This window comes from Limnohabitans sp. 103DPR2 (assembly GCF_001412575.1).
In the GTDB taxonomy this organism is placed as follows: domain Bacteria; phylum Pseudomonadota; class Gammaproteobacteria; order Burkholderiales; family Burkholderiaceae_C; genus Limnohabitans_A.
In genome coordinates this window covers 623615-681285 of record NZ_CP011834.1, presented here as the reverse complement: position 1 = coordinate 681285, position 57671 = coordinate 623615, and the positions used below count along the sequence as shown (strand labels likewise).

At 55.4% G+C, this 57671-nt stretch carries 53 protein-coding genes and 2 pseudogenes (2 of these 55 running past the window's edge); 24 read left to right on the top strand and 31 right to left on the bottom strand.

Annotated features, from left to right (window positions below):
- The 5 genes in view from gspD to L103DPR2_RS03255 are tightly spaced (at most 25 nt apart) and all read left to right on the top strand, a layout consistent with a single transcriptional unit that may run on beyond the window.
- Positions 1–1741 carry the 3' portion of a type II secretion system secretin GspD gene (gene gspD, locus L103DPR2_RS03275; RefSeq protein ID WP_082466851.1) on the top strand. Its footprint begins 380 nt before the window's first position, so the window shows 1741 of its 2121 coding nt (coding positions 381–2121); its start codon lies beyond the left edge, outside the window; its stop codon occupies positions 1739–1741.
- 8 nt (positions 1742–1749) lie between these two features.
- Complete coding sequence (locus tag L103DPR2_RS03270) at positions 1750–3168, top strand: GspE/PulE family protein (RefSeq protein WP_055359734.1); 1419 nt, start codon at positions 1750–1752, stop codon at positions 3166–3168.
- A 7-nt stretch (positions 3169–3175) separates the two neighbouring features.
- The gene (locus L103DPR2_RS03265) at positions 3176–4018 is read left to right on the top strand and encodes a MipA/OmpV family protein (protein ID WP_055359733.1); all 843 of its coding nucleotides are present in this window, start codon (positions 3176–3178) and stop codon (positions 4016–4018) included.
- A gap of 23 nt (positions 4019–4041) precedes the next feature.
- Positions 4042–5268, top strand: coding sequence for a type II secretion system inner membrane protein GspF (gspF, locus tag L103DPR2_RS03260; RefSeq protein ID WP_055359732.1), 1227 nt, complete (start codon positions 4042–4044; stop codon positions 5266–5268).
- Between the two features lie 25 nt (positions 5269–5293).
- Positions 5294–6202, top strand: a complete 909-nt coding sequence (locus tag L103DPR2_RS03255) for a 5'-nucleotidase (protein WP_055359731.1) — start codon at positions 5294–5296, stop codon at positions 6200–6202.
- A 5-nt stretch (positions 6203–6207) separates the two neighbouring features.
- On the opposite strand, the gene L103DPR2_RS03250 is transcribed toward L103DPR2_RS03255, so the two are convergent.
- The 6 genes and pseudogenes from L103DPR2_RS03250 to L103DPR2_RS03225 all read right to left on the bottom strand — a co-directional run bounded on the left by L103DPR2_RS03250 (position 6208) and on the right by L103DPR2_RS03225 (position 12282).
- Positions 6208–7203 (bottom strand): DMT family transporter, encoded by a 996-nt coding sequence (locus L103DPR2_RS03250; protein WP_231717669.1) that lies wholly within the window; start codon positions 7201–7203, stop codon positions 6208–6210.
- 118 nt (positions 7204–7321) lie between these two features.
- Positions 7322–8191 carry a protease HtpX gene (gene htpX, locus L103DPR2_RS03245; RefSeq protein ID WP_055359729.1) on the bottom strand — a complete coding sequence of 290 codons (870 nt, stop codon included), beginning with the start codon at positions 8189–8191 and terminating at the stop codon, positions 7322–7324.
- A 109-nt stretch (positions 8192–8300) separates the two neighbouring features.
- Positions 8301–9086 (bottom strand): DUF3025 domain-containing protein, encoded by a 786-nt coding sequence (locus L103DPR2_RS03240; protein WP_055359728.1) that lies wholly within the window; start codon positions 9084–9086, stop codon positions 8301–8303.
- A complete protein-coding gene (pyrC, locus tag L103DPR2_RS03235) occupies positions 9071–10102 on the bottom strand; it encodes a dihydroorotase (RefSeq protein WP_055359727.1) in 1032 nt (343 codons plus the stop codon). Before pyrC ends, L103DPR2_RS03240 begins: the two co-directional genes overlap by 16 nt.
- Before the next feature lie 31 nt (positions 10103–10133).
- Positions 10134–10427, bottom strand: a pseudogene (locus L103DPR2_RS03230) (LysR family transcriptional regulator); the annotation flags it as partial.
- Between the two features lie 7 nt (positions 10428–10434).
- Positions 10435–12282 (bottom strand): ABCB family ABC transporter ATP-binding protein/permease, encoded by a 1848-nt coding sequence (locus L103DPR2_RS03225; protein WP_055359725.1) that lies wholly within the window; start codon positions 12280–12282, stop codon positions 10435–10437.
- A 71-nt stretch (positions 12283–12353) separates the two neighbouring features.
- Between L103DPR2_RS03225 and L103DPR2_RS03220 the strand changes: the two genes are divergently transcribed.
- Positions 12354–12755, top strand: a complete 402-nt coding sequence (locus L103DPR2_RS03220) for an acyl-CoA thioesterase (protein ID WP_055359724.1) — start codon at positions 12354–12356, stop codon at positions 12753–12755.
- Positions 12756–12807: 52 nt separating this feature from the next.
- Here L103DPR2_RS03220 and L103DPR2_RS03215 read toward each other — a convergent pair whose 3' ends face one another.
- The 9 genes from L103DPR2_RS03215 to L103DPR2_RS03175 all read right to left on the bottom strand — a co-directional run bounded on the left by L103DPR2_RS03215 (position 12808) and on the right by L103DPR2_RS03175 (position 20895).
- Positions 12808–13299 (bottom strand): thioesterase family protein, encoded by a 492-nt coding sequence (locus tag L103DPR2_RS03215; RefSeq protein ID WP_055359723.1) that lies wholly within the window; start codon positions 13297–13299, stop codon positions 12808–12810.
- A gap of 26 nt (positions 13300–13325) precedes the next feature.
- A complete protein-coding gene (locus tag L103DPR2_RS03210; RefSeq protein ID WP_055359722.1) occupies positions 13326–14090 on the bottom strand; it encodes an enoyl-CoA hydratase in 765 nt (254 codons plus the stop codon).
- Between the two features lie 32 nt (positions 14091–14122).
- Positions 14123–14590 (bottom strand): DUF2147 domain-containing protein, encoded by a 468-nt coding sequence (locus tag L103DPR2_RS03205; RefSeq protein WP_156339847.1) that lies wholly within the window; start codon positions 14588–14590, stop codon positions 14123–14125.
- A 38-nt stretch (positions 14591–14628) separates the two neighbouring features.
- Positions 14629–16440: an acyl-CoA dehydrogenase C-terminal domain-containing protein gene (locus L103DPR2_RS03200; RefSeq protein WP_055359721.1), complete on the bottom strand. Its 1812-nt coding sequence runs from the start codon at positions 16438–16440 to the stop codon at positions 14629–14631.
- A 37-nt stretch (positions 16441–16477) separates the two neighbouring features.
- Positions 16478–17062: a TetR/AcrR family transcriptional regulator gene (locus L103DPR2_RS03195; RefSeq protein WP_231717711.1), complete on the bottom strand. Its 585-nt coding sequence runs from the start codon at positions 17060–17062 to the stop codon at positions 16478–16480.
- Positions 17063–17305: 243 nt separating this feature from the next.
- Positions 17306–18175: a fumarylacetoacetate hydrolase family protein gene (locus L103DPR2_RS03190; protein WP_055359719.1), complete on the bottom strand. Its 870-nt coding sequence runs from the start codon at positions 18173–18175 to the stop codon at positions 17306–17308.
- Between the two features lie 82 nt (positions 18176–18257).
- The gene (locus L103DPR2_RS03185; protein WP_055359718.1) at positions 18258–19007 is read right to left on the bottom strand and encodes an SDR family NAD(P)-dependent oxidoreductase; all 750 of its coding nucleotides are present in this window, start codon (positions 19005–19007) and stop codon (positions 18258–18260) included.
- Positions 19008–19051: 44 nt separating this feature from the next.
- Complete coding sequence (locus L103DPR2_RS03180; protein ID WP_055359717.1) at positions 19052–19786, bottom strand: SDR family oxidoreductase; 735 nt, start codon at positions 19784–19786, stop codon at positions 19052–19054.
- Complete coding sequence (locus tag L103DPR2_RS03175; protein ID WP_055359716.1) at positions 19783–20895, bottom strand: mandelate racemase/muconate lactonizing enzyme family protein; 1113 nt, start codon at positions 20893–20895, stop codon at positions 19783–19785. Before L103DPR2_RS03175 ends, L103DPR2_RS03180 begins: the two co-directional genes overlap by 4 nt.
- 125 nt (positions 20896–21020) lie before the next feature.
- Between L103DPR2_RS03175 and L103DPR2_RS03170 the strand changes: the two genes are divergently transcribed.
- From L103DPR2_RS03170 to manD, 8 genes are all read left to right on the top strand, one after another.
- Complete coding sequence (locus L103DPR2_RS03170; protein ID WP_231717668.1) at positions 21021–21737, top strand: FadR/GntR family transcriptional regulator; 717 nt, start codon at positions 21021–21023, stop codon at positions 21735–21737.
- A 45-nt stretch (positions 21738–21782) separates the two neighbouring features.
- The gene (locus L103DPR2_RS03165) at positions 21783–22781 is read left to right on the top strand and encodes a sialic acid TRAP transporter substrate-binding protein SiaP (RefSeq protein ID WP_055359715.1); all 999 of its coding nucleotides are present in this window, start codon (positions 21783–21785) and stop codon (positions 22779–22781) included.
- A gap of 102 nt (positions 22782–22883) precedes the next feature.
- Positions 22884–23459 carry a TRAP transporter small permease gene (locus L103DPR2_RS03160; protein ID WP_055359714.1) on the top strand — a complete coding sequence of 192 codons (576 nt, stop codon included), beginning with the start codon at positions 22884–22886 and terminating at the stop codon, positions 23457–23459.
- Between the two features lie 31 nt (positions 23460–23490).
- The gene (locus L103DPR2_RS03155; RefSeq protein WP_055359713.1) at positions 23491–24885 is read left to right on the top strand and encodes a TRAP transporter large permease; all 1395 of its coding nucleotides are present in this window, start codon (positions 23491–23493) and stop codon (positions 24883–24885) included.
- A gap of 9 nt (positions 24886–24894) precedes the next feature.
- Positions 24895–26421 carry a UxaA family hydrolase gene (locus tag L103DPR2_RS03150; protein WP_055359712.1) on the top strand — a complete coding sequence of 509 codons (1527 nt, stop codon included), beginning with the start codon at positions 24895–24897 and terminating at the stop codon, positions 26419–26421.
- 55 nt (positions 26422–26476) lie between these two features.
- Positions 26477–27532, top strand: coding sequence for a malate/lactate/ureidoglycolate dehydrogenase (locus tag L103DPR2_RS03145; RefSeq protein ID WP_055359711.1), 1056 nt, complete (start codon positions 26477–26479; stop codon positions 27530–27532).
- A 35-nt stretch (positions 27533–27567) separates the two neighbouring features.
- The gene (locus L103DPR2_RS03140) at positions 27568–28980 is read left to right on the top strand and encodes a mannitol dehydrogenase family protein (RefSeq protein ID WP_055359710.1); all 1413 of its coding nucleotides are present in this window, start codon (positions 27568–27570) and stop codon (positions 28978–28980) included.
- Positions 28981–29006: 26 nt separating this feature from the next.
- Positions 29007–30218 carry a D-mannonate dehydratase ManD gene (manD, locus tag L103DPR2_RS03135; protein WP_055359709.1) on the top strand — a complete coding sequence of 404 codons (1212 nt, stop codon included), beginning with the start codon at positions 29007–29009 and terminating at the stop codon, positions 30216–30218.
- A 62-nt stretch (positions 30219–30280) separates the two neighbouring features.
- Here the strand turns inward: manD and slmA are convergent, their stop codons facing one another.
- From slmA to rfbB, 4 genes are all read right to left on the bottom strand, one after another.
- Positions 30281–30916 (bottom strand): nucleoid occlusion factor SlmA, encoded by a 636-nt coding sequence (slmA, locus tag L103DPR2_RS03130; RefSeq protein WP_055359708.1) that lies wholly within the window; start codon positions 30914–30916, stop codon positions 30281–30283.
- A gap of 10 nt (positions 30917–30926) precedes the next feature.
- Complete coding sequence (argB, locus tag L103DPR2_RS03125) at positions 30927–31826, bottom strand: acetylglutamate kinase (RefSeq protein ID WP_055359707.1); 900 nt, start codon at positions 31824–31826, stop codon at positions 30927–30929.
- Between the two features lie 114 nt (positions 31827–31940).
- Entirely contained in the window at positions 31941–32822 is an 882-nt protein-coding gene (gene rfbD, locus L103DPR2_RS03120; protein WP_055359706.1) for a dTDP-4-dehydrorhamnose reductase, read from the bottom strand.
- 7 nt (positions 32823–32829) lie between these two features.
- A complete protein-coding gene (gene rfbB, locus L103DPR2_RS03115; RefSeq protein ID WP_055359705.1) occupies positions 32830–33891 on the bottom strand; it encodes a dTDP-glucose 4,6-dehydratase in 1062 nt (353 codons plus the stop codon).
- Positions 33892–33991: 100 nt separating this feature from the next.
- On the opposite strand from rfbB, the gene L103DPR2_RS03110 reads away from it, so the two are divergent.
- On the top strand, positions 33992–34468 hold the full coding sequence (locus tag L103DPR2_RS03110; protein ID WP_082466694.1) for a phasin family protein: 477 nt from the start codon (positions 33992–33994) through the stop codon (positions 34466–34468).
- A 36-nt stretch (positions 34469–34504) separates the two neighbouring features.
- Positions 34505–35164 (top strand): TetR/AcrR family transcriptional regulator, encoded by a 660-nt coding sequence (locus L103DPR2_RS03105; protein ID WP_055359704.1) that lies wholly within the window; start codon positions 34505–34507, stop codon positions 35162–35164.
- Here the strand turns inward: L103DPR2_RS03105 and L103DPR2_RS03100 are convergent.
- The 6 genes and pseudogenes from L103DPR2_RS03100 to L103DPR2_RS03080 all read right to left on the bottom strand — a co-directional run bounded on the left by L103DPR2_RS03100 (position 35157) and on the right by L103DPR2_RS03080 (position 40251).
- A complete protein-coding gene (locus L103DPR2_RS03100; protein WP_055359703.1) occupies positions 35157–35921 on the bottom strand; it encodes a type III pantothenate kinase in 765 nt (254 codons plus the stop codon). The two genes, L103DPR2_RS03105 and L103DPR2_RS03100, sit on opposite strands and share 8 nt — an antisense overlap.
- A gap of 70 nt (positions 35922–35991) precedes the next feature.
- On the bottom strand, positions 35992–37491 hold the full coding sequence (locus tag L103DPR2_RS03095; RefSeq protein ID WP_055359702.1) for a M81 family metallopeptidase: 1500 nt from the start codon (positions 37489–37491) through the stop codon (positions 35992–35994).
- Positions 37492–37501: 10 nt separating this feature from the next.
- Entirely contained in the window at positions 37502–38839 is a 1338-nt protein-coding gene (locus tag L103DPR2_RS03090; protein WP_055359701.1) for an acetylornithine deacetylase/succinyl-diaminopimelate desuccinylase family protein, read from the bottom strand.
- Positions 38839–39261: a rhodanese-like domain-containing protein gene (locus L103DPR2_RS14455; protein ID WP_231717710.1), complete on the bottom strand. Its 423-nt coding sequence runs from the start codon at positions 39259–39261 to the stop codon at positions 38839–38841. The genes L103DPR2_RS03090 and L103DPR2_RS14455 overlap by 1 nt, the downstream gene beginning before the upstream one ends.
- A gap of 201 nt (positions 39262–39462) precedes the next feature.
- Positions 39463–39990, bottom strand: a pseudogene (locus L103DPR2_RS14450) (MBL fold metallo-hydrolase); the annotation flags it as partial.
- 15 nt (positions 39991–40005) lie between these two features.
- The gene (locus tag L103DPR2_RS03080) at positions 40006–40251 is read right to left on the bottom strand and encodes a metal-sensitive transcriptional regulator (protein ID WP_055359699.1); all 246 of its coding nucleotides are present in this window, start codon (positions 40249–40251) and stop codon (positions 40006–40008) included.
- Positions 40252–40327: 76 nt separating this feature from the next.
- On the opposite strand from L103DPR2_RS03080, the gene L103DPR2_RS03075 reads away from it, so the two are divergent.
- From L103DPR2_RS03075 to gshB, 4 genes are all read left to right on the top strand, one after another.
- Positions 40328–40747, top strand: a complete 420-nt coding sequence (locus tag L103DPR2_RS03075; protein ID WP_055359698.1) for a YeeE/YedE family protein — start codon at positions 40328–40330, stop codon at positions 40745–40747.
- Positions 40744–41232, top strand: coding sequence for a DUF6691 family protein (locus L103DPR2_RS03070; RefSeq protein ID WP_055359697.1), 489 nt, complete (start codon positions 40744–40746; stop codon positions 41230–41232). Before L103DPR2_RS03075 ends, L103DPR2_RS03070 begins: the two co-directional genes overlap by 4 nt.
- 73 nt (positions 41233–41305) lie before the next feature.
- Positions 41306–44599, top strand: coding sequence for a fused isobutyryl-CoA mutase/GTPase IcmF (gene icmF / locus L103DPR2_RS03065; protein WP_055359696.1), 3294 nt, complete (start codon positions 41306–41308; stop codon positions 44597–44599).
- A gap of 88 nt (positions 44600–44687) precedes the next feature.
- Entirely contained in the window at positions 44688–45641 is a 954-nt protein-coding gene (gene gshB, locus L103DPR2_RS03060; RefSeq protein ID WP_055359695.1) for a glutathione synthase, read from the top strand.
- Here gshB and L103DPR2_RS03055 read toward each other — a convergent pair.
- Genes L103DPR2_RS03055 through L103DPR2_RS03035 form a run of 5 tightly spaced genes read right to left on the bottom strand, consistent with a single transcriptional unit; the run spans position 45638 to position 51101 of the window.
- Complete coding sequence (locus L103DPR2_RS03055; RefSeq protein WP_055359694.1) at positions 45638–46399, bottom strand: class II glutamine amidotransferase; 762 nt, start codon at positions 46397–46399, stop codon at positions 45638–45640. The two genes, gshB and L103DPR2_RS03055, sit on opposite strands and share 4 nt — an antisense overlap.
- A 2-nt stretch (positions 46400–46401) precedes the next feature.
- Complete coding sequence (locus L103DPR2_RS03050; protein WP_055359693.1) at positions 46402–47430, bottom strand: D-cysteine desulfhydrase; 1029 nt, start codon at positions 47428–47430, stop codon at positions 46402–46404.
- A gap of 27 nt (positions 47431–47457) precedes the next feature.
- Positions 47458–49008 carry a M81 family metallopeptidase gene (locus L103DPR2_RS03045; RefSeq protein WP_055359692.1) on the bottom strand — a complete coding sequence of 517 codons (1551 nt, stop codon included), beginning with the start codon at positions 49006–49008 and terminating at the stop codon, positions 47458–47460.
- A 5-nt stretch (positions 49009–49013) separates the two neighbouring features.
- Entirely contained in the window at positions 49014–50099 is a 1086-nt protein-coding gene (locus L103DPR2_RS03040; protein WP_082466693.1) for a M14 family metallopeptidase, read from the bottom strand.
- Between the two features lie 3 nt (positions 50100–50102).
- Complete coding sequence (locus tag L103DPR2_RS03035; protein WP_197274899.1) at positions 50103–51101, bottom strand: Bug family tripartite tricarboxylate transporter substrate binding protein; 999 nt, start codon at positions 51099–51101, stop codon at positions 50103–50105.
- A 140-nt stretch (positions 51102–51241) separates the two neighbouring features.
- Here L103DPR2_RS03035 and L103DPR2_RS03030 point away from each other — a divergent pair, with 140 nt between their 5' ends.
- Positions 51242–52243: a helix-turn-helix domain-containing protein gene (locus L103DPR2_RS03030; RefSeq protein WP_055359689.1), complete on the top strand. Its 1002-nt coding sequence runs from the start codon at positions 51242–51244 to the stop codon at positions 52241–52243.
- Here L103DPR2_RS03030 and L103DPR2_RS03025 read toward each other — a convergent pair.
- Positions 52240–54474 carry a malate synthase G gene (locus tag L103DPR2_RS03025; protein ID WP_055359688.1) on the bottom strand — a complete coding sequence of 745 codons (2235 nt, stop codon included), beginning with the start codon at positions 54472–54474 and terminating at the stop codon, positions 52240–52242. The two genes, L103DPR2_RS03030 and L103DPR2_RS03025, sit on opposite strands and share 4 nt — an antisense overlap.
- A gap of 230 nt (positions 54475–54704) precedes the next feature.
- On the opposite strand from L103DPR2_RS03025, the gene L103DPR2_RS14445 reads away from it, so the two are divergent.
- From L103DPR2_RS14445 to L103DPR2_RS03010, 3 genes are all read left to right on the top strand, one after another.
- Entirely contained in the window at positions 54705–55631 is a 927-nt protein-coding gene (locus L103DPR2_RS14445) for a hydroxymethylglutaryl-CoA lyase (RefSeq protein ID WP_055359687.1), read from the top strand.
- Between the two features lie 9 nt (positions 55632–55640).
- Entirely contained in the window at positions 55641–56828 is a 1188-nt protein-coding gene (locus L103DPR2_RS14440; RefSeq protein ID WP_055359686.1) for a CaiB/BaiF CoA transferase family protein, read from the top strand.
- Between the two features lie 94 nt (positions 56829–56922).
- Positions 56923–57671, top strand: the 5' portion of a protein-coding gene (locus L103DPR2_RS03010) for a Bug family tripartite tricarboxylate transporter substrate binding protein (RefSeq protein WP_231717709.1). 208 nt of this gene lie beyond the right edge of the window; only the first 749 of its 957 coding nucleotides appear in the window; its start codon is at positions 56923–56925; its stop codon lies off the right edge, out of view.

Sequence of the window (57671 nt, the reverse complement as noted above, 5' to 3'; positions counted from 1 at the left end):
ACCCGAAGCCGATGCCAAACTCCAAAGCGGTGGCGTCTCGGCCGGTGCAGTGCCCGCCTCCAACGGCCAAATCATCACGCAAATTTTTCAGCTGAACCATGAGAGTGCCAACAACCTGGTGCCCATCTTGCGGCCCCTCATCAGCCCCAACAACACCGTCAACGTGAACCCTGGCACCAATGCGTTGGTGATCACCGATTACGCCGACAATTTGCAGCGCTTGGGCCGCATCATCACAGCCCTTGATGTGGCCAACGCCACCGGCGTCGAAGTGGTTCAATTGAAGCATGCGCTGGCCAGTGATGTGGTGCCTATGCTGCAACGCTTGTTAGACACTGGTGCTGCCAGTGGCGGTGCACCTGCTGCGGGTCAAACAGACGCGTCCTTCAAAACCACCGTGATGGCAGAAGCGCGCAGCAACTCCCTCATCGTGCGTGCCGCCAACACTGCGCGCATGGCCTTGGCGCGGTCACTCATTGCTCAACTCGACCGGCCTTCTGATTCCGGCCCCAACGCAGCCAGCGGCAACATCCACGTGGTGTATTTGAAGAACGCAGACGCCACCAAGCTGGCCGCCACCTTGCGCGCCGCCATGTCTGCACAAGGCGGCTCAGGCAATGCCAACGCAGGCGCAGCCGCGATGCCGGCAACCCCCACCGCTAACAATGCCAACAATGCAGGCGGTGCCAATGCCAGTTTCAACAACGGCTCGCAACCCGCGACAGGTGGCCAAATTCAAGCCGACCCGTCCACCAATGCGCTCATCATCACAGCGCCCGAACCGCAATACCGCCAACTGCGCGCCGTCATTGACAAGCTGGATGCACGTCGCGCTCAAGTGTTTGTGGAAAGCCTGATCGCCGAAGTGAGTGCTGAGAAAGCCGCCGAATTTGGCGTGCAATGGCAAGGCCCTGTGGGCGGCAAGGGCGACAACAACATTGGTTTGTTGGGCACCAACTTCAAAGTAGGCGGCGCCAACATCATCTCCTTGGCAGCCCAAGGCGCCAGCGGCAATGTGGCTCCGTCCTCTGGCTTGAACATTGGCGTAGCGCACAACAACAATGGCACCTATGTGCTGGGGTTCTTAGCGCGCTTCTTGCAAACCACGGGTGATGGCAATGTGCTTTCAACGCCAAATCTGCTTACCTTGGACAACGAAGAAGCCAAAATTGTGATTGGTCAGAACGTGCCCTTTGTCACAGGCCAATACACCAACAACAACACCAACGCAGGCTCGGTCAATCCGTTCCAAACCATTGAGCGCAAAGATGTGGGTTTGACCTTGCGCGTTAGACCGCAAATCAGCGAAAACGGCACCGTCAAATTGCAAATCTACCAAGAGGTGAGTCGCCTCGACCCTGCCTCGATCAACTCAGCCACTGGCTTGATCACCAATAAGCGCTCCATTGAATCCAGCGTGTTGGTTGAAGATGGTGCCATTGTGGTTCTGGGTGGTTTGTTGCAAGACGACTATGGCAACAGCCAAGAGCGCGTGCCCGGCTTGGGTGATGTGCCTTTGTTTGGCAACCTGTTCCGCGCCGAATCACGCAGCCGCAAAAAGACCAACCTGATGGTGTTCTTAAGACCCGTGGTGGTGCGTGATGGTGCAGCCACCGAAGGCTTGTCCTTGAACCGCTATGAGCAAATGAGAGGCACGCAAATCGAGGCTCAGCCAGGCACCAGCACCGGTCTTCCCGCCATGGGCGCACCGGTCTTGCCCGAAGCAACGCGCAAACCCTAAGCATCCAGATGGCGAACAAATACCCTCTGCCCTACGCATTTGCGCGCAGCCACCAACTGCTGTTGGAGGATGACGGGACGCGCCTCAGTTTGTGGCTTTGCCCAGACAGTGCGGCCAACGCCATCTCTGAGGTGATGCGCAAATGGGGCAACGACAACGCAAGTTTAGAAATTGCGCGTGAAGACACCTCGGCATTGAAGCAACGCATCAGCCAGGCTTACACCACGCAATATGGCCCAGGTGAATCTAGCGCTGCGGCTGTGGTGAGCGAAGTGGAATCTGAAGCCGACTTGTCGCGCATGATGCAAGAGCTGCCCGCTGTTGAAGACTTGCTAGAGACCAGCGACGACGCGCCCATCATTCGCATGCTGAACGCACTCTTAACGCAAGCTGCACGCGACGGCGCCAGCGACATTCACATCGAGCCTTACGAGCGTCACTCCAGTGTTCGCTTTCGGGTCGATGGCAACTTGCGTGAAGTGGTGCAACCCAATCGCGCCTTGCACGCCGCCCTGATTTCTCGTTTGAAAATCATGGCCGAACTCGACATTGCAGAAAAACGTTTGCCGCAAGATGGCCGCATCAGTTTGCGCTTAGGCTCACGCGCAGTCGATGTCCGAGTCTCTACGCTCCCCAGCGCGCATGGCGAACGCGCCGTGCTGCGTTTGCTCGACAAATCGGAAACACGTCTGAGTTTGGCTTCTGTGGGCATGCAAGGCCGCACCTTAGAACGTTTCCAGCAGTTGGTGACACAGCCGCATGGCTTGATTTTGGTCACGGGTCCCACCGGCTCAGGCAAAACCACCACGCTTTACGCAGCCCTGCAAAGCCTCGATGCGGCAGGCAGCAACATCATGACGGTGGAAGACCCCATTGAGTACGAGTTGGCTGGCGTCGGTCAAACACAAGTGAATGCCAAAATTGATTTGACCTTTGCCAAGGCCTTGCGCGCCATTCTTCGCCAAGACCCCGACGTCATCATGATTGGTGAGATTCGCGATTTTGAAACTGCGCAAATCGCCATTCAAGCCTCCATGACAGGCCATTTGGTATTGGCCACCTTGCACACCAACGATGCAGCCAGTGCCGTCACCCGCCTCACCGACATGGGCATTGAACCCTTCTTGCTCAGCTCGTCTTTGCTGGGCGTGTTGGCACAGCGTTTGGTGCGCAAGGTGTGCACCCACTGCCAAGGCTCAGGCTGCACGCACTGCGGTCAAACCGGCTATGCCGGCCGCACCGGTATTTTTGAATTGCTGGTGACCGACGATGCACTGCGTGCGCAAATTCACGCCAAGCAATCCGAAGCCAGCCTCCGCGATGCGGCCGTGGCAGGCGGCATGGTGTTGATGCGCGAAGACGGCGAACGCTTGGTTCAATTGGGCATCACCAAGCCCGAAGAGTTGCTGCGCGTTACGCGCGATTAAGTTTCAAATGCGCGCATGGATATCACCCCTGCTCACATCAAGTCGGTCGTCTGGCTTGTCAGTGTTTGGGGTGGCCATCGTTCTGGCATGCATGGGCTTCGCGCCTTCTTTCAGCGCGGCGCAAACTGCCGATGCGACGACCGTGGCTGAAGAACCTCAGAGCAAGCTTCACTACACCTTGGGCATTCGCATGCGTGCCGATGACCTCAACCAAGACACGCGCAGTGCCAAGCTCAGACCCGTTCTCGGCTTGCGTTATGGTCGATGGCGAGTGGGCATTGGCGACGGCCAAGAATGGTTGCGTTTCAACAGCTTTCGCAAAGAACCCAGCCTCAGTTACCAGTGGATCGAAAACAGCGACATCAGCTTGGGCCTGTCGATGCGCATCCACAACCTGAACACCGGTGAAACCTTTGACATCTTTGAGCCTGGCCGCAAAACACTTCGCAGTCGCGTGTTGGCCAACATGCGCATCACTGATCGCTGGTCAGCGGGCGTTGAGTGGACCCAAGACGTGCTCAACCGCGGTGACAGCAGCACCTTGGCTTTGGGTGTTTCATATGCTTGGCCGCTATCACAGCACAGCGAACTCAGCCTGAACTCTGGCATCACATGGGCACCTGCCGAACACTGGCGAACCGCAGCTCACATGAACCGAATCGGTGCGGGTGAACTCACCACGGGCATCGGCTCCGTAGGTTCTGGCCTCAGTTACAAACACAGCCTGTCCAAACGTTGGGCTTGGTACAGCACTTTGGGCATCAACAAAGCCGTTGGCCAGGTGGCCAAGTTGTCGGGCCCCGACAGTTTGGTCAATGGTCAAATTGGCTTGCTGTACTTTGACCGATAAACGCGCCCATCGCACACGACACCATGCCCGCCTATTCCTACGAAGCTCTGCAAAACGATGGCGCCTTGCGCAAGGGTGTGATCGAAGCCGACAGTGCCAAAGCTGCGCGCAGTCAATTGCGCACACAAGCTTTGGTGCCTTTGTCGGTCCAAGCTTTGGGCGCTTCACAAGCAAATGCACAAAGTATTTGGCAATACAACATTGGTTCTCGTCAGTGCTTCTCGCCCAATGCCTTGGCCGTGTGGACACGGCAGTTGGCCAGCTTGATCAGCAGTGGTCTGCCTTTAGAGCGTGCGCTTGCCGCCTTAAGTGACGAAGCCGAATCAGAAAAACAAGCGCATTTGGTGGCGCAACTGCGCGCCGAAGTGAATGCCGGTTTGGGTCTGGCCAAAGCCATGTCGCAACACCCGCAAGAATTTTCTGCACTTTACACCGCGGTCATCAGCGCGGGTGAGCAAGGCGGCAATTTAGGTCAAGTGCTGACCCAACTGGCCGATGACTTGCAAGACCAGCAAACCCTCAAGGCCAAGTTGCTCAGTGCTTCGCTGTACCCCGCCATCGTGAGCGCCATTGCCTTGCTCATCGTGATTTTTTTGCTGAGCACCGTCGTGCCGCAGGTGGCTCAAGTGTTCAATGGCAGCCAACGCAAATTGCCAGGCCTGACGGTGGCCATGCTGGCCCTCAGCGACTTTGTTCGTCATCATGGTTGGACCTTGCTGCTGTTGCTGGGCCTGTCATGGCTGGGCATTCACCAAGCCTTGAAGCGTCCGCGTTGGCGCATTCAATTTGACGCTGCATTTTTGCAATTGCCCATCGTGGGCCGCTTGGCCACCGGCTACAACACGGCACGTTTTGCCAGCACCTTGGCCATGCTCACGTCAGCAGGCGTGCCCATTTTGAAAGCCATGCAGTCTGCCGCAGACACCTTGTCCAACCAAGCCATGCGCGCCGATGTGCTGGATGCACTGGTGTTGGTGCGCGAAGGCGCGCCGCTGGCCATGGCCATGGGCCAGAAGAAACGTTTCCCCAGCTTGCTGGCGATGTTTGCGCGCTTGGGCGAGCAAACGGGTCAACTGCCAGTCATGTTGCAGCGCGCAGCGCAGCAACTCTCTGCTGATGTCCAACGCCGCGCCCTGGCCTTGGCCACCATCTTAGAGCCCTTGCTGATTGTGGCCATGGGTGCCGTGGTCATGCTCATTGTGTTGGCCGTGCTCATGCCTATCATGGAACTCAACCAATGGGTCCGTTGAACTTGCATCTCCCAAGGAGCGCCCTATGGCAGTCAGCTTAGACGGTCAATTGGTGGTGGCGATTTCGTCGCGCGCCTTGTTTGACTTTGAAGAAGAAAACCAAGTCTTTGAACAAGGCGATGACCGCGCCTATATGAAGCTTCAATTGGAGCGTTTGGAAGAACCTGCCAAACCCGGTGTGGCCTTTTCTTTGGTGAAAAAATTACTGGCATTCAATGACGCCCAAACGCAGCGCGTCGAAGTGGTCATTTTGTCGCGCAACGACCCTGTGTCGGGCATGCGGGTGTTTCGATCGGCGCAGCACTATGGCCTGCCCATTCAGCGCGGCAGTTTTACGCGGGGTCAATCACCTTGGCGGTATTTGAAACCGCTCAATGCCAATTTGTTTTTGTCGACCCATTTGTCCGACGTGCGTGCCGCGCTCGATGCAGGCGTGCCCGCTGCACAGGTGTATCCCCATTCGGCACATGCTTCTGAAGAACATCCGCACGAAGTTCGCATTGCCTTTGATGGTGATGCCGTTTTGTTCTCTGATGAAGCCGAACGCGTGTTCCAAGCAGAAGGCTTGTCGGCCTTTCAAGCCCACGAGCGTGACAAAGCGGCACAGCCTCTGTTGGCGGGTCCCTTCAAACCCTTGCTTGCCGCGCTTCACCGACTGCAACAAGAAGGCACACCCGCCATGCGCATTCGCACGGCCTTGGTCACTGCGCGCAGTGCCCCAGCGCATGAACGTGCCATTCGCACCCTCATGCAGTGGAACATTGAAGTGGACGAAGCGATGTTCTTGGGCGGCTTGCCCAAAGGCGAATTTTTGAAAGAGTTTGAGCCCGACTTTTTCTTTGACGACCAAACGGGTCACATTGAATCGGCGGCCCAACATGTGCCCGCAGGCCATGTGGCCAGTGGCATCAGCAATCCGCCTCTGGCTGATTAGGCTGATTAAGGGTCTGTCGACAAAGGCGCTGCGGGCTCTTCACGCCTGCGACCTTCTCTGCGCGCAATCCACACGGTCGATACCAAGATCACCGCTGCACCCAACCAAGTCCATTGGCTGGGCACATCGCCAAACACCAACCAGCCCATCAGGGAGGCCCAGACCAAGTCGAGGAAGCGCAAAGATTGGGTGGCTGAAATATCGGCAATGCTGAAAGCACGTGTGAGGCTGTAATGCCCCAAAGTGCCCAGCACACCCGCCACCATGAAACCGCTCCATTGCCACAAAGTAGGTGTCTGCCAATTCATCAAAGCCAGTGGCAAACTGAACAAGGTCACCGTGATGGATTGCCACATCACAATCACGCCCGGTTTTTCGGTGCGCGTGAGGTGTTTGGTGATGAGGAATGACGCCGCAAAAATGGGCGAAGAAGCCAGCATCACCAAGTTGTACCAACCGCCAGTGCCCGTTAACTTGGGAAGCACCACCACCATCACACCGGCAAAGCCAATGCCCGCCGCAATCCAGCGGTCTTTGCGCATGGGCTCACCCAAGAACCAGGCCGCGCCCAGCATGATGAAGATCGGACCCGTGAAGCCGATGGCCGTCATGTCGGCCAATGGAATTTGGGGCAAAGCAATGAACCACAACATCAAACCGACGGTGTGCACACCGCCGCGCCAAAACTGACCCTTGATGTCGTTGGGCACATAGGCTGCCAAACCCTGATGCCACAGCAAGGGCAGCATGACCAAGAGGCCGCAAAAATACCGCAGAAATTGCGCTTCGAACGGGTCCATTTGCATAGAAAAAGACCGTGCAATGGTGTTCAGCAAAGAAAAGGTCAAACCGCCCAAGGCCATCCAGGCCATACCGCGCACCGGTGCAGGCAAGCGTTCAAAACGCCGTGTGTTTTGCAATCGTGTGAGGGTCAGCAAACGCTGAAGGGAGGTCGGAAAAAATCTGGACACCATGGGACTATATCGGAGCACGATACACATGTGAGTCTCATGGGTTACCAGCCAAACGGCCACAAGACCACAAGACCATAAGACCATAAGGCCAGGGTGCCAAAGAAAACGGGCCCCAAGGGCCCGTTCAGATGGGAGCTGTTCAAGATCAGCTGTTTTGCAAAGCAGCAATGCGCTCTTCAATGGGAGGGTGTGTTGAGAACAACTGACCAATGCCACCCGCAATGCCCATGGCTGCAACGCTCTTAGGCAACTCGGCTGTGTGCAAGCCGCCCAAACGCGCCAAGGCGTTCATCATGGGCTGCTTGCGGCCCATCAACTGAGCGGCACCTGCGTCGGCACGGAACTCGCGCTGACGGCTGAACCAAGCCACCACAATGGCAGCAGCGAAGCCGAGCACAATGTCCAACACAATGGTGGTCACCCAGTAGCCAATGCCAGGGCCCGTGTTTTCTTCGTCGTTTTTGCGCAAGAAGCTGTCAACGGCATAACCCACCACACGCGACAAGAAGACCACAAAAGTGTTCATCACGCCTTGAATCAGGGTCATGGTGACCATGTCGCCATTGGCAATGTGCGCCACCTCGTGGGCCAACACCGCCTCGATTTCTTCGTGCGTCATGTTTTGCAACAAGCCTGTTGATACAGCCACCAAAGCGGAGTTTTTAAACGCACCTGTGGCAAAGGCATTGGGGTCACCTTCAAAGATACCGACTTCAGGCATGCCAATGCCCGACTTGTCAGCCAACTTTTGCACGGTGTCGACCAGCCATTTTTCGTCGGCGTTGCTGGGCTGTGCAATCACTTGCACGCCAGAGCTCCATTTGGCCACAGGCTTGCTGATCAGCAAGGAGATGATGGCACCGCCAAAACCCATGATGAGGGCATAGCCCAGCAGCGCGCCCAAGTTCAAACCATTGGCCGTGAGGAATCGGTTCACGCCCAACAAACTGGCCACCACACCCAACACCAGCACCACCGCCAAGTTGGTCAACACAAACAAAAGAATACGTTTCATGAGGAATAAAGTTCCACCGCCCAGCGAAGGCCAAGCGCACGCTTCGCATATTAGGGGTCACACAAACAAAATCAAGTGAGGTCGCCTAATTCCTCAAAATGGAACGGAATTAGGCCGTTCTAGGCAAGCGAAAAACCTGAGCGTCTTGGTAAAAATCTGGCGCCATGTTCTCGGGCCACCAGCCGGGCAGGCCCAATACAGGCGTGGGCAAAAAAGGCTTGAGGGCCAATTTGTCCGCTTGTAAATCTTGGGACAACCAAGCATCCCAGTCCAACACGGCCAAGCCGTTGGGCACACGCCACATGTGCACGGTAATGGCCTTGTAGGGGGCGACCAACTTTTCCAATGCCGCATGTCCAAATATTTGCATCTGCGCGCTACCCCACAAGCCCCTGTGCGTCACAAAGGCCGCTTGCCAATCGCGCCGCTCTAAGGCGTCCCAAATGACATCCTCAACTTGGAGCAAACAGGCGTTCTCATCAAACACCGTGACAGCATCACGGACAGGGCCGCGTACGGCACCGACCCCCTGGCTTTGGATGGCGGCTGCTTGAAGTTGATTGAGTTGTTGCTTGGCCAACGGAAAATGCAACCAACACAAAGCGTTGAAAAAATCGTGCAGGCCCTCACGCGTGGGCACGGCATGCTGTTCAAAAATGAATTGCTCGTAGGCCATGCCCTCAGGCAAGTTGTCTTGCGAGACAAACTGCACGTGGCAAACAGCCTTGGCAGGCGATGCCTGCTGCGCCAACGCTCGCAGCGTGGCAAGTGCGCCATTGCAGGCCTCGGCCACTGACTGGCCTTGTGCAACCTGCTGCGCCATGCGCTCTCCGGTGGCACGCCAAGGCGTAAGCCAAGGCGCGGTCCAATCAATGAGGCTTAGGCCACTCGCCATGGCAAGGCTTCACCCGAGCGCAAAGGTTTCAATTCGGCTTCACCAAATTGGAAGCTCTCGGGTGGGGTCCAGGCTTCACGCTTTAAGGTGATGGTGCCGGTGTTGCGCGGCAAGCCGTAGAAATCGGCACCATTGAAACTGGCGAAGGCTTCGAGTTGCGCCAGTTTGCCCACACTGTCAAAGGCCTCGGCGTACATCTCGAGGGCGGCGTGCGCGGTGTAGCAACCTGCGCAACCTGATGCGTGTTCTTTCAAGTGCGCAGGATGCGGCGCACTGTCGGTGCCCAAGAAGAAGCGTGTGTTGCCCGATGTTGCAGCGTTGAGCAAAGCCACACGGTGTGTTTCGCGTTTGAGCACAGGCAAGCAGTAATAGTGAGGGCGAATGCCACCGGTGAAAATGGCGTTGCGGTTGTACAGCAGGTGATGTGCAGTGAGCGTGGCACCCACAAAGCGATCGGCGGCCATGACATAGTCGGCGGCGTCTTTGGTTGTGATGTGTTCGAACACAATTTTGAGTTCGGGGAAATCGCGTCGCAGAGGAATGAGTTGGGTGTCGATGAAGGCCGCTTCACGGTCAAACAAATCGATGTCGCTGCTGGTCACTTCGCCGTGCACCAACAACAGCATGCCCACCTTTTGCATGGCTTCGAGTGTGGGGTAAATCTTTTTCAAATCGGTCACACCCGCATCGCTGTTGGTCGTAGCGCCTGCTGGATACAGTTTGCATGCAACCACACCGGCCGCTTTGGCTTTGACAATTTCTGCGGGTGGCAAATTGTCCGTCAGGTACAAGGTCATGAGGGGCTCGAAGGCCACGCCCTGAGGCACCGCCGCCATGATGCGGGATTTATAAGCCAAGGCTAACTCGGCGGTGGTCACCGGTGGCTTCAAGTTGGGCATGATGATGGCGCGGCCAAATTGTGCAGCGGTATGCGGCACCACAGTTTGAAGTGCAGCGCCATCGCGCACGTGCAAGTGCCAGTCATCGGGGCGGGTGAGCGTCAGTGAGGATGTCATGGTGAATTGCCAATCAAGATTTTTGCAATGAAGGTTCGAGCAAGGCCATCAGGTCTTGCTCTGCCAAGCCTTGAGACCGCAACATGTCGCGGGTGTTGTGCAAGGACTGTAAGAGTTCCAAAGCTTGGGCGTATAAAGTTTCGCCAGCGGGCGTGAGTCGAGTGGGGTAAGAACTGCGATCGATCAAGGCCACACCGGCCCACGCTTCCAAGGACTGAATGCGCCTAGAAAACGCTGGCTGCGTCACGTGGCGAAGCTGCGCGGATCGGCTGAAACTGCGGGTTTCAGCCAAGCTCACAAAGTCTTCAAGCCACTTGGTTTCCATGCCAACATTATCCTGCATCCGCCTCAGAGTTCTGTTGCAAGGACCACATTTGCGCGTAGCGCCCGCCCAGTTGCAGCAATTGCGCATGATTGCCGCGCTCGATGATGTGACCAGCCTCCATCACCAAAATCTCGTGTGCATCCACCACCGTTGACAATCGGTGCGCAATGACCAGCGTGGTTTTGTTTTGCGCGGCACTGGCCAGCTCGGCCTGGATGGCGCGTTCGTTGGCCGAATCGAGGGCCGAGGTGGCCTCGTCAAACACCAAGATGGGTGGGTTCTTGAGAAGCGTGCGGGCAATGGCCACGCGTTGCTTTTCGCCGCCCGACAATTTGAGGCCGCGCTCACCCACCGAGGTGGCATAGCCTTTGGGGGTGGACACAATGAAGTCATGGATGCGCGCCGCCTTGGCCGCTGTTTCTATTTCTTCTTGGGTCGCACCAGTTCGGCCGTAGCCAATGTTGTAGGCCACCGTATCGTTGAACAGCACGGTGTCTTGCGGCACGATGCCCAAAGACTTGCGCACGCTGTGCTGAGTCACTTGGCGAATGTCTTGGCCATTGATGCTGATGCGACCTTGTTGAACGTCGTAGAAACGGAACATCAAACGCGCCAAGGTGGATTTGCCAGAACCCGAGGGGCCGACCACGGCCACCGTTTTGCCAGAAGGAATTTCAAAGCTGATGTTGTGCAAAATGGGCCGGTCAGCCTCGTAGGCAAACGAGACGTTCTCAAATTTCAAATGCGCACCCGCTTGGCAATTCAAATCGGGGGCATGCGGCACATCGGCCACTTCGCGTTCGCGGTCCATCAGGACAAACATCTTGTCGAGATCGGTCAGGCTTTGCTTGATTTCACGGTACAGCACGCCCAAGAAGTTGAGCGGTATGTAGAGTTGAATCATGAAGGCATTGATCATGACCAAATCGCCCAAGGTCATGCGGCCATCGACAACACCCTGGGTCGCGCGCCACAACATGGCCACCAAAGCAGCTGCAATGATCAGCTGTTGCCCCGTATTCAAAAGCGACAAGGAGGTTTGAGATTTCAGGCGCGCTTTTCTCAGGCGCTCTAAGCTTTCGTCATAGCGATTGGCCTCGTAAGCCTCATTGCCAAAGTACTTCACGGTTTCGTAGTTCAGCAAGGAATCGATCGCCTTGGTATGCGCGGCAGAATCAAACTCATTGGCTTGTTTTCGAAAGTGGGTGCGCCATTCGGTGACTTGCACCGTGAAGAAAATGTAAAAGCCCAAGGCCGCCAGCGTGATCCAAGCAAACCACGCATCAAACTTCACAGCCAATATCGACAAGACCAAGGCCACCTCAATGAGGGTGGGCACGATGCTGTAAAGCGAATAAGAGATGAGCGACTCAATGCCGCGCACGCCGCGCTCAATGTCGCGCGTCATACCTCCCGTCTGACGGGCCAAATGAAAGCGCAAGCTCAAGGCGTGCAAATGTTGAAAAGTTTCCAGTGCAATGCTACGTGCTGCGCCTTGTGTGGCCTTGGCAAACACCAACTCTCGCAGTTCTGTGAACGCCGAGGTCATGAGCCGTAGCGCGCCATAGCCCACCAGCAAAGCCACAGGCACCACCAAGACTTGCGCCGGATCACTTGGCTTGAAGCTCATGGCATCCACCAAATTTTTCAGCAAGATGGGCACACTGACGTTGGCCAGCTTGGCGCCCACCATGAACATCAGCGCAGCGGCCACTCGCCATTTGTAAGCCAACAAATAGGGCAACAAACGCTTCAATGTACGGCCATCCGAGTCTTTTTGGGGCGGCTGCGCGACGGCGGTTCCGGGTGTGGCAGGTGCTGTGGGGGCGGAAGAACTTTCACCGTGATGGCGCATGGGTCACAATCTGAATCAAAATCAAGCCCTCATTGTGCCCCCGTCTTGACGTCATCACCGAAGGTCCCTCTATGAACCCTCCTGAAAAAGTAGCCTTGCCCACCGACCAAGAGCTGGTGCTCAAGGTCATCCCCATGCCCGCCGACTGCAATGCCAATGGCGATATTTTTGGTGGTTGGGTCATGGCTCAGGTCGACTTGGCTGGTGCCGTGCTCCCCGCCAGACTGGTACGCGGCCGCATGGCCACTGTGGCTGTGAATGAATTCATCTTCAAGCAACCGGTCAAAGTGGGCGATCTGCTTTCGTTTTTTTCACGCATCACGCGCGTTGGTCGAACGTCCATCACGGTGCAAGTGGAAGTGTTTGCAGAGCGCTTTTCCAACCAGGGGGAGTTCATCAAGGTGACAGAAGCGCGCCTAACCTATGTGGCCATCGATGCAGATGGCAAACCGACGCCTGTGCCAGAACGCTAAAGCTTGAGGAATGACTTCTGTGCTCAGGGCGCGATGCCCCAGCGACCTGAGTTCAAGAGGTGAGATAGGCCGCGGTGCCCGTTGACAGCAACTTACCGTCGGCCGCACGAAACTCCATGCGCGCATTGCCCACCCGGGCACCCACGCGAACGGCTTCAGCATGAATGACAAATTCGTCCCCAATGCCAGGGCGTAAAAAGTCGATGCGCAAATCTATGGTGCTGTGACGGGCAAACCGCTCAAGCCGTTTGGCAGGCGCTTCGTCCATGTGTTTGGCACCGAGGGCTGCCAAAACAGCCAAGCTGCCCATGGCGTCCAACACCGCACTGATCACGCCACCGTGAATTCGATGGTACGCAAAGTGCCCTACCAATTCGGGTTTCATGGTGAGGTGCGCCACGATGCCAGTGGCTTCAATGCTTGAAACCTTCAACCCCATCCATTGGTTGAAAAGAATTTTGTCTTCGTAGATCTCGCGCAAACCTTCGATGAACTCAGGCTCAAAAGTAACCTGCGGTGGGATGTCTGCGCGAGAGGAAGTCATGGGGCATTCTAAGTTGAGAGATCAACTTAGATTTTAGAGAAGTCGGGCTTGCGTTTTTCCATGAAGGCGCCAAATGCCTCACGCGCTGCAGGCTCGGTGAGCATGCGGCGGAAACTTTGCCCCTCTTCACCCATGCGCTCAATCAGCACCTTGGATTGACCGCTCTTCATCAAACGCTTGGTCTCAACCAAAGCAGACAAAGGTTTGGCCGCCAACTTTTTGGCTTGCGCTTGTGCGTAGCCATTGACTTCTGTGGGTGGCACCACGCGATTGACCAAGCCAATCTCCAGCGCGGCTTCTGCAAAAAAAGCTTCGCCCAACAACAAGGCTTCAGCAGCTCGGTGATAGCCAAACATTTGCGGGGCCAACACACTGGAGGCAAACTCAGGGCACAAACCCAAATTCACAAAGGGCATGGAGAACGCAGCATTGTCACCCGCGTAGACCAAGTCGCAATGGAAAAGCAAGGTGGTGCCAATGCCCACAGCAGGACCTGCTACGGCGGCAATGGCGGGCTTCTCAAAGGTGGTCAACGCGCGCATGAAATGGAACACGGGCGAGTCCACCGTGGAAGGTGGCTTGTTCAAAAAATCACCAATGTCGTTGCCGGCACTGAAGATCGATTCGTGGCCTTGAATCACCAAGACACGGATGGCGGGATCGGCTTGCGCCTGGTCGACGGCTTGCGCCATGGCGGCGTACATATCGCCTGTGATGGAATTCTTTTTGTCGAGGCGGTTGAAGGTGAGGGTCATCACCCCGGCGTCGATGTGGGTCAAGATGTCTGACATGGTCTGGTGTCTTTCTATCGATTCAATGGGTTTCAGTTGGTGCCGGGTACACGAACCCAAGTTTGCGTACGACCGAAGGGACCGATCGAACCACGCACTTCCAGTTTCGCGCCATTCTCAATGGGGGTGAGACGAAGGCCATAAGTTTTGCCGTTTTCAGGATCGAGAATTTCGCCGTCTTCCCAGACATTTTTACCGCTGGCTTTTTTGGCGCCTCGAATAATCTCAAGCCCCAACACCGCTTGGTTCTTGCGGTCGTCGCTGCACTTGTCGCACTTGGCATTCTGATCTGCGTCTTTGCGTAGCAATTTTTCAACGCGCCCCTTGATCACACCTTGCTGCTCCACGATCACCACCATGCTTTTGAGCTCACCGGTTTTGTCGTCAATGGTGTGCCACTGACCCACAGGCGAGTTGGCCATGGCGCTGGTCGCCAAAGCGGCAACGCCCAACATGATGAATGATTTCAACAGTTGGGACAAATGGAATGAGGATTGCATGGATGTTTCCTTCGGAGGGGTTGGTCAGTGTTCAATGTTCAAGCCAAAGCCAAATCGGTGTCCATCAAGACATCTGCACCCGAGCGTGCAGTGTTCATCAGCGTCAGCGTTTCGGGCAACAGACGCGCAAAGTAGAAACGCGCTGTTTGCAATTTGGCTTTGTAGAAAGGATCGGGGCGTTGTGCTTCTTCTTCAGCCGCTGCAATTTTGGCCAAAGCCACTTGCGCCATGCGAGCCCAGAAGTAAGCAAACACGAGGTGGCCGGCCACACGCAAATAATCGACAGACGCGGCGCCCACTTCATCGGCATTGCCCATGGCCTTCATGCCAATTTCGGTGGTGAACTGGGTCATCTTCTGGCCCAAGTCTGCCAGTGGCTTGATGAACTCGGCCATGGCTTCGTTGCCCATTTCTTGCGCCACCAGTTTGCCAATCAACTTGCCAAATTTCTGCAAGCTGGCACCTTGATTGCCCAAGACTTTGCGGCCGAGCAAGTCGAGTGCTTGAATGCCATTGGTGCCTTCATAGATCATGTTGATGCGTGCGTCGCGCACATACTGCTCCATGCCCCACTCTTTGATGTAGCCGTGACCGCCAAACACTTGCTGGCACATGGTGGTGGCTTGATAACCGTTGTCGGTCAAGAAGGCTTTCACAATAGGCGTCAACAGCGCCAAAATTTCGGCAGAGTCGGCGCGCACTTTTTCATCGGGATGGTTCAGTTCTTTATCGATCAACAAGGCGCCATAGCAGGCCAAAGCTCGGCCCCCTTCAGCATAGGCCTTGGCCGTCAACAACATACGGCGCACATCGGGGTGAACCAAAATAGGATCTGCAGGTTTAGCCGGTGCTTTGACGCCCGACAAACTGCGCATTTGGATGCGGTCTTTGGCATAGGCCAAGGCATTTTGATACGCCACCTCGGTCAAGCCCAAAGACTGATTGCCCACGCCCAAACGCGCGCCATTCATCATCACAAACATGGCGGCCAAACCTTTGTTGGGCTGGCCCACCATGTCGCCCACTGCGCCATCGAGCACCATCTGGCACGTGGCATTGCCATGGATCCCCATCTTGTGTTCCAAGCCGCCACAGTAAATGCCATTTCGTTCACCGACCGAACCATCGGCGTTGACTTTGTATTTGGGCACCACAAACAAACTGATGCCTTTGCTGCCCACCGGGGCATCGGGTAAACGTGCCAACACCAAGTGAACAATGTTGCTCGCCAAATCGTGCTCGCCAGCGCTGATGAAAATCTTTTGACCAGTTAAGCGATAAGTGCCATCGGCTTGGGGTTCGGCTTTGGTTCGCAACATGCCCAAATCGGTACCGCAATGAGGCTCTGTCAAGCACATGGTGCCGGTCCACTCACCGCTGGTGAGCTTGGGCAAGTAAGTGCTCTTTTGAGCAGGCGAGCCGTGCGCTGACAAGCATGCATGCGCGCCATGCGACAAGCCTGGGTACATGGTCCAAGCTTGATTGGCGGAGTTCAGCATTTCAAAGAAGCACTGATTGACCACCAAGGGCAATCCTTGACCGCCGTATTCTTCTTCGGCGCTCAATGCCGCCCAGCCGCCTTCCACGTACTTGGCATACGCTTCTTTGAAGCCGGTGGGTGCGGTCACTTCATGGGTGTCGCGATTGAGTTTGCAACCTTCTTCGTCACCCGACACATTCAAGGGGAAGACCACTTCGGCCGCAAATTTACCGCCCTCTTCCAACACCGCATTGATGGTGTCGGCGTCGGTCTCGGCATGCTTGGGCATGGCCTTGAGTTCATTTTCCAAATCGAGCAACTCGTGCAACACAAATTGAAGGTCACGCAGGGGAGGGGTATAGCTGGGCATGTTGGACTTTCAGAAAATTGAGAATTGATACAAAGAATCAGGGCGTGTTGCGCGACACGATGGTGGTGAAACCTTGACGTGCGCGCTCTGCAGCACCCGGGTTGCGCAAAAATCTGGCTTCGTAATGCAAAGCCAAAATAAGGCCATGAATTTCAAAGGCCACCTGCAAAGGATCGGCTTTGGAATTCAAATGTTGTTCTTCTTGTGCTTGTGCAACAGCGCGTTGCAATGCGTTTTGCCAGGTGTTCACTGACGAGGCCAATGCATCCCGCACAGGACCAGGACGATCGTCAAACTCCACAGCACCGCTGATGTAAATGCAGCCCGAATCAATTTCGGTGGAGGTGCGTTGCATCCAGTTGTCAAACAACTTTTGCAAACGGGGCAAGCCGCGTGTGCAACTGAGGGCGGGATAAAACACTTCGCTTTCAAAGCGATCGTGGTATTCACGAATGACGGAAATTTGCAATTCTTCGCGTGAGCCAAAGTGCGCAAACACGCCCGACTTGCTCATGCCAGTCACTTCGGCCAGTGCGCCGATGGACAAGCCTTCCAAGCCAATTTGAGAGGCCAGTCCCAAAGCGGCATCGACGATGGCTGCTTTGGTTTGACGACCTTTCATCAAGCTTCGGCCTCCGGCTTCGTCCGCTGGGCGAAAGGCACTGGCGGCCGCGCCTGCAGAGGAACCGGAAGTGATGTGTCGTACTGTCATGCCGTGAATTTGTAAAAAAGAACGCTCGTTCTATTTTGCATGAAAATGCCAATCCCGGCAAAAAGAAAAGGCGAATCAGGGTTAATCCCGACTCGCCTTGGCGATGGCTTGCTTGGCTTTTGGCCAAGCACCACCTTGATTGAAAAACCTTGATCAGGCTTTGCGTTTGTAGGCCACAACCTTCTGCGTTTGCTCGCCCAAGCCTTCGATGCCCAGGTGCATGACGTCACCCTTCTTGAGGTACACCGGCGCTGGCTTGCCGTCTTTCTTCATGCCCATGCCGACGCCTGGCGGGGTGCCGGTGGTGATGATGTCACCTGGCTCCAAGGTCATGAACTGGCTGACGTAGCTGACCAATTTGGTGACGCCAAAAATCATGGTTTTGGTGGTGCCGGTTTGCATGCGCTGGCCGTTCACATCCAAGAACATTTTGAGGTTCTGAACATTGGGCACTTCGTCTTTGGTCACCATCCAAGGACCGATGGGGCCAAAGGTATCGCAACCCTTGCCCTTGTCCCATGTGCCGCCGCGCTCGATTTGGTACTCGCGTTCGCTGACGTCGTTGATGGTGCAGTAACCCGCCACATAGTCGAGGGCTTCTTTTTGTGACACATAGCTGGCGTGCTTGCCAATGACAATGCCCAACTCAACTTCCCAATCGGTTTTCACAGAGCCTTTGGGCAACATGACTTCGTCGTTGGGGCCTTGAATGCAAGAGGTGGCCTTCATGAACACGATGGGTTCTTTGGGCACGGGCAAGTTGGACTCGGCCGCGTGGTCGGCGTAGTTCAAGCCAATGGCAATGAACTTGCGCACGTTGGCCACGGGGCAACCCATGCGGGGCTTGCCTTTGACCAAGGGCAGCTTGTCGGTTTTGAGTTTGGCCAACTTGGCCAAGACTTTGTCGGACAGTTGGTCGGGGCCGATGTCGGACACCACACCGCTTAAGTCGCGCAGTTTGCCAGCGGCATCAATGAGGCCTGGTTTTTCTTTACCGGGTTGGCCATAGCGAACGAGTTTCATGAAGAAATCCTTAGGTTAAAAATGGGGCTCAAATTGTTGGAGGAACGCTTTTTGAACACGGGTGATTGTGATCGAATTTCGCTCAATAAGTGGAGCGACCACCCGACAAATCAAACACCGCGCCCGTTGAGAAAGAACAGTCTTCTGTCAGCAACCATGTGACCATGGCCGCCACTTCATCGGGCGTACCAAAACGTCCCATTGGAATTTTGGAGAGCATGAACTGAATGTGCTCGGGTGTCATCTGATCGAAGATGGCTGTTTTAACAGCGGCGGGCGTGACGCAGTTCACTCGGACATTGGTATTGGCCAACTCTTTGCCCAATGACTTGGTGATGGTCATCACGGCGGCCTTGCTGGCACTGTAGGCGCTGGCGTTGGGGTTGCCATCTTTGCCCGCCACAGATGCGATGTTGACGATGCGACCTGCAGGACGCTCTTTCAAATGCGGCGTCCATTCGCGGCAGCAATAAAACACGCCGTTGACATTGACGTCCATCACTTGTTGCCACGCATCCACGGGGTAGTTCCACACTTGTGTGTTGGGGCCTGTGATGCCTGCGCAGTTGACCACGGCGTCGACCGGCCCGTTTTTCAAAGTAGCTTCGGTGGCCGCCACCACAGACGCATGCTGCGCCACATCGACTTTGACGGCGTGAACCTTACCGGGATGGTTCAAGCTGGCCACGGCTTTGGCCATGCCGGCTTCATCGCGGTCCCACAAGGTGACGCTACCGCCCGAAGCCAGCACGCGTTCGGCAATGGCGTAGCCCAAGCCGGTGGCACCACCGGTGATGACCGCGTGGCGGCCTTTCATGTCGTATTGGTTCATGGATTTCTTTGATTGAGAAGTTGGATGTGGTTTGAAAAAAAGGCTTAGATGGTCATGCCACCGTCGACCATATAGGCATTGCCCGTGGCAAAGGCCGCTTCATCGGACGCCAAGAACACCACGATGGGTGCAATTTCGTGCGCTTGGGCAATGCGGCCCATGGGTTGGCGCGCCACAAAGTTTTTACGCGCTTGCACGGGATCGGCTTCTGAATTGATGCGATCTTGCAGTGAAGGCGTGTCGACGGTGCCTGGGCAAATGGCGTTGCAGCGAATGCCTTTGGCCACAAAATCGGCCGCCACGCTTTTGGTCAAACCAATGACCGCTGCTTTGGAAGCGCCATAAATAAAGCGATTGGGCAAACCGCGCACACTGGAGCACACGCTGGCCATGTTGATGATGCTGCCACCACCTTGTTCCAGCATTTTGGGCAAGACCGCTTGAATCATCCAAAACTGACCGCGTGCATTCAGGTTGAAAGCAAAGTCCCAATCCTTGTCGGTGGCTTGCAAAATGGTGCCGCCATGGACCACGCCCGCACAATTGAACAAGGCATCGATGCGCGGAATGAGGGCCACTTGTTTTTGAATGTCGTCTTTGTTCATGACATCCAAAACTGCGGTGTGCACATTGGCCACGCCCGCATAAGTTTTGAGCAGCTCTGGATTGACGTCAGTGGCCCACACGGTGGCGCCTTCGGCCACCATGGCCATCACGGCAGCGTGGCCAATGCCCTGGCCCGCAGCTGTGACCAGGATGTTTTTGTTTTTCAATCTCATGCTTTGATCTCCAAATGATTCTCTTGACGCTGGTCGATGGCTTGCCAATCCCATTCAATGCCCAGTCCAGGCGTGTCGGGGGGGTACGCAAAGCCATCTTTGACTTTCATGCGCGAATGCGTGATGTCGTCCAATTGAGGAATGTATTCCACCCAAGTGGCATTGGGAACCGCAGCGCACAAACTGACGTGCAGCTCCATCAAAAAGTGGGGGCACACCGGCACATCGAAGGTTTCGGCCAAATGCGCTGTTTTGATCCAAGGCGTGATGCCACCAATGCGCGCCACGTCGGGCTGCACCACGCTGCAAGCGCCCTGCTCTAAATACTCTCTGAATTGCATGGGGTGGTACATCGACTCGCCCACCGCCACAGGAATGGGAGTGTGTTCGCGCAAGTGCCTGTGACCTGAAACATCTTCAGCGGGCATGGGCTCTTCTAACCATGCCAAATCAAGGCCTTCGAAAGCTTTGGCCCTTCTGACCACTTCTGCACGGTGGAAGCCTTGGTTGGCGTCGGTCATGATGTCGAATGCGGGTCCCACCGCATTGCGCACGGCCGACAAACGCGCCACATCTTCGCTAACATGGGGGCGGCCAATTTTGATTTTGGCGCCTTTGAAACCATCGGCTTTGGCCTGCAGCGTTTGCGCGACCAATTCTTCGGGGGACAAATGAAGCCAGCCGCCCTCGGTGGTGTAAAGCGGCACTTTGCTTTGCGCGCCTCCCAGCAATTGCCACAAAGGCAATTGTTGACTTTGCGCACGCCAATCCCAAAGGGCTGTGTCAACGCAGGCCAAGGCCAAACTGGTCATGGCGCCAACGGCCGTGGCGTGCGTGTGAAAAAACAAATCTTTCCAAATGGCTTCCACATGCACTGGGTTTTTGCCAATGAGCCGAGGAACCAAATGATCTTTGAGCAAAGCCACCACAGAACTGCCGCCGGTGCCAATGGTGTAGGCGTACCCTGTGGCTTGAATGCCATCGCTGCACACCAGGGTGAGCAGAATGGTTTCTTGGGTGACAAAGGATTGAATGGCGTCGGTACGAACAACCTTGGGCGGCAAGTTCACTTGACGCAAATGAACGCGATCGATGGTGACTGAAGTCATGTTGAAAAATGTTGTGACGAGTTCGGGTTTATGCGTAGCCTAATTGACTTGACCCTCGCTCAGGTTCCATGTGAAGATTGTGCAACTGGTCTGACCAATTGTCCAATCCTCGTATTCCCTGAGCTTTGAAATCCATCGAACCCCAACGGCTGTATCGCCAAATTGCCAAGCAAGTCCAAGGATTGATTTCCTCGGGCGAATTTGCTGTGGGTTCACGTTTGCCCGCCGAACGCGATCTGGCCATGCAACTGGGTTTCAGCCGACCCTCTGTGCGCGAAGCGCTCATTGCATTGGAAGTGGAAGGTGTGATTGAAGTGCGCACAGGCTCTGGCATCTACGTCAAATCATTGGGCAAGAAGAAACAAGCCGCACCCAGCACACTCAACACGCCCGCTGAATGGGGGCCGCTTGAAGTGATGCGCGCACGCTCCCTGATAGAAGCCGAAATGGCCGCCCTGGCCGCAGAAGGCGCCAACGCGCAAGACATCAAGCGCATGGCCGCTGCACTCAAGGCCATGCAAAAAGATGCCAAAGCAGGCCGCATCCCCAGAGACAGCGACATCGCCTTTCACATGGCGATCGCCAATGCGTGTGCCAACAGCGTGATGCACGACACCCTCGAACTTTATTTGGAAGCCAGAAATGGCCCTTTGTTCGAACGCTTGGGCGATTACTTTGAATCGCCCGCTTCATGGGCCGCTGCCATTGCAGAACACCAAGAAGTGCTAGAGGCCATCGAAGCCCACGACCCGCAACGTGCGCGCAAAACCATGCAAAAACATTTGAACCAAGCTCACAAACGTTTTAGCGCTAGCTGGCGAAGCGCACCTTCTCGAATTTAGTTTTCTCGCCAGCAATTTTTTTTATTTCAACCCACAGGAGACAACATGAACACCAAACGAAATGCTCTGAAATCGCTCGCCACAGCCAGCGTCGTGGCCCTAGGGCTGTTAGGCGCCATGGGCAGCGGCCTGGCGCAAGCGCAAACCAAATTGAAATGGGCGCACGTCTATGAAACGTCGGAGGCCTATCACACCGAATCTGTTTGGGCTGCAGACGAAATCAAAAAGCGCACCAACGGCAAATATGAAATTCAAGTCTTTCCTGCCTCAACATTGGGCAAAGAAACCGACATCAACCAAGGCCTGACTTTGGGCACGGTGGACATGATCATCAGCGGCACATCTTTTGCTGCTCGTGCCTACCCACGCTTCGGAATAGCTTACTACCCCTTTATTTTCCGTGATGGCGACCACCTGCTGGCCTTCTCCAAAAGCCAAGTCTTTGGCGAAATGGTGAATGAGTTCCGTGCCAAAACTGGCATTCAAGTCACAGCCTACACCTACTACGGCGCACGTCACACCACAGCGCAAAAAGCCTTTACCAATTGCGCTGGCATGAAAGGCATCAAGATTCGCGTGCCTGATGTGCCCGCTTACCGCGCAACACCCGAAGCTTGCGGCGCCAATCCCACACCCATTGCGTTTGCAGAAGTTTATTTGGCCCTGCAAAACGGTACCGTTGAAGCCCAAGAGAATCCTTTGACCACCATTGAAGCCAAGAAGTTCTATGAAGTTCAAAAGGCGATCATGTTGACCGGCCACATCGTTGACGGCTTGACCACTCAAATTGCGCCCCACGTTTGGAACAAACTGAGCGATGCTGAAAAGAAAATTTTCACAGACGTAACACAAGAAGCTGCTGCACGCGCTTCGGCCAAGATCAAAGCACGCGAAGTTGAGTTGGTCGACGAGTTCAAGAAAAAAGGTTTGCAAATTGTGCAAGTCGATCGCAAGTCTTTCCAAGACGCCGTCTTGAAAAACAAACCTTTGGAATCCATGGGCTTCACCAAGGTTGATTTCGACAAGATTCAAGCCGTCAAGTAATCACCATCGCGTGATGCACTTTTGCGCACCCGTGGTACCGGTGCGCATCTCACAGGTTGAGCCTATTGCGCTCAACCTGTGCCCCTATCTCGAGGAGTCCATATGAGCAACCTACCCGACCTTGACGCCATGCCCAAAGTGATGGGCGACGATGGACAATTTCATGCCACCGATGAAGAGGTGGATTTGTCTGGCACCCCCATTGAGGCTTGGGTGGCTTTGGGCTTTTTTTGGGTCTTAGGCGCCACGGTTTTCTACCAATTCTTCACACGTTACGTGCTGAACAACTCAGCTTCTTGGACCGAGGAAATCGCGCGCTATTTGCTGATTGCCACCGTATTCACAGGCGCCACCATTGGCGTCGCCAAAAACAACCACATACAAGTGGACTTCTTTTACAAGTTCATGCCTGCTTGGCTTTCAAAGTTCATGAACACCTTGGTCGATGTGATGCGCATCGGCTTTTTTGCAGCCGCCACATTCCTGACGGGTCAGATGATGGAAAAGTTAGGCAACTACAAAATGACCATCATCGACTTGCCCATGAACATTGTGTACGCCGTGGTCATGGCCGGTTTTGCGGCCATGTGTTTGCGCGCCATCTGGGTCATGAAAGTTCATTGGCAACGCGGCTACACGGTGTTGCAACGTCCTGAGTCAGAAATGACTGACCGCTGAACACAGCACTTCAAGTTCCGAAAGAAATCCGATGTTAAAAATTTTGTTCTTGTTGCTGATGAGTGGCGGCATTCCTGTGGCCATTGCCATGGCGGGTGCTTCCCTGATTTATTTGTTCTGGACACAAAGCTCGCCTCCCTTTGTGGTGATTCACCGCATGGTGTCTGGCATTGACAGCTTTCCATTGTTAGCGGTGCCCTTCTTCATTTTGGCCGGCAACCTCATGAACAACGCCGGCATCACCAACCGCATCTACAACTACGCGTTGGCCTTGGTGGGCTGGATGAAGGGCGGCTTGGGCCACGTGAATGTGGTGGGCTCTGTGGTGTTTGCAGGCATGAGCGGTACCGCCATTGCCGATGCGGCGGGCCTTGGCACCATTGAAATCAAAGCCATGAAAGACCATGGCTACAGCACCGAGTTTGCAGTGGGCGTGACAGCTGCATCGGCCACCTTGGGACCCATCATTCCACCCAGCTTGCCGTTTGTGATTTACGGCATGATGGCCAATGTGTCGGTGGGCTCCTTGTTTTTGGCTGGCATCTTGCCAGGGGCCATGATGGCGCTGCTCATGATGATCACCGTGGCCTACTTTGCACACAAAAACAATTGGGGCTCAGACGTTCCCTTTAACTGGCCACGTGTTTTCAAGGCCTTGGCCGAAACAGCTGTGGTGATTGGCTGGCCACTCTGCATTTGGTACTGTGTGACACAACTTGACACACCGCCACAACTGACCGTCTTCATCGCTTTGGGCATTTTGTTTGCCGCCGATAAGCTCTTTGACTTCCAGGCTGTTCTGCCCATCATGACACCGGTCTTGCTGATTGGCGGCATGACGACTGGTGTGTTCACACCCACAGAAGGCGCCATTGCCGCTTGCGTCTGGGCCATTGTGTTGGGCTTCTTCTGGTATCGCACCCTTCACTTCAAAATGTTTGTGAAGATTTGCCTCGACACCGTCGAAACCACTGCCACTGTCATGTTCATTGTGGCCGCCGCCAGCATCTTTGGCTGGATGCTGACCGCTACTGGCGTCACAGCGGCCATCAGTGAATGGGTGCTGGGCTTCACCCAAGAGCCTTGGAAGTTTTTGCTCTTGGCCAACTTGCTGATGTTGTTCGTGGGTTGCTTCTTAGAACCTACAGCGGCCATCACCATCTTGGTTCCGATTTTAGTGCCCATCTGCCAAAAACTGGGCATTGACTTGGTTCACTTTGGTTTGGTCATGGTGCTCAACCTCATGATCGGTTTGCTGCACCCACCCATGGGCATGGTCTTGTTTGTGTTGGCACGTGTGGCCAAGCTCAGCGTCGAGCGAACCACGGCCGCCATCCTGCCTTGGCTGTTCCCCTTGCTAGGCAGCTTGATCGTCATCACTTATGTGCCCAGCTTGGTGCTGTGGCTCCCTAAACAATTTATGTGATTGAGAACAATGAGTCTTTTCATTCGCCTCCACCCCGCCGATGACGTGGTCATTGCGCGCGCGCAACTGATGAGCGGCACCAGCGTTGACGGCGTGACCGTTCGCGGACTGGTCCCGCCCGGACACAAAGTGGCCACACGTGCCATTCAAGCCGGCGAGCCCGTACGGCGCTACAACCAAATCATTGGCTTTGCCAGCACGGCCATTCAACCTGGCGAGCATGTGCACACGCACAATCTCAACATGGGGCCTGAAAAAGGCAATTTTGAGCGCGACTACGCCTTTGGCCAAGACGTGAAGCCCGAGGCACCGCGCAAGCAAGCCACCTTCATGGGCATCAAACGCTCGGACGGCCGTGTGGCCACACGCAATTACATCGGGGTGTTGTCAAGCGTCAATTGTTCGGCCACAGCAGCACGCGCCATTGCCGATCATTTTTCAAAACGCAACAACCCTGCTGCGCTGGCTAACTTTCCCAACGTGGATGGCGTCGTGGCTTTAACGCACGGCACCGGCTGCGGCATGGACACCGAAGGTTTGGGCATGAAGTTGCTAGAACGCACGCTGGCCGGCTATGCCACACATGCCAACTTCTGGGGCGTGGTCGTCGTCGGCTTGGGCTGCGAAACCAACCAACTGAACACTTGGCTTGCTCACAGCAGCTTAAGAGAAGGCGACACCCTCAAGGTGTTCAACATTCAAGACACAGGCGGTACTCGCTTGACGGTCGAGAAAGGCATCGCACTCATTGAAGAAATGTTGCCGCGCGCCAATCAAGTCAAGCGCGAGCCTTGCAGCGCTGAACACATCACAGTCGGTTTGCAATGCGGTGGCTCCGATGGTTACTCGGGCATCAGTGCCAACCCCGCCTTGGGCGCAGCCGTCGATTTACTGGTGCAACACGGCGGCACCGCCATCCTCAGCGAAACACCTGAAATTTATGGTGCTGAACACTTGCTCACGCGCCGCGCTGTCAAACCAGAAGTGGCACAAAAGCTGATTGACCGCATTCACTGGTGGGAAAAATACACCGAGATCAACGGCGGCGAGATGAACAACAACCCCTCGCCTGGCAACAAAGCCGGCGGTCTCACCACCATCCTTGAAAAGTCATTGGGCGCCGTAGCCAAAGGCGGCACCAGCAACTTGCAAGCCGTTTACGAATATGCTGAACCGGTCAACACCCATGGTTTTGTCTACATGGACACGCCCGGCTACGACCCAGTGAGTGCCACAGGCCAAGTGGCTGGCGGCGCCAACCTAATTTGCTTCACCACGGGCCGCGGCAGTGCCTACGGCTGCGCACCTTCGCCCAGTTTGAAATTCTCGACCAACTCAGCCTTGTGGAAAAAACAAGAAGAGGACATGGACCTCAACTGCGGCGAAATTGTGGACGGCGGCGTCAGCATTCCCGAAATGGGCCAGCGCATTTTCGAGATGATCCTGAAAGCCGCCTCTGGCGAACCCACCAAAAGCGAGAAGCACGGCTATGGTCAAAATGAATTTGTACCTTGGCAAGTGGGCGCTGTGATGTAAGCCACGTCTCACGCCATGCTTTGCCCGTGGCGTTGCACAACAAGAAAGTACTGTCATGAGCCAATGCATTCCCGCCGCACAACTGCAACAACAAATTGCCAACATCATTCGAATGGCGGGCAGCGAAGCTGCTGAAGCCGAGCAAGTGGCCGCCAACTTGGTCATGGCCAATTTGAGTGGTCATGACTCGCATGGCGTGGGCATGGTGCCGCGCTATGTTGATGCCGTTTTGGAAGGTGGCCTGAACCCCAACACCGGCGTCAAAGTGGTGCTCGACACAGGTCCCTTGCTGAACTTGGATGGCCAACGTGGCTACGGCCAAATCACAGGTGTGCAAGCCATGCAAATGGGCATTGAACGTGCCAAGCAACACGGCGTGTGCACGGTGGCACTCAGCCGCTCGCACCACTTGGGACGCATTGGTCACTTTGCCGAAATGGCAGTGGCACAAGGCTTGGTGTCCGTTCATTTTGTGAACGTACTGTCACGCCCCGTCGTCGCACCCTTTGGGGGTGGCGATGGTCGCTTTGGCACCAACCCCTGCTGCATTGGCGTGCCCATGGGTAACCGAAAACCCTTCGTGCTCGACTTTGCCACCAGCCGTGTGGCCCAAGGCAAGATGCGTGTGGCATACAACAAAGGCGAACAAGTGCCAGATGGTTATTTGATTGATGAAAAAGGCCATCCCACCAACAACCCCGGTGTGGTGGTGGTGCCGCAATCGAATGGGCTGTTTGGCGCCCTCATGACTTTTGGCGACCACAAAGGCTTTGGCATGGCCATGGCCTGCGAATTGTTGGGCGGTGCACTCACAGGCGGTGGCACATGGCACCGCGAAGCCGATGACAAACGGGCTGTGCTCAATGGCATGCTCACCATGATCATCGACCCCGTTCGCTTGGGCACACAAACCTCGTTTGAAAAAGAAGCCTTGGCCTTTGAAGACTGGTTGCGACAAAGCCCCGATGCACCTGGCAGTGAAGGTGTTTTGATGGCGGGTGAACCCGAACGCAGAGCTCGCGCCGATCGCGAGCAAAACGGCATTTGGATTGACGATGCCACCTGGGCCGAGATTCAAGCCTCTGAAGCCAAGCTCAAGAACCGACACTAATCATTGCCCTCTTGAACTGGCCTCAAAGAACCCACATGTCTGAACCTCAACTCTCGCGCGGCACGCTCGCTCATATTCCCGCATCTGTCAAAACACCAACCTACGCTGTTCATCCTGAAGCAACCGGTGTGGTGCATTTAGGTTTGGGCGCATTTCACCGCGCCCACCAAGCCATGGTGTTTGACCAACTGCTGCGCGAGGGTGATTCGCGTTGGGGCATTCATGGCGTGGGCATGACGCAACCCGGTTTGGTCAACAAACTGCGCGCACAAGATGGTTTGTATTCAGTGCGCGTTGCGGGCGCTACCGGTGTTGAATGGCAAGTGCCTGGTGCGCTTTGGCAAACCAGTGTGGCCACCACAGAACGGCAAAATGTACTCAATGCCATTGCGGCAAAAAGCACGCGATGGCTCACCCTCACCGTCACAGAAAAAGGCTACACGCCTGCATTGGCCCAACTGCTGATCGATGGCCTGCGTTTGCGTCATGCCGCTGCACTGCCCGGTCTCACCATTGCCTCGTGCGACAACTTGCAAGGCAACGGCCACAAACTTCAAGCACTTATTCATGCCACAGCCACACCGCAAGATGCAGCATTGATGCAATGGATGGACGCGCACTGTGCGTTCCCTTGTAGCATGGTTGATCGCATCGTGCCCGCAGCCACCAACGAAGTGGCCACTGCGGCCAAGGAGACCTTGGGCTTGAAAGACGACTGCGCACTCAGCACCGAAACCTTTTGGGAATGGGTGATTGAAGACAAATTTGTGGACCCTGCCGACGGCGCTTTGTTGGCCAAGTGCGGCGTGCGGGTTACGTCGCAAGTACACAGTTATGAAGAAGCCAAACTTCGCATGCTGAACGGCAGCCACTCAGCCATGGCCCTGATGGGCGCCATCACGGGACGTCCTTACATTGCTTCGTGCATTGGCGTTGACCACATTCGAGAGTTTGTCTATCGCTTGATGAGCCGCGAAGTGGCGCCACACTTAAGCCGCACCGATTGGGCCGACTACCGCGATGCACTGATTCAACGCTTTGGCAATCCGTATTTGAAACACAGCGTGCATCAAATTGCCATGGACAGTTCGCAAAAAATTCCACAACGTTGGCCGCCTTCTATCTTGGGCCAAATGGCCAAAGGCCAAGCGTTTGAACACCATGCCTTGGCGGCGGCTATTTTCTTGCGCTACACGCTGGCCGTGGATGAACAAGGGCACGCCTATGCCTTGAACGATCCGCAAGCAGAGAGCTTATTGGCCATCGGAAAAAACCAAGTAACAGATGCAGCGGACAGCTTAAAAGCTTTGTTGTCACGGCAAGACTTGTGGGGCAATGAGTTGCCTCACAACACACTGTGGGCCCAACGCGTGGCTTATTGGCACGATCAAGTGATTCATCAAGGCGTCGATGCCACGGTGAAATTCGCCATTACCTTAGATGCCTAAACTGCAACATTGATCAACAGACCTTTATGAAAATCACAGCCGCCCGCGTCATCGTTTGCTGCCCTGGCCGCAACTTCGTCACACTCAAAATTGAAACCGACGAAGGCCTCACCGGCATTGGCGACGCCACCCTCAATGGTCGCGAATTGTCGGTGGTGAGTTATTTGGAAGAGCATGTCATTCCCTGTTTGATTGGCCGCGACCCACAGCAAATTGAAGACATCTGGCAGTACCTCTACAAAGGCGCTTACTGGCGAAGAGGCCCCGTCACCATGACCGCCATTGCCGCAGTGGACACGGCGCTGTGGGACATCAAGGCCAAAATTGCAGGGCAACCGCTTTACCAATTGTTGGGTGGCCGCAGCCGCACCGGCATCATGTCGTACGCCCACGCAACAGGTCGCGATACTGCCGAAACCGTGGACGAAGTGTTGCGCCACAAAGAAATGGGCTACTTGGCCATTCGCGCGCAAAGCGGCATTCCGGGCCTGAACAAAGTTTATGGCGTGAGTGGCAATGGCCGCATGTACGAACCTGCCGATGGTCCTTTGCCGGGCGAGCACGATTGGAGCACCGAAAAGTATTTGCGCCACACACCTGGCTTGTTTCAGGCTGTGCGCGAAGCCGTGGGACCCGACACGCATTTGTTGCATGACGCGCACCATCGCCTCACGCCCATTGAAGCCGGCCGCTTGGGCAAAGAACTCGAGCCCTTTCACTTGTTCTGGCTAGAAGACCCCACGCCCGCCGAAAACCAAGAGGCCTTCAAGCTCATTCGCCATCACACCACCACGCCCTTGGCTGTGGGCGAAATTTTCAACACGGTATGGGACTGCAAAGATTTGATCGAGCAGCAACTCATCGATTACATCCGCACCACTGTCACGCACGCGGGAGGCATCACGCACTTGCGCGTCATTGCCAACTTGGCCAGCTTGTACCAAGTGCGCACCGGCTGTCATGGTGCCACCGACATGTCACCGGTCTGCATGGGCGCAGCTTTGCACTTTGACACCTGGGTGCCCAACTTTGGCATTCAAGAACACATGGCGCACAGCGAAGAAATGCTGTCGGTCTTTCCGCATGATTGGCGCTTTGAAAAAGGCATGCTGTATTGCGGCGAGTCACCCGGACACGGCGTGGACATTGATGAAAAACTGGCCGCCAAGTATCCGTATCAGCGGGCCTACTTACCCGTCAACAGGCTTCAACATGACGGCACACTTTGGAGTTGGTAAATTCCTCAGCAAGCAGATACAAAAAAGGCACCTCGCGGTGCCTTTTTCGATGCTGCACAACTTCAAAGCACGCGCGCCAAAGAAGCCTGCAAATTCTCTGAAGGCAAACGCTTAAATCCCGAGCGTGCAAAGCGCTGCATGCGTCCCATCATGAAGGCCACCAACAAAGAAGCCGTTACTTGCGCATCCACGGTGGGAGTGTCGCTTTGAATGCCGCCATCGCGCAGTGACTGCTTGAAGGTGCTTTCCAATTTGTCGAACAACAAGTTCATGCGCTCTTGCAAACGCTCGTTTTCAAACACCAGCGCATCGCCCGTCATGACGCGCGCCATGCCGGGGTTCTTTTCTGCAAATTGCAAAATGAGCGCCACGGTTCGCGCCACTTGTGCAGGACCTGCAGGTTCGCGGTCGGCAATTTGGCGCACGAAGGCAAACACCGACTGCTCGACAAAATCAATCAAGCCTTCAAACATCTGCGCTTTGCTGGCGAAGTGACGGTACAAAGCCGCCTCACTCACCCCCAGCTTGGCCGACAAGGCTGCTGTGGTGATGCGTTCTGCGCCGGGCTGCTCCAGCATGCCAGCCAAGGTTTGCAAAATTTGCAAACGACGCTCACCAGGCTTGGGGCGCTTGCGTGTGGGCGCCGCGCCAGCTTCTTCGTTCTCGGGCAGGTTGTCGGAAGTTGTCTCTGTGGTCATGGCCTGTTCCTCAGTGGCTGCGAATCATGGTGCCGAACGCTTGGTCGGTCAGAATTTCTAACAACATGGCGTGTGGCACACGGCCATCGATGATGTGCACAGCGTTCACACCACTCTTGGCGGCATCCAAGGCGCCACTGATTTTGGGCAACATGCCACCACTGATGGTGCCATCGGCAAACAACTCGTCAATGCGACGGGCGCTCAAGTCGGTCAACAGGTTACCTGCTTTGTCCAAGACGCCGGGCGTGTTGGTCAGCAGCACCAACTTTTCAGCGCGCAGCACACTGGCCAATTTGCCTGCCACCACATCGGCATTGATGTTGTAACTCTCGTTGTTTTCGCCAAAGCCAATAGGGCTGATGACGGGAATGAAGGCGTCGTCTTGCAGGGCCTTGACCACGCTGGGGTCGATCGACTCGATGTCGCCCACTTGGCCAACGTCGTATTCTTTGTGGGGGTCGTTGTTGTCGACCATCTTGAGTTTCTTGGCGCGAATCATGCCGCCATCACGACCCGTCAAGCCCACAGCCTTGCCACCTGCTTGGTTGATCAAACCCACAATGTCTTGTTGCACTTCACCGGCCAACACCCACTCCACCACTTCCATGGTTTCGGCGTCGGTCACGCGCATGCCTTGAATGAACTCGCCTTTTTTGCCCAAGCGGTTCAAAGCCGTTTCAATTTGGGGACCACCCCCGTGAACCACCACGGGGTTCATGCCCACCAATTTCAAGAGCACCACGTCTTCAGCAAAATCGGCTTGCAAAGCAGGATCGGTCATGGCATTGCCGCCGTATTTGATAACCAAGGTCTTGCCATGAAACTTGCGAATGTAGGGCAATGCTTGCGCCAAGATCTCTGCTTTGTCGCGCGGCGCAATGTGGGCCAAGGAATCAATGTCAGTCATGATGGTTCTTTAAATTAAAAACATGCAAGTCAGTACTTGCTCATGTGATAGGGGTCTGTCAGAGCCGTATTGTGAACACTTTTGAGGCGCTTGTGCCCCACCGAAACCATCAAATTACAAAATTTTTGCCAAGAGCTGGTCCACGCCGGTTTGCCAGGGTGGTAACTGCAATTGAAGGGCTTGTTCCAAGCGACCGCAATGGAGCCTGGAGTTCAACGGCCGCTGGGCTGGCGTGGGAAATTCTGAAGTCGGCACGGGCAATAATTCTTTGACGGCAAAGCTCAAACTGGGCTTCAACTGCTTGGCTTTGGCCAGTACATGGTTGGCGTAGTCAAACCAAGTGGTCACACCTGCTGCAGCCAAGTGATAGATGCCAGAGAGTGGCTGGGGCGCTTGCAAGGTCAGCGCCGTGACATCGGCCAACAAGGCCGCACCCGTGGGCGCACCAAACTGGTCGTTGATGACCGTCATCTTCTCGCGTTCTTGGGCCAAACGCAGCATGGTCTTGGCAAAATTGCCGCCCTCGGTGCCGTAAACCCAACTGGTTCTGAAGATCACATGCTGGGCACCCTGTTTGGCAATGCCCAGTTCACCGGCCAACTTGCTGCGGCCATAAGCATTGAGCGGACCTGTGGCATCAGTCTCGATCCAAGGTGTTTGGCCACTGCCGTCAAAGACGTAGTCGGTTGAATAGTGAATGAGCCTTGCCCCAATGGCCGCGCAGGCGCGAGACAACACTTCTGGCGCCAACGCATTGACCAAGTGCGCGGTTTCTGGATCGGACTCGGCTTTGTCGACCGCGGTGTAGGCGGCGGCGTTCACCACCACGTTGGGCTTGAACAAACGCACGGTGTCTGCCAAGCCTTCCAGATGGGTCAGATCACCGCAGTGGGAGGCGCTGTGCCGGTCAAGCGCCAGCACCTCGCCCAAAGGTGCCAAGCTGCGCTGCAGCTCCCAACCCACTTGGCCATTTTTGCCGAGCAATAAAATTTTCATGCGCGGCTTAGGCTTTGTATTGCTTCGTGACCCACTCGCGGTAGGCCCCACTTTGCACATTGGCCACCCACTCGGCGTTGTCCAAATACCAAGCCACCGTTTTGCGAATGCCCGTTTCAAAGGTTTCTGCAGGTTTCCAGCCCAACTCTTTTTCGAGTTTGCGTGCATCGATGGCATAGCGTCGGTCGTGGCCAGGTCGGTCTTTCACATACGTGATTTGCGTTGCATACGACTGACCATCTGAGCGTGGGCGCATTTCATCCAACAGCGCGCACACGGTGTTCACAATCTCGATGTTGGGCTTCTCATTCCAGCCGCCCACGTTGTAGGTTTCACCCAGTTGACCGCCTTCTAAAACGCGGCGAATGGCGCTGCAATGGTCTTTGACATACAACCAATCGCGCACTTGCATGCCGTCGCCATAGACAGGCAAAGGTTTGCCGGCCAAGGCATTCACGATCATCAAAGGAATGAGTTTTTCGGGGAAGTGCAAAGGCCCATAGTTGTTGCTGCAGTTCGTGGTCAGCACAGGCAGGCCATAGGTGTGATGCCATGCACGCACCAAGTGATCGCTGGCGGCCTTGCTGGCACTGTAAGGACTGTTGGGCTCGTACTTGTTGTTTTCACTGAACGCAGGGTCTTGCGGGCTTAAGCTGCCGTAGACCTCGTCGGTGGACACATGCAAAAAACGAAACTGTTGCTGCGCTTCGGGCGCCAAGGCTTGCCAATAACCGCGCACGGATTCCAGCAAACGGAAGGTGCCCACAATGTTGGTTTCAATGAAATCACCAGGGCCATGGATAGAGCGGTCCACATGACTTTCAGCGGCAAAGTTCAACACCGCACGCGGCTGATGCTCAGCCAGTAGCTTGGGCAACAGCTTGTCATCGCCAATGTCGCCTTGCACAAAGACATGTTGGGGGTTGTTCTGCAAGGACGCCAACGACGCCATGTTGCCTGCATAGGTCAACTTGTCGAGGTTGATGATTTTTTCATCTGTGTTGGCAACCCAGTCCAACACGAAGTTGGCACCAATGAAGCCCGCACCACCGGTAATCAGAACAGACATGTTTTTCTTTCCAAAACTCTATTCTAGAAGCCTTGGCAGCCCTTGCCACTGCGGTTAAAGTGAGGTTTTGCCAAACCCACCCCAGAAGTACGGAGTTTTCATGGCCACCAAAGCATCCAGCAAGACAGGCACCAAGCCTACATCGAAGCCTGCATCCAAGACAGCACAAGCCAAAGCCTCAAGCAGCGAGCCCTTGCACAACACAGCCTCTAAAGACATGTGGTTGGCGGGCTTGGGGGCCATGGCCCAAGCCCAAGCCGTCGCTCAAGAAAAACTGCACGAGGCCACAGCGCACTTCAACCAATTGGCCCAAGGCCTGACCACGGGCATCAACACCAGCCTGGTGCAACCTGCCGGCATCAAAGTTGACCGCTTAGAACACCTGTTTGAAGACCGTGTTGCGCGGGCCCTGAAAAGCTTAGGCTTGCCGACTGCACAAGACGTGGCCGATCTGCAAGACCGAGTGGCCGCATTGGAGGCCGCGCTGAAAGCCTCCTCTAGCCGCACAAGCAAAGCGGCACCGCCCAAACGCACCAGTGCAAGTGCCAAGTCCCCCGCCACCAAAGCCCGCAAATAAGCACGCCGCGCGCCACACAACAACACATCACACGGCATGGCCAAAAAAGCACCTCGACGCACCGCTGAGCGCATCGCCACCGTGGCATTGGACTTGTTCAATCGCTATGGCGAACCCAATGTGTCGACCACGCTCATCTCTTCCGAGCTGAACATCAGTCCGGGCAATTTGTACTATCACTTTCCCGCCAAAGACCAGCTGGTCAGCCATCTGTTTGACGACTACAAAGATCGCATTCTGAAGTTGCTGGAGGCCAGCCAAGATGTGAAAGATGTGGAAGACGCTTGGTTCTTCTTACACTCTTTGTTTGAACACATTTGGGATCACCGCTTTTTGTACCGCGACCTCAACGATTTGTTGTCCAAAAATCGGCACTTAGAAACGCACTTCAAAAACATCCTCGAAGCGCAAACAGCCGCCTTGAACCATCTGCTGATGGCCTTGGCGCGTCAAGGCCACATTCGAAATGAAGCCGCCACCTTCACCACCCTGTCGGCCAGCATGTCGGTGGTGGTGACCTATTGGCTGAGCTATGAATATGTGCGCAATCCGCGCCACGCCATGGAGCCCGAAAGCGCAGGCGAGGCATTGGCGCGCGGTGCACGCCATGTGCTGTTGTTGTTGGCGCCTTATTTAGAGCGCGCCGACGAACGCGCGCACTTGATGCAATTGACGCAAGCTTACGAAGTTAACTGAAGCGCGATTGCGCCAGCTTCAACAAGCCGTCAAAAATAAGGCTGTCGACCAATTCAAATTGAATGGCCATGCTGGGGGCCATTTTCCAGCCAGCACCACCGGTCATCACACAGGCGGGTTCCATGCCCGTGTGGTCTCGCAAATGCTGAACCATGCGCTCGCAAGCCCCGGCAATGGCATACGTGCCACCGCTGGTGAGGGCATCGCTGGTGTTGGTGGGAAAAGGCCGCACCTCACCGGTGGGCACATGCAAACCGGCCGTGCCAGATTCCAATGCACGCAGCATGATGCCGTGCCCCGGCAAAATCAAACCGCCTAAAAATTTACCGTGTTGGTCCAAGGCTTCCACCGTGACGGCCGTGCCTACCATGACCACCACCAAGGGCTTGGCCTCCCCTTTCAGCATCAAGCGATGTCGGGCACCAATCATGGCCACCCATCGGTCTGAGCCTAAACGGGTGGGGTGGTCATAGCCATTGGACACACCGGCTTCTTCAGTGGACGACACCACCCACTGGGGCGCGATGTCCCACAACTCCATTTGTTCTTGAACACGCCGCTTGACGGCATCTCCGGCCACCACACAGCCCAGCATGTGATCTGGCACAGGCAAACTGGCCCACGGCCCCTCTGCCAAGGTTTCAATGTTCTCGAGAAATTCTGCACCCTGTGCCAGCACATTGGCTTGGGTGTGAGGACGATCGTAAAGCGCCCACTTCAAGCGGGTGTTGCCGACGTCGATGGCCAAAAAAGTCATATGGGCGATGATAATGATTTTTTGGATCTGAAGCGGCGGTCTGCTTCAATCTTTCAATAGAGACAAACACTCAGGGTTGACGCCTGATCAGTGGGCTGAGTTTTTTCCATGGCAAATCAGCAGGGTCTGCCGCCATGGGGCCAGGGGCTTTGGCCACCAACACCTCAGAGGCGATAGGTGTGAAGTCAGCCCGGAAGTGGTTCGAACTTTTCACCACCACGATCTTCATCTGCTCGGCATGGATGCCCACGGTTCGCAACAATTCACGGTCTAGCAACTGCACTTTGCCGCTGACCACCGCAATCAAAATGCCGTCAATTTCCAAACACGCACTGGGGCCCATTTGCACCGCAACGCCCGTCATCATGGGGCCCTTCAACACGCAGCGGCCATCGCTGATGGCCTTGACATTAAAGCGTGCCTGCAAGGGCGGATCGCTGAGTTGCCCCGTGAAGATGGGCACGGCTTTGCCCAAACTGCAATGGATTTGCGCACCCACACCGGCTTCAAAAGCCATTTGAGCGGCAGCCGGATCAAACACCAAGCCCACAGCAACTTGTCCAGGAAAGACTTTGCCGGCACCTTGCTGCAACAGTGCATGCAACATGCCTGTGGTGTTGCTGTCCCCGCCTGCGCCAGGGTTGTCTTGGGTGTCGGCAATCACCACGGGCGCAGTCACTTTGCCTGCAGTGGCCATCGCATGCACCACGGCTTCTCGCGCAGGCAGCCAATGAGGTCGCCACACAGCGGGCTCGCTGATGGCCTTGAAGAGTTGCTCAACCACGGCTTCGGCCTGAGGACCATGCCCCCAAACCACAGGGCCGCACTCTTCAAAATCAGATGCCGGAAAGCCCATGCAAAAACTCAGCATCACACCCGACTCACGGTCTAGGGCCAGCAATTGTTCGTAGGCGGATTTGGCAGGAGCCATCCAAGTCGACTGCGCATTCAAAGAAATCAAAAAGGGAAAACGCCGCGCGTACATCGGCTCTTTGCGACCCAGTTTCAATCGGCGCTGCATCAACTGCGCCGCCAACTCACCCGTGTCGGCCATGTCAATGTGCGGATAGGTTCTGTAAGACACCAAGGCATCACTTTGCGCCAGCATGCGCTGCGTCACATTGGCATGCAAATCCAAGCTGGCCACGATGGGCATAGCAGGGCCCACCAATTGCCGAATGCGTGTCAACAACTCGCCTTCACTGTCATCGGCATGTTCGGCAACCGCCGCACCATGGAGGTCCAAATAAATGCCATCCAGTCCTTGGGGCAACGCATGCCGAATGTCCTCCAAGATGGCGGCTGCAATGTTTTCAAAAGCTTCTTGCGTCACATAAGAGGAAGGCGTTGCGCCTGCCCATGCAGAAGGCACCAATTCCCACTGCCAACGCTTGGCTGCATCCATGAAGCCCGAGATGGGCATGTTAATACCGGTCATTTGATCGATGACCGTTTGTCCCCGCATGTAGGCCGGAAAAGATTCACCGCAATTGAAGGCGGCCCAATCGGCCAGGCTGGGGGCAAAAGTATTGGTCTCGTGCTGATAGCCAGCGATCAGAATTTTGGTCATGCAAAAAACTTTATCGCATCGCGCCCGTCAAACTCAAACTGGCCAGCGCCATCACTTTGGCAGAATCCACCAACTCTTGAATGCCCACGTACTCGTTGGGTTGATGGGCCAAATCCAAGATGCCAGGGCCATAGGCAATGCAGTCTCTGAGCTTGCCACTTCGCACAATGTGCTTTTGGTCATAGGTGCCAGGGCTGGCAATGTAAGAAGGTTCGCGGCCGAGCACGCGCGCAATGGCCCGCGCTGTGGCATCGACCACTGGTGCGTCACGCGGCGTGGCCGTGGGCACAAAGCTCATGATGTCGCGAATGCCGTAATCAAAGCCAGGGCGTGTGCGCTTCAGTTCATCGAGCATGTCGATGATTTCTTGCTTCACAGCTTCCAAATTTTCTTCGGCAATGAAGCGCCTGTCGAGCACGGTGCGGCAACTGTGCGCCACCACAGGCGAAGGCGCATCAGCGGTGGGCCAACCGCGTTCATCGGTGGCGTATCGCTGCTCAACTTGACCACCATGAATGCTGTTGATGTTCAAAGTGCTGACGCGCGCACCCGGGGGCTCCACCGGTTCAGAGGTGTGACGCTGCTTCAGCTGCGGTTGCAATTGGGTTTCGAGCAAATGAATGAACGCGCTCATGTGGTTGATGGCGCTGTCGCCCAAAAACGGCATCGAACCATGGGCAATGCGGCCTTTGGTTTCTACCTCGCTCCACCACACACCGCGGTGACCTAAGCAGATGCGGTCAACACCCAAGGGCTCGGGAATGATGACATGGTGCACACGTGGTTTGCTGAAGTAACCTCGCTCGGCCAAATAGCCCACACCCGCAAAGCCCCCTGATTCTTCATCGACCGTTCCACTGATTTCAAGGGCCCCCGGAATGGACATGCCCGATTCAATCAAGGCTTCACAGGCAATGATGCTAGCGGCCAAGCCGCCCTTCATGTCGCAGGTGCCACGGCCATAAATTTTGCCGTCACGAATCTCTGCACCAAAGGGATCAGAGGTCCAACCAGTGCCGGCTTCAACCACATCGATGTGGCTGTTGAAGTGAACACACTCACCAGAACCTGTGCCTTCCCAACGGGCCACCACGTTCATGCGCGGTTTGGCATCGGAGTCGCCAGGTGCGCCGTGGGCCCGCACATATTCAACGGCAAAACCGCGCGGCTTTAAGCGCTCGCCAATGAATCTGGCGCAAGCCTCGTAGGCATCGCCAGGTGGATTCACCGTGGGGATGCGCACCAAATCTTGCGTCAATGCCACCACCTCGTCTTGCTTGGCCTCAATGCGCGCCAACAAGGCTTGAACTTGGGGGCTGAGGTCGGCCGGGGTGGTTTTTGAGTTCATCAGTTTTGTCTCCAGGGCAAGCCCCGTTTGCGCCAGCCACCGAGCAAGCCGCGGTGAGCGTTGGCATCTGGGTCGCCCTCAAAGCCTTCCAAAATGTTGTAAGCCTCTAGGCCCAATTGGGTTGCGCGCTGGGCAGCCGCCACAGAACGCACACCACTGCGGCACAGTAACACGATCTTTTTGCCTTCAGCGCCAATGCGTTGAATGCCTGCATCAAAGTCAGGGTTGACATCCACCACAGGCCATTGCTTCCATGCCAAGGGTTTGGCTTCTGGCACAAAGCCCACCCATGCGCGTTCTGCATCAGAACGCACATCGACCATCACCGCTTCACCCGACTGCACCCAATGCCAAGCTAGCTCTGGAAAGACATCGCCTGCATAGCCCTCTGCAGGTCGCACACTCACAACATCATGGGACACAACTTCTCCTCCTGCGTCGTGGCGTAAGCCCGACTTTAAATTGGCGGGAACCGCTTCATCGATTCGCCGCGGTTTGGGTAAATTCAACTGGGCCATGATGGCCTCAAACTGCGCCAGCGTTTTGCCAGCCACGCGCGCATTGTGTTGCATTTCATGGCCGATGCTGGAATGTGTGCGACCTTGGTAATCATGACCCGGCCACACTGTGGTGTTGGCAGGCAACTTGAATAAAATTTCAGTCAAGCTGTTGAACATGTCTTTGGCACTGCCCGATTGAAAATCGGTGCGACCGCAACCGCCAATCAACAGCGTGTCGCCAGAGAACACATGGCCAGCTTGCGCTGTGGCCACATAAAAACACATGCTGCCAGCCGTGTGACCTGGCGTGTGCAGCGCCTTCAAGGCATAGGCGCCAAAGGAAATCATTTGGCCATCGACCAACTGCACCGCGGCAGTCCCAATGTGGCACCCCTCGGGCGCTGCTGTTTGCGCACCCAAGTGCTCGGCCAACAAGCCGGCACTGGTGATGTGGTCTGCATGGGCATGTGTTTCCAATGCCCAGCGAAGTTTCAAACCCAGGGTTTGAATGGTTTTTTTATCGCGTTCAAGTTGCGTGTCCACCGGATCGATGATGACCGCTTCCAAGCTGTGCGCGTCATACACCACATAGGTGTAGGTGCTGGACTCGGGGTCAAACAGCTGAACGATTTGAAGGGTTTGAGAAGACATGCTGCGCCAAACGACTTATGCAAACTTCGTGAGCATCTCGGCCACATGCTCTGCCGATTGATCGCCTTGCTCAATCATGCAGCCCACCATGGAGAAAAAGGCTTTGTCCAAGGCTTTGCGAGATGCGGCCATTTGCTGGGCAATTTTTTCACAATCGGCATCGGAATCGATCAACTTTTGGAGGCCACGGAGTTGGCCTTCAATGCGGGCCAAACGGGCACAAAGGGCTTTCTTTTTTTCGGGATCAGCTAGGCGGCTCATGCGGTTCTTTCAAGGTGAATGCAAATTATGATAACTTTTGCCACCGTTTGAGAACATATTTCAGGAACTCTGTTTGATGCTTGCCAATTTGCACCCTTATTTCATTGCTGCCATCGGCGGCATCCTCATTGGATTGGCCAGCTGGCTTTTGTGGTGGGGCTTGGGACGCATTGCCGGCGTCAGCAGCATCACGTCGGAGGCTCTGGCAGCCCCCACCCATCCCGACACTTGGCGCTGGGCGTTTTTGGCCGGCTTGATTGTGGGCGGTTGCCTTCTGGGTCAAGGCCTTGAAAGTCCAACACTGCCCACCCGCCCCTTGTATCTGCTCATCCCAGCAGGCCTGTTGGTCGGCTTTGGCACCGTGTGGGGCAGTGGCTGCACCAGTGGCCACGGGGTGTGCGGCTTGGGCCGTTTGTCCTTGCGTTCATTGGTGGCGGTTGGCACGTTCATGGCTATAGGCATGATCACGGTGACTTTGATGCGAGGTGCCGCATGACCGAAGCACTGCAAGGCAACCCCATCCGCGCGGGTCGACTGGGCCTGGCCTTTTCTGCCGGACTGGTCTTTGCTGCCGGCCTGGTCCTGTCTGGCATGACCCAGCCGCTCAAAGTATTGGGTTTCTTGGACATCACGGCCATCACCAAGGGCCCCTTTCCCGGTTTATGGGACCCCACCTTGGCCTTTGTCATGGGCGGTGCGGTGTGTGTCACCCTGCTGGCATTTGCCTGGACACAAAAACTGGCCACGGCGCCTTTGTTCGCCAATCAGTACCACGAACCTGCCGTGAACCAGATCGACATGCCCTTGGTGGGTGGCGCCGCTTTGTTTGGCGCAGGCTGGGGCTTGGCGGGCTATTGCCCAGGTCCTGCCTTGGCTTCCGCACTTTTAAGTGTTGATGCCCTGATTTTTACGGGCGCCATGCTGCTGGGCATGTTGATTTGTAAGACTTTTCTAAGTAAACGCGCTAAGATCGCAAGTTGACGTTGACGTAAACGTCAATTAGACTGGGCCGCCTGTTTAAGCGGCCCTTTTTCTCCTTGACTGGAACCTTGCCATGACCGACTTGTCTGCCGAATTCAAAGCCCTTGCCGAATACCGCCCCACGCACAAAGTGCGCTTTGTGACGGCTGCCAGTTTGTTTGATGGCCACGATGCCGCCATCAACATCATGCGTCGCATCTTGCAAAGCATGGGCGCCGAAGTGATTCACTTGGGCCACAACCGTTCGGTCGATGAGGTGGTGACCGCTGCCTTGCAAGAAGACGCACAAGGCATCGCGATCAGCTCTTACCAAGGCGGCCACGTTGAGTATTTCAAGTACATGGTGGACTTGCTGCGCCAACGCGGCGGCGAACACATTCAAGTGTTTGGCGGCGGCGGCGGTGTGATCGTTCCTGCCGAAATTCGCGAACTGCATGCCTATGGCGTGGGTCGCATTTACTCCCCCGAAGACGGCCAGCGCATGGGCTTGGCCGGCATGATTGGCGAGATGGTGATGCGCTGCGACAAAGACATCAGCGCCTACGCCCCTAAAGATTTGAAAGCCATTCAAGGTGGCACAGAGGCCAACTGGCGTTCCTTGTCACAACTCATCACAGTGCTGGAAAACGGCAATGCATCTGCCGACATGGTGGCCGCATTGCGCACCGAAGCCGCCAAGCACAAAGTGCCCGTGTTGGGCATTACCGGCACAGGTGGTGCGGGTAAATCTTCACTCACTGATGAACTGATTCGCCGCTTGCGTTTGGACCAAGGCGACGACTTGCGCATTGCCGTGGTGTCGATCGATCCTTCACGCCGCAAGAGTGGTGGCGCCTTGTTGGGCGACCGCATTCGCATGAACGCCATCAACCCTTGGCGCAATGGCGCACGCGTGTTCATGCGCAGCTTGGCCACGCGCGATTTTGGAAGTGAAATTTCGGCAGCACTGCCCGATGTGGTGGCCGCGTGCAAGGTGGCCGGCTTTGATGTGGTCGTGGTTGAGACCTCTGGCATTGGCCAAGGCGATGCCGCCATCGTGCCGCACGTCGATGTGCCCATGTACGTCATGACGCCCGAGTTTGGCGCCGCCAGCCAATTGGAAAAAATCGACATGCTCGACTTTGCCGAGTTTGTGGCCATCAACAAGTTTGACCGCAAAGGCGCCAGCGATGCCCTGCGCGATGTGGCCAAACAAGTTCAGCGCAACAAAGAAGCTTGGACAGTTCCCACAGAACAAATGCCTGTGTTTGGCACCATGGCTGCGCGCTTCAACGACGATGGCGTGACGGCTTTGTACCAAGCCCTCAAAGTGCGCTTGGGCGAATTGGGGTTGAAGTTGAAAGAAGGACAATTGCCTCGGGTCGATGTGCGCCACAGCACCAACCAAACCCCGGTGGTGCCTGCAGCACGGACACGTTACTTGGCAGAAATCAGTGACACTGTGCGTGGCTACAAAAAACAAGCGCGCGCCCAAGCCAAACTGGCACGCGAGATTCAACAACTGCGTGCCGCTGCAGTGATGTTGGAAGTGGACAAACCCGGTCGCGCTAAAGCTGCAGAAGCCGCCATCGACTTGGCTGTTCGCCGCGAAGAAACACAAGACCCTTCGGCCAAAAAACTCTTAGCCCAATGGCCCGAAATGCAAAAAGCTTATGCGGGTGACGAGTATGTGGTCAAAATTCGCGACAAAGAAATTCGCACGGCACTGACATCGAAGAGTTTGTCAGGCACCACCATTCGCAAAGTGTCCTTGCCCACCTACGAAGACCATGGAGAAATTTTGAAATGGTTGATGTTGGACAATGTGCCTGGCAGCTTCCCCTACACCGCCGGCACCTTTGCATTCAAACGTGAAGGCGAAGACCCCACCCGCATGTTTGCGGGTGAAGGCGACGCCTTTCGCACCAACACACGCTTCAAGCTCTTGAGCGAAGGCATGCCCGCCAAGCGTTTGTCGACCGCCTTTGACTCGGTCACCTTGTACGGCAACGACCCCGATCCCCGTCCCGACATCTACGGCAAAGTGGGCAACTCGGGCGTGAGCATTGCCACCTTGGACGACATGAAAGTGCTCTACAGTGGCTTTGACTTGTGCAATCCCAGCACCAGCGTATCCATGACCATCAATGGGCCAGCACCGACCATCTTGGCCATGTTCATGAACACCGCCATCGATCAAAACTTGGAAAAGTTCAAAGCCGAAAATGGTCGCGAACCCACCGACACCGAAGCTGCCAAAATTCGCGAATGGGTGTTGGCCAATGTGCGCGGCACCGTGCAAGCAGACATCCTGAAAGAAGACCAAGGCCAAAACACTTGCATCTTCAGCACCGAGTTCAGCCTGAAGGTGATGGGCGACATTGCGCAATACTTTGTCCACCACGATGTGCGCAACTTCTACTCCGTGTCGATCAGCGGTTATCACATTGCTGAAGCCGGCGCCAACCCCATCAGTCAGCTGGCCTTCACGCTGTCCAATGGCTTTACGTTTGTAGAAGCCTACTTGGCGCGCGGGATGCACATCGATGACTTTGCGCCCAACCTGAGTTTCTTCTTCAGCAACGGCATGGACCCCGAGTACACCGTGCTAGGCCGCGTGGCCCGCCGTATTTGGGCGGTCGCCATGAAGAACAAATACGGTGCCAACGAGCGCAGCCAAAAGTTGAAATACCACATTCAAACCTCAGGCCGCTCTTTGCACGCACAAGAGATTCAGTTCAACGACATTCGCACCACGCTGCAAGCGCTGATTGCCATTTACGACAATTGCAACTCACTGCACACCAATGCGTTTGACGAAGCCATCACCACGCCCACTGAAGAAAGCGTGCGCCGTGCCATGGCCATTCAGCTCATCATCAACCGCGAGTGGGGCTTGGCCAAAAACGAGAACCCCAACCAAGGCGCTTTCATCATTGAAGAGCTCACCGAGTTGGTGGAAGAAGCCGTGCTCACTGAGTTTGAAAAGATTGCCGATCGCGGCGGTGTCTTGGGCGCCATGGAAACTGGCTATCAACGCGGCAAGATTCAAGACGAGTCCATGCACTACGAGATGCTCAAGCACACCGGCGAGTACCCCATCATTGGCGTCAACACCTTCCGCAACCCTAAGGGCGACGAAGTGCTCGAGAAGCTGGAACTGGCCCGCTCGACCGAGGACGAGAAAAAATCTCAGCTCGACCGTTTGCATGCCTTCCACGCCAAACACGCCAAAGAATCGCCTGCCATGTTGAGTCGCTTGCAACAGGCTGTGATTCACAACGACAACGTGTTTGAGGTCTTGATGGAAGCCGTGCGTGTTTGCTCATTGGGTCAAATTACCAACGCTCTCTTTGAGGTCGGCGGTCAATACCGCAGAAACATGTAATTCGTGTGAATGCCTCTCCAAGGTGACATCAGCAGGGTGAAAGTCCTGCTGATTTACTTTGTTTATCGCTTTGTGCGACATTACGCGCATGAACATCCTTTTCATTGTCGACCCCCTCGCCTCCTTCAAGATCAAGAAGGACACCAGCTTTGCAATGATGCGCGAAGCACAAAAGCGAGGCCACCAAGTCAGCGCCTGCGAAGTGCCCCACATTCAGTGGCAGCGTGGCGAATGCGTCAAAGCGCAAGTGCAAGACCTGCATCTAACCGGTGACACCACCACTTGGTACGAGGTCACTTCATCGCGCGAAGCATGGCTCAAAGACTTTGACGCCATCATCATGCGCAAAGACCCGCCCTTCGACAGCGAGTATTTCTACGCCACGCATTTGCTCAGTCAAGCCGAGCGCGAAGGCGCCAAAGTGTTCAACAAAGCGTCTGCTTTGCGCGACCACCCCGAAAAACTGGCCATCATGGAGTTCCCCCAGTTCATTGGCCCCACCTTGGTCACACGTTCAGCCGACGCCATCAAAGCGTTTCATGCAGAACACCAAGACATTATCTTGAAGCCACTGGATGGCATGGGCGGCATGGGCATTTTCCGCGTGGGTGCCGACGGTTTGAATCTGGGCTCGATCATCGAGACCTTGAATTTGGACGGCGCGCAGTCGGTCATGGTGCAAAAGTTCTTACCTGCCATTGCGCAAGGCGACAAGCGCGTGCTCATCATTGGCGGCAAGCCTGTGCCCTTCTGCTTGGCGCGCATTCCGCAAGGCGGCGAAGTGCGCGGCAACTTGGCGGCAGGCGGCAAAGGCGTGGCGCAACCCATTGCCGACAACGACCGCTCAATTGCCGAAGCCATTGGTCCCCTCTTGGCGGCGCGTGGTTTGTTGTTGATTGGCCTTGATGTGATTGGCACCAGCGTGACCGAAATCAACGTCACCAGCCCCACTTGCTTCCAAGAGATTTTTGATCAAACGGGTTGCGACGTGGCGGCGATTTTCATCGACGCTTTGGAAGCAGCGGTGAAAGCTGCGGCTTAAAGCAAAGCCCCGTCTCTGAACACCATCACCTCACCGGGCACAAAAGCCGTCCAAGGCTCGTCCAATGTGAGGGGTGCGGTGACCACCACCGCCACGCGATCGGTCGGGTTGGTTTGTTCGGCAAAGTTCACCTGCACATCCTCGTCTTTGAGCGTAGCCGTTTTGAACGGGTATTGCCGCAGCACATAGTGCAGGTTGGTTGATGCGTGTGCCCACAGCGCTTGGCCATTGGACAACAAGAAATTGAAGGTGCCGTGCTTGGCTATGGAAGGCACCAACTCACGCAACGTGAGTGTGAGTTCTTCCACACTGGGCACCGAAGCATGCGACTTAGACAACTCTTGCATGATCCAACAAAACGCTCTTTCGCTGTCGGTTTGGCCCACAGGATGAAAGCTGCCATGCAAACGCGGATTGAAATTTTCTAAATTGCCGTTGTGCGCAAACACCCAATAGCGTCCCCACAGTTCACGCACAAATGGGTGGCAGTTTTCCAGTGACACTGCGCCTTGCGTCGCTTTGCGAATGTGCGCAATGACATTCTGACTCTTGATGGGATAGCGCCTGATGAGCTCGGCCACAGGCGACTTGCTGGCCTCTTGGTGGTCTACAAAATGCCGAACCCCCGCACCCTCAAAAAAGGCAATGCCCCAACCATCTGAATGATGGTCGGTGACACCGCCCCTTTGAGAAAAGCCACTGAAGCTGAAGGTGGCGTCAGTGGGCGTGTTGCAATTCATGCCCAAGAGTTGGCACATGCTCAATGTTCTCCGGTTAAAACCACTTGCTCATAGGCGTGCAATGAAGGCAAACCTCCAGTGTGCAAGAACATCACATTCTCGTCGGGATTGAAGAAACCTTTGCGCGCCAAACCAATTAAACCTGCCATGATTTTGCCAGTGTAAACAGGGTCCAACAAAATGCCTTCGCTGCGGGCCAGCATTTGCACAGCCTCCACCATCATGTCGTTGGGGATGGAGTATTTGGGCTGCCAGTAGCCGCCCACACTCACCACCTTGTCACGCGGAATGGTCAAGCCCACATTGAGCAAATCGGCCACGGCTTGTGCTTCTTTGTACACCAGCGGTTCTTGATCCGCCGGATCTCGGCTCACGCCAATGCCCACAATGGGAATGTCAATGTGATTGCCCAAAAAACCGGCCAACAAACCGCCATGGGTCCCCGAACTGCCCGAGCCCACTACCACGCGGTCGATGGTGACGCCCATGTCATAGAACTGCTGTTGCAACTCTTGCGCGCAAGCCACATAACCCAAGCCACCCAAGGCATTGGAGCCGCCGCCTGGAATGATGTAGGCCTTGCCACCTTGTGCCGTCACCTCATCGGCCACCTTTTGCATGGCCTCGGCCATGTTGCTGCCACCGGGCACCACCGTGATGGCTTCAACGCCCATCAAGTTGAACATGAAGTTGTTGCCGCTGGCCGTGGAACTGTAGCTGCCGGGCACCCGCTCTTCAATCACAAAACGGCAACGCAAACCTTCTTTCACGGCCGCAGCCAAGGTGATGCGGCAATGGTTGGACTGCGGCGCACCGCAAGTGACCAAGGTGGTGGCACCTTTCTCAAGCGCATCGGCCGCCAAAAACTCCAACTTGCGTGTTTTGTTGCCACCCGGGAATAGCCCCAGCATGTCATCGCGCTTGATCCAAACGCGCGGACCTTTGCCTCCCGGGCAGGTGGTAGCTAGCGCTTGGCTGAAACGGGGTGCGAATTCCAAAGGTGTGGGGTGTTCGGTGTAAACACGGCGGGGAAATCGAGACAAATCCATGATGCAGTTCTTTCTCTGAAAAACAAATTAAGTGGCGAACGCCGATGCAGGCCAGGACACATCGTCGTCAATGGGAAAAATAGGTCGCGGCATGCGTGTCCAAGGCAGTTGCTTCAAGTTGGGTGTGGTCAAGCCTGGGCAATCCACATCGATCATGCGATCGGTAGAGGTGAATTCGGCAAACGCTGCGCGGTAATGGCCACGGCTTTTTGCGACCAACACGCGCACCTTGGACAAGTCCACCTGCAATGCATCCAGCTGCGCAGGGTCAATCAGTTGCTGGCGTTTTGAAATCACCACCACTTGCACACCGCCCACCGCCAAGCGCGCAGACAAGCCCATCTCGGCTTGAACGCCTTTCAGCAAACCGCGTCGTCCAAAAAATTGACCCTCAGACAACGCCAGAACTTTCGCTTCACACGTCAAGGTTTTGGCAAATACGTCGCTAGAAGCTGCATTGAAGGTGGCATCAAATACCTGACCCACCCCCACAGCATGCGCCGCTTGCGCCAAACGTGCATCGGTGAAGACGGCCACTAAGGCGTTTTGCACTTTGGCATCTATCAGAGCTTTCAGCAAATCGACCGTGTTGCCACCCCCGCCGCCACCGGGGTTGTCGCCCACATCGGCCAAGATGCAAGGCCCTTCAGTCGTTGCCTCAGATTGCCCCACGCGCGCCGCAAAGCCAACAGCGTCTTCAAGTGCCCAAAGGCGTGACACAAACTGATGCCGTGCATCCCATACTTCTTGCGCCATGATTTGCGCCACTGAAGCGCCTTTGTGCGCAGCACCTGCTGTCGAAGTCACCAACACACTGAAGCCACAACTGGTGGCATCGGCCAATGCGAAACCTCCACACAGGGAGACATTCAAGATCTCTGCATCGCATTTTTTCAAAGCGCTTTGCATCAAAACGTGATAAACCGTACCTGGCTCAATCATTTGTGACGTGGCGGGTGGCACAAAGGGCAACTTCACACATGAAATTTGCCCAACACCGTCACGCCAAAAACGTCGAATCATTTGCGCCGCTTCAACCCCGCATTCATGTAAATCTTGATGTGGGTTGGTTTTGTAAGCCACAGCGCCTGACAGTGCTTGGGTTGATCGCACAGTCATGTTGGCGTGCAAATCCAGCACTGTCACCACAGGCACCAAGGGGCCCACCATGCTGCGAACGCATTCAAACAACACCCCCTCAGGATCGTCTTCTGTCTGGCTCAAAGCAGCGCCATGCGATGAAATGAAAACCGCATCGAGCGGCCCAGACGCCTTCAAGCGTTCAGCAACATCTTCGATAAAGCTGTTGAAATAATCATCTTGCGATGGCCCACCTGGCTGCGCACCCGCCATGCGAATGGCCACAGCCTCCCAAGCACCGTCCGCGTTCATTGCGGCAACAAAGCCTTGCGTGTCTGGCAATGTGCGTGGTTTGGACTGTTGAAGTTCTGCGCGTAAATCTTCCCCAGCCAAGTCAAAAGCACTGGCAAACATGTCAGGCGTGGTGATGGGTGCAAACCGGTTGCACTCTAGGAAAAATCCTAGGATGCCAACACGGGGAACTTTCTTGCTTTGCATCTCATTCAAATCGCTGTGCTGGACATGCCCTTGAATGCATCTTGCCAAATCTGCATGGCACGTGTCATGGCTTGTTCACGCCACTCGGGTGTGTCCACAAAAAATGCATCGCGCACTTGCTGTCGTATGGCCAAGCCTTGTGGGGATTGCGGGTCACCCTTTTGATAAAGCCAATTGTCTGCAAACAAAGCCGCCATCACTTGCGGCTGCGCTTGGGTGCCCACTTCCATCGCAATCGACACCACCGTGGCTTGCGGACATAAATGCACAAAGGCCATCCGCACATTGCCATCAATCACCTCAGAAGCAGATTCTCCCGAGGCTGGCGAGGTGACATCAGCACCCCACCATTGACGCGCCAATGCCAAAGACTGCGAGTCCACGGGGTGTCTGCAAATCAATTCGGTATGGCCACTGGGCCCCAGTCCTGTATGGTGATCCAAAACGGCAATGAGTTTGGCATGCTGCAAATACTTGTGCGCCAGTTGGTTCAGCTGCCGATTGGACCAGCACAGTTCTTTGCCACCATAAAAAATACCATCGGCATGTCGATACTGGCCGCCAGTCACAGCCCGCGTACCAGCGCGCACGCCCTTCTGCGCCAAATAACCCATGATTTGCTGCTGCAATGTCAATTGCGTGGCGGAAGTCCATTCGTCGGGCAACAACCATGCGTGAATGTCTTCATACCCGTCATTCGATGGCGGCCCTGCTTCAAAGTTGACATGGTTGCGGTTAATGTCCATGTTGTCTTCATTGACACGGCGCAACCAAGAAAAGCCATAAGGGTTCAAGGCATGCATCACCATGACAGCGGTATCAGCAGGCAATTCTTCTGGTTTGAATTGTTGCAGCCCCGCGATTTGACAACCGCTACCGTACAGGCCTTCTACACCATGCGTGGCAGAAATAGCCACCAACACCTTGCTGGCATCGCGCGCACCCAACCAGGCCACATCAAGGGCCATGTCTTCGCCTTGAAAACCTTTTTGAGGATGCAAGCACATTTCCAACTGAGCGCCAGCTGAATGTGCCGCTTTTAAAAATGACTGTCGAGCTTCAAGGTACGTCGAGGGGAAAAAATGCGTCACACCTTACTCCGGTTGAATGCGGCTGGCCGCGTCTTGGTACAACTCGCGTTGTGCTTTCAAATACTCTCTGGTTTGTGCCGGTGTCAAAGAAGGTGGTAACTCTGACCCTAACTTGAGCACCAAGGCTTTCATGGAAGGCAATGCATTCACCTGCACAATGGCCTGGTTCATTTTCTGAACCACGGCGTCTGGCGTTCCAGGTGGTGCAAACAAAACCGCCCATACCAACATGTCCACGCCCTTCAAAGCTTGCGACTCCCAAAAAGTGGCCACATCTTTGACCAAGGGCACGCGCTCTTTGCTCGACACACCCAACACCTTCACGCGTTTGGACGAAATCATGGCAGCAGCAGTGGCCAAGGTGGTCACTGCAAAATCAATTTGCCCACTGATCAAGTCTGAAATGATTTGCGCACCACCGCGATAAGGAATGTGAACCATGAAAGTTCCGGTACGAGTTTTGATCACCTCCGACATCACATGCCCAAAGGAGCCAATGCCTGCCGAGCCAATGCTGTATTTGCCAGGATTCTTTTTGACCAAGGCAATCATCTCGTCGATGGTGTTGGCCGGAAAATCAGGCCGCGTCACAATGCCCACGGGTGCACCCCCCACCATGGCCACAGGCACAAAGTCTTCGGTTTTGTAATTGACCGCTTTGTTGATCATTGGAATGAGCAAAGACTCGCTCAAACCACCATAAGCAAAGGTGTAACCATCGGGTGCAGCACGCAACAACTTCTGCATACCAATGGCGCCACCCGCACCAGCCACGTTGTCGGCCACAAATGAAGCATTGAGAATCTTGCTCAACTCGCCGGCCAAAATCCGCGTGCCAATGTCTGAAGAGCCGCCAGCTGTGAAGGGCACGATGATGCTTACGGGCTTATTGGGATACCCCGCCGCAGCCTGCGACCACGCATTCATTGAGAGCACTGCAGGCAATGCCGCCGCAGTGGACAAAATTTGCCGACGTGTCAGGCCATGGGGGATTGAAGCCATTTGAATCTCCATTTGAATCTCTGTTTATGTCTGCATCAAAGTCACATCCCTGTGTCAAAGCACACTGAGCATGTTGAGCACATCGTAGAGCGGCCCTGTTTCAGGGTAAAGTGCATTGGTTGCCAACATAGATTCATCCAATGCCAAGCACTTTCTTGATTGAAATTCAAAGCTCACCCGTCAACTTTGCCGGCCCTGTGCACGCGGCTATCGACGTGCTGAACATGATTCAAACCTTGACGTTCATGCGCGACAGCCAAAGTCGCAAGAAAAGCACGCGCAGTCCCGCGCTGCAATGGAAGCTTTGGACGGGTAAAAATTCACGTCAAGTGCCTGACTTGTTTTTCATGCCAGGTTGGTTGGCCCAAAATGGCCCCCACTTAGATGAATTGATCACAAGCAATACCCCGTTGCGCACGCGTTTGCAGCAAGTGCATGACCACGGCGGCCTGATCATTGCCGTTGGCAATTCATCTCCTGCGCTGGGTTATGCGGGCTTAATCGCAGATGGCGAAGCGGTCTGTCCATGGGCTTTCATTCCCACCTTCCGTCGCTTAAGCCCTGACATCACTTTGCGTGCCGATTTGATGTGGACACAGCATCAACGCACATGGACATGCAATTCGCCCGTGCTGGCCACAGAACTTGTCTTGGATGCTCTCAAATCCACACCCCTGGCCGAATTGGCAACGGCCACAGCACACGTGCTATTGCCCAACCTCGACCGCCAGCAAACTGTTCAGCAAATGATGAGTGAAGCCAGCGTCAAAATTCAAGCCGCAGGCAGTGTCGATTTGGCAAGGCGGTACATCGACGCTCACTTAACGGAGCCCTACAACATTGAAACTCTGAGCGCTGCAGCCGCCACCAGTGCCAGAACCCTGCTTCGCCACTTTGAAGCCACACACGGCGTTACGCCGTTGACCTATCTGCACCAGCAGCGCATGAACCGCGCCAAGGTGTTGCTAGAAACAACCTACCTCAGCATTGAGCAAGTGGCGCAGGCCTGCGGTTACACCGACACCGGCAGCTTCAGGCGCGTCTTCCAAAAAATGACAGGCGGTTTGCCAGCCCTTTACAGGGAGCAATACCGCCTGAGAACCTCAAGGCGCCGATGGCGCCAAGGGGCTGTGACGAATTAAGCCGCCGCCTTCACCTTCAAACGCCAGGCGTGCAACAAAGGCTCGGTGTAACCGCTGGGTTGCTCTTTGCCTTTGAAGACCAAGTCGCACGCAGCTTGGTAAGCCTTGGAGGTTTTGAAATTGCCGGCCATCTTTTGGTACAAAGGATCGCCCGCATTTTGCTGGTCCACCACAGCGGCCATGCGCTCCATCGTGGCCTTCACCTGCGCTTCAGTCACCACGCCATGCGCAAGCCAGTTGGCAATGTGTTGGCTGCTGATGCGCAAGGTGGCACGGTCTTCCATCAAACCCACGCCATGGATGTCGGGCACTTTAGAGCAACCCACACCTTGGTCCACCCAACGCACCACATAACCCAAGATGCCTTGCGCGTTGTTGTCAAGTTCGTCTTGCTTGTCCTTCGCAGTCCACTCAGCCGCTTGTGCCTTGGTGACCACTGGGAACTGCAGCAACTTGTTCAAAGTTTCTTCGCGCAGGTCTTTGGCGCTTTGCTTGGCAATGGTTTTTTCCATCTGCTTTTGCAATGCAGGCACATTCACTTGGTGATAGTGCATGGCATGCAGTGTGGCTGCTGTGGGGCTTGGGACCCAAGCCGTATTGGCGCCCGCATTGGGGTGACCAATTTTTTGTTTCAGCATGTCGGCCATCAAATCGGGCATAGCCCACATGCCCTTGCCAATTTGCGCACGACCACGTAAACCGGCTTGCAAGCCCACAGCCACGTTGGCTTTTTCGTAGGCACCCAACCAGGTGCTGCCCTTGATGTCGCCCTTGCGCATCACAGGGCCGGCCAACATGCAGGTGTGCATTTCGTCACCGGTGCGGTCCAAGAAGCCGGTGTTGATGAAGGCCACACGTGATTTGGCAGCGGCAATACAGGCGGCCAAGTTGGCGCTGGTACGGCGCTCTTCGTCCATGATGCCCAGCTTTACTGTTGAAGGCTTCAAGCCCAAGACTTTTTCAACACGACCAAACAGGGTGTCGGCAAAACCCACTTCTTTAGGACCATGCATTTTGGGCTTCACGATGTAAACGCTGCCTGTGCGGCTGTTACGGAAGTTGGCACCCTTCTTTTTCTGCAAGTCCACCATGGCGCACGTAGTGGTGATCATGGCGTCCATGATGCCTTCAGGAATTTCTTTTTGGGTACCGTCAGCTGCGTTGTACAAAATGGCAGGATTGGTCATGAGGTGACCCACATTGCGCACGAACAACAAAGAACGGCCATGCAACACTTCGTGACCTTTGCCGCTGGGCTTGGTGTACACGCGGTCGCCATTCAAAGTGCGCTTGAAGGTCTTGCCACCCTTTTGCACTTCTTCTGCCAACGTACCTTTCAAGATGCCCAACCAGTTGCTGTAGGCCAAGACTTTGTCTTCAGCGTCCACTGCGGCCACGGAATCTTCCAAGTCCAGAATGGTCGACAGCGCAGACTCGGCCACCAAATCAGACACACCTGCGGGGTCTGTTTTACCAATGGGGTGCGATTTGTTGATTTGCAAATCGAGGTGCAAACCGTTGTGCTTGAACAGCAAAGATGTGGGGGCTTTGGCATCGCCTTGGAAACCCACAAATTGTTTGGCATCGGCCAAGGTGGTGGTGCCCGACTTCAGGCTGACCACCAACTTGCCACCCTTCACGCTGTAACCCGTGCTGTCAATGTGCGAACCCTTCTTCAAAGGCACGCAACGGTCCAGCACATAGCGGCAGTACTCAATCACTTTGGCGCCGCGCTTGGGGTTGTAGCCTGTGCCTTTTTCGCAGCCATCGGCTTCGCTCAAGGCGTCCGTGCCATACAAGGCATCGTACAAAGAACCCCAACGTGCGTTGGCGGCGTTCAAGGCATAACGCGCGTTCAAAATCGGCACCACCAACTGAGGACCGGCCAACACAGCCAACTCAGCGTCCACGTTTTGGGTCGTTGCTTTGGGGCTCTTTGGCTCTGGCACCAAGTAACCAATTGACGTCAAATGTTTGCGATACGCCTTCATGGCTCTGGCATCCGCAATCGGGCCAGGGTTGACGGTGTGCCACTTGTCCATTTCCAATTGAAGGCGATCGCGCTCGGCCAACAACGCAATGTTCTGTGGCGCCAAATCTTTGACGATGCCATCAAAACCCGCCCAGAAAGTTTTGCTCTTCACGCCCACTGCAGGCAAGACCTGGTCTTCAATGAAGCGATACAAAGGGGTGGCCACGTGCAGGCCGTGAATGCTGGTGCGTTGGGTCATGAGAGCCTCTAGAAAAGTAAAAAAATGGAAATGGGGGGCGCTCTTGAACAGTTCTGTCCAGATTTGTAGCGCCTATGACACCCACTGTATTCGATGTTTCAAGGTTTATAAATCAGCGAAATGGCTTTTGACTTGTGACTTTTTTGCAAAGGTTCGGCCGCAATTCACCAAAATTTGAGAAAATACGGCCATCTCCCCCTCAGGGTTTACAACCGCTTGCACATACTTCCATGGCCAAAGAACGCATCCTGATCAGTGAAGTGGGCCCGCGCGACGGCTTGCAGTCGGTCAAGCAAACCATGCCCACCGCCAACAAACTGCGATGGCTTGATGCCTTGGTGGCCTCGGGTCTGCAAGAAATTGAGGTGGCTTCTTTTGTGCCCGCGCATTTGCTGCCGCAAATGGCCGATGCCGTCGAAGTTGTTCAACACGCTCTCCAATACCCCCACGTGACGGTCATGGCCTTGGTGCCCAACCGAAAAGGCGCTGAAGCGGCCTTGAAAGCCGGCGCTCAAAAACTCACCATCCCCGTCTCCGCCAGCGAAGCCCATTCCATGGCCAATGTGCGCAAAACACGTGAAGCCATGGTTGCAGAAGTTCGCGCCATCATTCAAGTTCGCAATGAATTGGCGCCCCATGTGAAAGTGGAGGCTGGCATTTCAACGGCCTTTGGCTGCACCCTGCAAGGCCATGTGGCCGAGGACGACGTGGTGAAGTTGGCCGCCGCCGTGATTGAAGCCGGCGCCGACGAATCGGGCTTGTCTGACACCACGGGCATGGCCAACCCCGCGCAAGTGCGCAGAATTTTCAAACGTGTGTTTGCCGAAATCGGTGACAAAACGGGCGCCGCGCATATGCACAACACCCGCGGCTTGGGCCTGGCCAATTGTTTGGCGGCCTACGATGTGGGCGTTCGCGTCTTCGACAGTTCCTTGGCTGGCTTGGGCGGCTGCCCTTATGCGCCTGGGGCGTCGGGCAACGTGGTCACCGAAGACTTGGTCTTCATGTTTGAAGCCATGGGCATCGAAACCGGCATCGACATTGCCAAACTCATTGCAGCCCGCCAAGCTTTGATAGACGGCCTGCCAGGCGAACCGCTTTATGGCATGACGCCCGATGCGGGCTTGCCCAAGGGCTGGACCCACGAACACATTTAATTGAAGACCATGAACACAGCTAAATCCCTGCCCTACGAAGGCATCCGCGTCGTTGAATTCACCCACATGGTGATGGGCCCTACCTGCGGTATGGTGCTGGCCGACTTGGGTGCTGAAGTCATCAAAGTGGAACCCATCGGTCACGGCCACGAAGGCGACAACACCCGCAAACTTTTGGGTTCGGGCGCTGGCTTTTATCCACTCTTCAATCGCAACAAGAAAAGCTTGGCGCTGGACTTGAAAACACCCGAAGGCAAAGAGGCTGTGTTGCGCTTGATCGCCACCGCCGACATCGTCAGCGAAAACTTCAAGCCCGGCACCATGAAAAAACTGGGCCTCGATTACGAGGCCTTGAAAAAAATCAACCCTCGTCTGATTTACGTCACGCTCAAAGGCTTCTTGCCTGGCCCCTACGACCACCGCACTGCACTCGATGAAGTGGTGCAGATGATGGGCGGCCTGGCCTACATGACAGGCCGCCGCGGCGACCCCTTGCGCGCAGGCACCAGCGTGAACGACATCATGGGCGGCATGTTTGGCGCTATTGGTGCCATGGCCGCACTGGCCCAACGCGCGCAAACAGGCGAAGGCCAGGAAGTGCAAAGCGCCTTGTTTGAAAACAATGTGTTCTTGGTGGCCCAGCACATGATGCAGTACCAAGTGACGGGCAAACCTGCAGCGCCAATGCCCGAGCGCATTTCTGCATGGGGTGTCTACGACGTGTTTGTGGTGAAGGACGGCGAGCAAATTTTCTTGGCCGTGGTCAGCGACACGTCTTGGAAAATTTTCTGCGATGTTTTCAATTACCAAGACTTGTTCGACGATCCCCGCTTGGCCAACAACAACCAGCGCGTGCTTGCGCGCGATTGGCTGATTCCCCTGCTGCGCGAACGGCTGAAAGATTTTTCAGCGCAATACCTCAGCGAAGTGTTTGAAAAAAATGCACTGCCTTACGCACCCATCACAGCACCACACGATCTGCTGGATGACCCCCACTTGAAAGCCACCGGCGGTTTGGCACCCCTTGAATTGAACGATGGTCGCACCGTCAACACGGTGTTGCTGCCCCTCAGCCTGAACCAAGAGCGTTTGAAAGTTCGGCAATCAGCGCCTCACTTGGGCGAGCACAACGAGAGTTTGCTCAGCAGCCTGGGTTACAGCGCCGAAGAGATACAAAAATTGAGCAACCCTTCGTAACCAAGGACGTCCTCACATGACTTGCACAGAACTGGTTTTCCAACACAGCGTGTCACAGCTAACACGTCAAATGCGATTCAAATGGCCTTTGTTCATGTGTTTCAGTTTCTGCTTGTCTTTATCAGGTCTCGCGCCCGCTCAAGCACAAAGCAATTGGCCCGACAAACCCATTCGTTTCATCGTGCCCTACACCCCCGGCGGCGGGACCGACACCGTCACGCGCCATTTGGCAGAAAAAATGACGCAAGACACACAGTGGGCTTTTTTAATTGACAACAAACCCGGCGCAGGTGGCAACATTGGCATGGACCTGGTGGCCAAAGCAAAACCCGATGGCCTGACGATCGGCATGGGTCAAACCTCCAACTTGGCCATCAACCCTGCCGCCATGGGTAAGTTGCCATTTGATGCGAGCAAAGACTTTGTGCCAGTGGCCCTGGTGGCCGAAGTGCCCACAGTATTGGTGGTGCGCGCAGACTCGGCTTGGAAAAATTTAGAAGACATGGTGAAAGCCGCCAAAGCCAAACCCGAATCCATCAAGCAAGCTTTGGCAGGCACCGGTACTGTGGGGCATTTGGCGGGTGAGATGCTGTCCAAGAAAGCCAACTTCAAAGTCTTGAGCGTGCCCTACAAAGGCGCAGCACCCGCCATCACCGATTTGCTGGGTGGCCAAACCGATTACATGTTTGCCACTCCGCAGTCCGTCTTGGGCATGTTGCAAGGCGGCAAGCTCAAAGCCTTGGCGGTGACGTCATCGCAGCGTCTCAAAGTTCTGCCCACCGTACCGACGGTTGCGGAGCAAGGTTACAAAGGGTTTGAAGCTGTCGATTGGAAAATGGTGGT

Coding starts and splice junctions, on each gene's coding strand:
- L103DPR2_RS03035 (WP_197274899.1), bottom strand. CDS start 51,101: ATGGCTTCAATCCCCCATGGCCTGACACGTCGGCAAATTTTGTCCACT.
- L103DPR2_RS14440 (WP_055359686.1), top strand. CDS start 55,641: ATGAACACAGCTAAATCCCTGCCCTACGAAGGCATCCGCGTCGTTGAA.
- L103DPR2_RS03175 (WP_055359716.1), bottom strand. CDS start 20,895: ATGACTTCAGTCACCATCGATCGCGTTCATTTGCGTCAAGTGAACTTG.
- L103DPR2_RS03190 (WP_055359719.1), bottom strand. CDS start 18,175: ATGAAACTCGTTCGCTATGGCCAACCCGGTAAAGAAAAACCAGGCCTC.
- L103DPR2_RS03075 (WP_055359698.1), top strand. CDS start 40,328: ATGCTTGCCAATTTGCACCCTTATTTCATTGCTGCCATCGGCGGCATC.
- L103DPR2_RS03215 (WP_055359723.1), bottom strand. CDS start 13,299: ATGACTTCCTCTCGCGCAGACATCCCACCGCAGGTTACTTTTGAGCCT.
- L103DPR2_RS03055 (WP_055359694.1), bottom strand. CDS start 46,399: ATGTGCCAACTCTTGGGCATGAATTGCAACACGCCCACTGACGCCACC.
- rfbD (WP_055359706.1), bottom strand. CDS start 32,822: ATGAAAATTTTATTGCTCGGCAAAAATGGCCAAGTGGGTTGGGAGCTG.
- L103DPR2_RS03070 (WP_055359697.1), top strand. CDS start 40,744: ATGACCGAAGCACTGCAAGGCAACCCCATCCGCGCGGGTCGACTGGGC.
- L103DPR2_RS03140 (WP_055359710.1), top strand. CDS start 27,568: ATGTCTGAACCTCAACTCTCGCGCGGCACGCTCGCTCATATTCCCGCA.
- L103DPR2_RS03025 (WP_055359688.1), bottom strand. CDS start 54,474: ATGACCCAACGCACCAGCATTCACGGCCTGCACGTGGCCACCCCTTTG.
- L103DPR2_RS03200 (WP_055359721.1), bottom strand. CDS start 16,440: ATGCCCAGCTATACCCCTCCCCTGCGTGACCTTCAATTTGTGTTGCAC.
- L103DPR2_RS03110 (WP_082466694.1), top strand. CDS start 33,992: ATGGCCACCAAAGCATCCAGCAAGACAGGCACCAAGCCTACATCGAAG.
- L103DPR2_RS03270 (WP_055359734.1), top strand. CDS start 1,750: ATGGCGAACAAATACCCTCTGCCCTACGCATTTGCGCGCAGCCACCAA.
- L103DPR2_RS03155 (WP_055359713.1), top strand. CDS start 23,491: ATGTTAAAAATTTTGTTCTTGTTGCTGATGAGTGGCGGCATTCCTGTG.
- rfbB (WP_055359705.1), bottom strand. CDS start 33,891: ATGTCTGTTCTGATTACCGGTGGTGCGGGCTTCATTGGTGCCAACTTC.
- L103DPR2_RS03045 (WP_055359692.1), bottom strand. CDS start 49,008: ATGCAAAGCAAGAAAGTTCCCCGTGTTGGCATCCTAGGATTTTTCCTA.
- L103DPR2_RS03205 (WP_156339847.1), bottom strand. CDS start 14,590: ATGCAATCCTCATTCCATTTGTCCCAACTGTTGAAATCATTCATCATG.
- slmA (WP_055359708.1), bottom strand. CDS start 30,916: ATGACCACAGAGACAACTTCCGACAACCTGCCCGAGAACGAAGAAGCT.
- argB (WP_055359707.1), bottom strand. CDS start 31,826: ATGACTGACATTGATTCCTTGGCCCACATTGCGCCGCGCGACAAAGCA.
- icmF (WP_055359696.1), top strand. CDS start 41,306: ATGACCGACTTGTCTGCCGAATTCAAAGCCCTTGCCGAATACCGCCCC.
- manD (WP_055359709.1), top strand. CDS start 29,007: ATGAAAATCACAGCCGCCCGCGTCATCGTTTGCTGCCCTGGCCGCAAC.
- L103DPR2_RS03030 (WP_055359689.1), top strand. CDS start 51,242: ATGCCAAGCACTTTCTTGATTGAAATTCAAAGCTCACCCGTCAACTTT.
- L103DPR2_RS03145 (WP_055359711.1), top strand. CDS start 26,477: ATGAGCCAATGCATTCCCGCCGCACAACTGCAACAACAAATTGCCAAC.
- L103DPR2_RS03160 (WP_055359714.1), top strand. CDS start 22,884: ATGAGCAACCTACCCGACCTTGACGCCATGCCCAAAGTGATGGGCGAC.
- L103DPR2_RS03095 (WP_055359702.1), bottom strand. CDS start 37,491: ATGACCAAAATTCTGATCGCTGGCTATCAGCACGAGACCAATACTTTT.
- L103DPR2_RS03210 (WP_055359722.1), bottom strand. CDS start 14,090: ATGTCAGACATCTTGACCCACATCGACGCCGGGGTGATGACCCTCACC.
- L103DPR2_RS03090 (WP_055359701.1), bottom strand. CDS start 38,839: ATGAACTCAAAAACCACCCCGGCCGACCTCAGCCCCCAAGTTCAAGCC.
- L103DPR2_RS03255 (WP_055359731.1), top strand. CDS start 5,294: ATGGCAGTCAGCTTAGACGGTCAATTGGTGGTGGCGATTTCGTCGCGC.
- L103DPR2_RS03100 (WP_055359703.1), bottom strand. CDS start 35,921: ATGACTTTTTTGGCCATCGACGTCGGCAACACCCGCTTGAAGTGGGCG.
- L103DPR2_RS14445 (WP_055359687.1), top strand. CDS start 54,705: ATGGCCAAAGAACGCATCCTGATCAGTGAAGTGGGCCCGCGCGACGGC.
- L103DPR2_RS03180 (WP_055359717.1), bottom strand. CDS start 19,786: ATGAGATTGAAAAACAAAAACATCCTGGTCACAGCTGCGGGCCAGGGC.
- L103DPR2_RS03050 (WP_055359693.1), bottom strand. CDS start 47,430: ATGGATTTGTCTCGATTTCCCCGCCGTGTTTACACCGAACACCCCACA.
- L103DPR2_RS03195 (WP_231717711.1), bottom strand. CDS start 17,062: ATGAAAGGTCGTCAAACCAAAGCAGCCATCGTCGATGCCGCTTTGGGA.
- L103DPR2_RS03185 (WP_055359718.1), bottom strand. CDS start 19,007: ATGAACCAATACGACATGAAAGGCCGCCACGCGGTCATCACCGGTGGT.
- L103DPR2_RS03250 (WP_231717669.1), bottom strand. CDS start 7,203: ATGTGTATCGTGCTCCGATATAGTCCCATGGTGTCCAGATTTTTTCCG.
- L103DPR2_RS03150 (WP_055359712.1), top strand. CDS start 24,895: ATGAGTCTTTTCATTCGCCTCCACCCCGCCGATGACGTGGTCATTGCG.
- L103DPR2_RS03105 (WP_055359704.1), top strand. CDS start 34,505: ATGGCCAAAAAAGCACCTCGACGCACCGCTGAGCGCATCGCCACCGTG.
- L103DPR2_RS03080 (WP_055359699.1), bottom strand. CDS start 40,251: ATGAGCCGCCTAGCTGATCCCGAAAAAAAGAAAGCCCTTTGTGCCCGT.
- pyrC (WP_055359727.1), bottom strand. CDS start 10,102: ATGACATCCTCACTGACGCTCACCCGCCCCGATGACTGGCACTTGCAC.
- L103DPR2_RS03240 (WP_055359728.1), bottom strand. CDS start 9,086: ATGGCGAGTGGCCTAAGCCTCATTGATTGGACCGCGCCTTGGCTTACG.
- L103DPR2_RS03265 (WP_055359733.1), top strand. CDS start 3,176: ATGCGCGCATGGATATCACCCCTGCTCACATCAAGTCGGTCGTCTGGC.
- L103DPR2_RS03165 (WP_055359715.1), top strand. CDS start 21,783: ATGAACACCAAACGAAATGCTCTGAAATCGCTCGCCACAGCCAGCGTC.
- gspF (WP_055359732.1), top strand. CDS start 4,042: ATGCCCGCCTATTCCTACGAAGCTCTGCAAAACGATGGCGCCTTGCGC.
- htpX (WP_055359729.1), bottom strand. CDS start 8,191: ATGAAACGTATTCTTTTGTTTGTGTTGACCAACTTGGCGGTGGTGCTG.
- L103DPR2_RS03225 (WP_055359725.1), bottom strand. CDS start 12,282: ATGCGCCATCACGGTGAAAGTTCTTCCGCCCCCACAGCACCTGCCACA.
- L103DPR2_RS03220 (WP_055359724.1), top strand. CDS start 12,354: ATGAACCCTCCTGAAAAAGTAGCCTTGCCCACCGACCAAGAGCTGGTG.
- gshB (WP_055359695.1), top strand. CDS start 44,688: ATGAACATCCTTTTCATTGTCGACCCCCTCGCCTCCTTCAAGATCAAG.